Here is a 45,421-nt window from a genome sequence, read left to right as displayed (position 1 = left end):
CCGCGAAGCCCGGGGCAGACGAAGCCGCGCAGGACACCACCGAGGCCGGGACGGCCGAAGGGCCCGCCAAGGACGCCCTCGAGCCGCAGGCCGGCGGCACCGACGCCGAAGAGGCCGGGCAGGACGCGGAGGGTGCCGCCGCTGAGGACGAGGACGGCGCTTCCGGTGCGGGCGACGAGGTCGGTGCGACGGGTGACGTCCGGCTGCGTGACGCCGTGGCGGCGTGGGTGGCATCGGCGGACGAGACGGCGGAGGCCGGGGACGCCGAGGACACCGCGCGGGAGCCTGCGCAGGACGAGGCCGACGCGGAAGCGAACGCCGACGACGACCAGACCTCCGACACGGGTGCGGGCGACGACGCCGACGGTCCGGCCTCGGACGCGGCCCCCGACAGCGGCACCGATACCCCGAAGAAGGGCGACGCCAAGCCCCCCGTAGACCAGCCCACCGCCGTCTTCAAGGCCGTACGGCCCTCCGCGCCCGCCGTGGATCAGCCGACGACCACGCTGAAGCTCGGCGATGCCGCGAAACCGGCCGGGGACAAGGCCGAGTCGCCCGCCGAGCGGACCAGCAAGTTCGTGGCGCTGAAGCCGCTGGAGGATCCGGCGACGCGCAGGCCGGCGCCGAAGGCGCCCGATGCCACCAGCGCGCTGCCGCAGGTGACGCAGGAGCCGAAGGCCAAGCCGCCCGCCGACGCCACGTCCTCCGTCCCCCAGGTGGGTCCGGAGCGGACGACTCAGCAGCCGTTGCCGCCGAGGCCGCCGTTGGATCTGCTGGCGGAGCTGACGAACACGCCGCCGCCTCCGGAGACCCCGGTCCGCACGATCGTGCGGCGGGTCAAGATCTGGACCCCGCTGGTGCTGCTGCTGGCGGTCGTGTTTGCGATCGTGCAGGCCGTACGACCGCTGCCGAGCCCCGAACTGACGCTGACCGCCGACGAGTCGTACACCTTCGAGGGCAGCAGGGCGAGCCTGCCCTGGCCGAGCGAGGGCCAGGGCTGGATGGACGTCAACGGCATCGGCACGATGGGCGACTTCGGCAAGCAGACGCCGGTCGCCATCGGGTCCGTCGCCAAGGCCATGACGGCGTACATCGTGCTGAAGGACCACCCGCTGAAGTCGGGCGCGGAGGGGCCGGACATCCCCGTCGACGCCACCGCCGAGAAGGAGGGCGGCTACAACAAGGACGGCGAGTCCACCCTCAACACCGTCAAGGCGGGCGACAAGCTCACCCTGCGGCAGGCCATCGCGGCCATCATGATCCCGTCCGCGAACAACATCGCGCGTCTGCTGGCCCGTTGGGACGCGGGCAACGAGGCGGACTTCATCAAGAAGATGAACGATGCCGCCAAGGACCTCGGCATGAAGAACACCACGTACACCGACGCCTCCGGCCTGAAGGAGACCACCGTCTCCACCGCCGAGGACCAGGTGAAGCTCGGCAACGAGCTGGTGAAGATGCCCGCCCTGATGGAGATCACGTCCATGGGCCAGTGGATCGATCCGTCCGGGCAGAAGTGGTACAACTACAACTATCTCGTCCCCTACAACGGTGCCATCGGCATCAAGACGGGCACCACCACCAAGGCCGGCGGCAATCTCCTCTTCGCGGCCCGCAAGGAGGTCGGCGGCGAGACCGTCACCCTGGTGGGTGCGATCCTCGGCCAGCACAAGTCGCCGATCATCGAGACCGTCAACGACGTCAGCAAGACCGCGATGCTGGCCGCCCAGGACGAGATGGTCTCGGCGAAGATCCTGAAGAAGGGCGACGTGGTCGGGTACGTGGACGACGGGCTCGGCGGGCAGACGCCGGTCGTCCTCACCAAGGACGTCACCGCGGTCGGCTGGGCCGGGTTCAAGGTGCAGCTGTCCTTCGACGCCGACGACCTGCCCCACACCGCGAAGGCCGGCACCAAGGTCGGCACGCTCACCGTCGGTGACGGGTCCAACGGCGCGGTCAAGGTCCCGGTCGCCCTGCAACGGGACCTCGTCGAGCCGGCCTACACGGACAAGCTGACGCGTCTCGGCTGATCCGGTCCCATAAGTGCGCCGCATACGCCGCCGACCGGAGCCCGCCCGGGTTCCGGTCGGCGGTGTGCGTGCTAGCGTCACGAATCGGGGCAGGTCGCTCACGGGACGCGGCCGAGAACAGAAGACGGGACACCACGGGGAGTGCCTTCAGGTGGCCACAGCAGAGCCGACACGCACCGACGACACCGAACCGGGCCCGGGAGCCGGCCCGCGAATACGCGAGCCCGCACCGGACACGGAGGATCACGAGCACGGCCGTAGACCCTCCACGGTCGGACCCCCCTCGGCCGGATCCGGGTCCGGGTCCGGGTTCGGGTCCGGGTTCGGGTCCCGTTTCGGTTCCCGGTTCAGAACCGCCTTCCTCGCCCTCCGCGAGCGCCTCCTGCGCCACCCCGCCCTTTCCGTCACCGCCCTCTCCGGCACACTGCACGTCGTCTGGTTCTTCACATTCGCCAACAGTGGCGGCGACCTCGCGGCGCAGGACGCGTGGGCCGAGTTCGTCGGCCGGCATCCGGACTCGGCGTACAACCTGGCCTGGTACGGCGGGATGCACCCGGTGTCGTACAGCGTGGTGTCGCCGTATCTGATGTCGGTCCTCGGTGTCCGTACGACCATGATGATCGCGGGGACGATCTCGGCCGGACTGCTGACGATGGTCCTCATCCGCAGCCGCTCGGTGAAGAACCCGCTGTGGGCCTCGCTCGCGGGCGTGTTCGCGTTCCTGTGCAACGCGGCGTCGGGGCGGGTGACGTTCGGGCTCGGCACGATGTTCGCGCTGGGCGCGGTCGCCGTCGTGTTCTGCTGGCCGTACCGCTGGCGCTACAAACGCTGGGCGAAGGCCCTGTGCGCGGCTCCGCTGGCCGCGCTCGCGACCATGTCGTCGCCGGTGGCGGGCCTGTTCGTGGGGCTCGTGGCGGCGGCGCTGTTCCTGCAGAAGCGCCGGCCGGGCGCCTGGGCGCTGGGCCTGGCGCCCTCGGCGGTCGTGGCGGTGTCCGCCTGGCTGTTCCCCTTCGCCGGCACCCAGCCGATGAAGATCGGCTCGGTGATCCTGCCGCTGCTGTACGCCCTCTTCGTGCTCTTCCTCGTCCCGCGCGAGTGGAAGACGGTCCGGCTCACCGCCGGGGTGTACGCCCTCTCGATCGTCCTGGTGTGGCTGGTCAGCTCGCAGATCGGCTCCAACATCTCGCGCCTCGCGATGCTGTTCGCGGGGGTGGCCCTGGTGGCCGCGATGCCGTTCGCGGTGCCGCGCACCCGCAAGTGGTACGCGATCGTGGTGGCCTTCGCCGGCTTCACCACGTGGATCGGCTTCAAGTCGGTCGACGACGTCGTCCATACGACCCCGACGGCGTCCTGGGCGCGTGAGCTGGCGCCGCTCGTGAACGAGCTCCAGGAGGTCGGCGCCGAGAAGGGCCGGGTGGAGGTCGTACCGGCCGCCTCCCACCGCGAGGCCTCTGCGCTCGCCCCGTACGTCAACCTGGCCCGTGGCTGGAACCGCCAGGCCGACATGGAACGCAACCCGCTCTTCTACGACGACACCCTCAACTCGGCGAACTACCACGAATGGCTGGGGCGCTGGGCCGTGCACTTCGTGGTCCTGCCGAAGGACACGCCGGACGGCGACGGAGGCGAGCGTGAGCGGCAGCTGGTGCAGCGGGGCATGCCGTATCTGAAGCAGATCTGGGGCGACGCCAACTGGCAGCTGTTCCGGGTGACCGACCCGGCGCCGCTGGCCGAGCCGAACGCCGTTGTCGAGCGGGCCGCGCAGGGTGAGATGACCATGCAGGTGAAGAAGGCGGGGCGGATTCTCATCCGGATCCCGTATTCGCCGTGGCTGAGCATCGTCGACGCCGAGGGCAACAAGCTGAAGCCGCCGCAGGAGACGGACGCCTCCAAGGACCGGGCCGACGGGACGCCGAAGACGTACGACAACGTCAACGGCTGCCTGATGGAGACGGAGGAGGACGCGGAGGGCGACAAGTGGACGATGCTTGTTGCTCCGCAGGCGGGGACGTATCGACTTGCCGCGCCTTACACGGTGCCGCGGGGGACTCCTTGCCCCGATGAGTTGAAGTGACCGTGGGTGGGGTTGGCGTCCCTGGGGGCTCCGCCCCCAGACCCCCGGACCTGCGCCCACCCACCACCCGTCTCGGTCGGGTAAAAGCTGAACCTTGAGGTCAGCGCAGCTGGTCCACGTACTTGTCCGTCCCCGGCACTGTCGGGACGAACGGCGCCAGCAGCTCCACCCTCCCCAGACCCGACTCCCCCACCGCCTCCTCCAGCCCTCCGAAGTACGCCTCCCAGCACTCCCTCGGGTCCGTCTCCAGGAACCACAGCAGGGTCAGGCGGGTGTCGACGCCCTCGACCTGCTTGACGTACGTCATGCGGTCGCCGGGCAGCGGGGTCGGCCGGAAGACGGTCACCAGGGCCGAGGGGGAGCCTCCCACCCGCTTCGGGAGGTGCCGGGAGACCAGCCATTCCAGCAGTTCCGCCCGCTGCTCGGCGGACTCGGCGTCGACGACCTGGAGGACCAGGCCGGCGTAGGGGTGGTCGAGGGCGTGGAAGTCCCTCGGGCCCGCCGCTCCGTCCCGGTACACCGTCGACTCGTGGTCCTGGAACGCCGTGAAGACGTGCGTACGGTCCCGGTAGACGCGGCCGTCGCGGTTGAGTCGCTTGTTGATGGCGACGGTCCAGCGCATGTGGTCGTCGTAGCGGCCGTCGGTGATCCAGTACGTGGAGAGGTAGCAGCCGGCGGTGACCGGCTCGGCGATCGTCGACTTCTCGGGGCGGCGCAGCAGTTGGAGGTCGCGGGTCGCCACCCAGCGGCGGCCGGCGTACATCCAGGGCATGGCCATCGCACCGGCGTAGTAGTGGTCGTCCTCGTACCAGCGGTTGTAGGCGTACTCGTGGCCCGGGTGCGGTTCGACCATGGTGATCAGCGCGTGGCCGGGGCGGACGCCGTACGGCCCTACGGCGGCCAGGTCGGCGTACGTCTCGCTGCGGGTGTCCTCGGACATGGGCACTCCCCTTCCGTCGTCCCTTCCGTCCTCCTGCGGTCGCCCATACTCTGACGCTCCGTCAGATAATGCGCCAGAGCCGGGGAGGACCCCATGTCACTGCTCGCAGGCAAGACCGTCGTCGTGTCGGGAGTCGGGGCCGGGCTCGGCCGTCAGGTCGCGGCGGCCGTCGTGCGGGACGGCGGGAACGCGGTGCTGGGGGCGCGGACCGAGGCGAACCTCGCCAAGAGCGCGGCCGAAATCGATCCGGACGGGGCGCACACGGCGTACCGGGCGACCGACGTCACCGACGAGGGGCAGTGCGGGGCGCTGGCGGAGCTGGCACGGGAGCGGTTCGGGCGGATCGACGCGGTGGTCCATGTGGCGGCCTGGGACAGCCACTTCGGCGGCCTGGAGGACGCCGACTTCACGACCTGGCAGTCCGTCATCGACGTGAACCTGCTGGGGACGCTGCGGATGACGCGGGCCTGCCTGCCGGGGCTGAAGGCGGGCGGGGGGTCGGTGGTGTTCATCGGTACGCAGTCGGCGGTGGCGGCTCCGTCGCAGGTGCGGCAGGCGGCGTACGCGGCGTCGAAGGGGGCGCTGACCAGCGTGATGTACTCGCTGGCGCGGGAGCTCGGGCCGTACCGCATCCGGGTCAACACGGTGCTGCCGGGCTGGATGTGGGGTCCGCCGGTGCGGGCGTACGTCCAGTTCACGGCGCAGACGGAGGGCGTGCCGGAGGCGGAGGTGCTGGAGCGGCTGAGTGGCCGGATGGCGTTGCCCGAGCTCGCCTCGGACGCGGACGTGGCGGACGCGGCGGTGTTTCTGGCCTCGGACCGGTCGCGGGCGATCACGGGGCAGTCGCTGCTGGTCAACGCGGGGGAGCTGATGCGCTGACCTGACCCTTTTCGGCCAACCTGGAGTTCATATACGTAAACCAGGAACAGCTCTCAGAACAATTTTACGTGCTCTTGACCATCCGCTTGCTTGCCGCGGGCATGTCACCGAACCCAGAGTTCACATGCCTGACCCTGGCCACGGACCCTGGAAGGGGGCACATGAACAGTCTCGACTGGGCCGTGCTCATCGGCTACTTCGGCGTGATGGTCGCAATCGGCGTCTGGTCGCACAAGCGGGTGGACAACGTCAGCGACTTCTTCACGGCCGGCGGCAAGATGCCCTGGTGGCTCTCCGGCATCTCCCACCACATGTCGGGCTACAGCGCGGTGATGTTCACCGGGTACGCGGGCATCGCCTACACCTACGGCGTGACGTCCTTCGTGACCTGGTCCTTCCCCATCGCGCTCGGCATCGCCATCGGCTCGAAGCTGTTCGCCCCGCGCATCAACCGGCTGCGTTCGCGACTCCATGTCGCCTCGCCGCTGGAGTACCTGAAGAACCGTTACGACCTCAAGACCCAGCAGGCCCTGGCCTGGTCCGGCATGCTGCTGAAGATCGTCGACGTCGGCGCGAAGTGGGCCGCGATCGCGACCCTGCTGTCCGTCTTCACGGGCATCTCCCTCAACCAGGGCATCCTCATCACCGGCACCATCACGGCGGTCTACTGCACGATCGGCGGCCTGTGGGCGGACGCGCTGACCGAACTCGGCCAGTTCGTCATCCAACTCCTCGCCGGTGTCGCCATGTTCGTCGCCGTGGTCATGGAACTCGGTGACAGGAACATCGGATTCATCGACGCCTGGGACCAGCCCGCGCTGCAGGGTCACGAGAAGCCGCTGGTCGCCGACTACGGCGCGGTGTTCCTGCTGGCCTTCCTCTTCATCAAGCTCTTCGAGTACAACGGCGGCATGCTCAACCAGGCACAGCGCTACATGGCCACCTCCAGCCCCCGCGAGGCCGAGCGCTCGGCGCGGCTGTCGGCGGCTCTCTGGCTGGTCTGGCCCCTGGTCCTCTTCTACCCCATGTGGATGTCGCCGCTGCTGGTGGAGTCCCAGAAGCCGGACGGCTCCGACTCCTACGGCCTGATGACCGAACAACTCCTCCCACACGGCCTGTTGGGCCTGGTCATCGTCGGCTTCTTCTCCCACACCATGGCCATGTGTTCCTCCGACGCCAACGCGATCGCCGCCGTCTTCACCCGGGACGTGGCGCCGGTGATCTCGACCCGGGCCCGGAGCTGGAGCCAGCGCTCGGGACTGATCGCGGCACGGCTCGCGACGGTCGTCTTCCTCGGTCTGTCGATGGCGGCGGCCACCCAGGTCAACTCCCCCGCCTTCAAGGACATCATCACCGTCGTCATCAAGTGGGTCGCCGGCCTGATGGGCCCGATGGCCATCCCGATGATGCTCGGCCTGCTGCGCCCGTTCCGCCGCTCGGGCCCCACAGCCGCGCTCACCAGCTGGTCCATGGGTCTGTTCGCCTTCTGGCTGGTCAACTACCCGATCAACTGGAACGTCGACGGCGGCGTCCCGCTCCAGTACCAGGTGTCGATCCCGCTGGCCGTCTCCCTGGTCCTCTACATCCTCATCGGCTTCCTCAAGCCGGAGGACACCCCGGAACGCCTCGCGATCATCGAGACGATCAACACGGACGGGGACGGGACCGCTGGTGCCGCGGCGATCCCGACGCCGGCGGATCCCTTGGACAAGGTGGTGCCGGCACCGGTCAAGGACTGAGGTCACGCCCGCGGACAGCGGGCGACCCGACCACCGGACGACGACCGGTCACGCCCGCGGGTAACGGGCGAGCCACCCGGGAGACGACCCGGCCGGGCCGTGCAGTGCGGGCCCCTGGGTCATCTCCATCGCGAAGTCGTCCGCCAGTTCCAGCAGAGTGGGACGGCCCTCCAGCTCGGCCAGCCAGGCCGGCGGGAGGGCCGTCTCGCCGTGCAGGGCGCCGAGCAGGCCGCCGGTGAGCGCGCCCGCGGCGGCGGAGGGCCCGTCGTGGTTGACCGACAGACACAGCCCGTGCCGTACGTCCTCCCCCACCAGGGCGCAGTACACGGCGGCCGCCAGCAGCCCGTCGGCCGAACCGTCCGCGGCCAGCTCCTCCACCCTCGCCGGGGTGGGCATGCCCTGGCGTACGGCGCCCAGCGCGTGCTGCAGCGCGGCCGACACGGGCTCGTGCCCGGGCCGGGCGGCGAGCAGGGCGAGCGCCCGCTGCACGGCCGTGTCCAGGCTCTCGCCGAGCGCCAGCGCATGCACGATCACGGCGTACGCGCCCGCCGACAGGTAGGCGACGGGATGCCCGTGGGTCTGCGCCGCGCACTCGACGGCCAGCTGGACGACCAGCTGCGGCTCCCAGCCGACGAGCAGACCGAAGGGCGCGGAACGGGCGGTCGCCTCCGGCCCGAGCTCGGCGGGGTTCTTGGGCGCGTCCAGGGTCCCCATGGTGTCGTCCCCGAGCCCGAGCAGGAGCGACCGGGTGGGATCCCGGCGGGCGTACAGCCACTCCTCCCGCGCGAGCCACCCGTCATCCTTACGCCGCTCGTCAGGGCCCCAGTCCCGCTGCGTGGCGGCCCAGCGCAGATACGCCCGGTGCACGTCGGTGGGCGGATGCCAGGCGCCGGTGTCGCGCCGCACCTGGGCGCGTATGAGCCCGTCCACGGTGAACAGCGTGAGCTGCGTCAGATGACTCACGGCCCCCCGACGCCCGTATCCGAACCCGAGATCGAGCAGCCCCTCCGCCCCGTACGTCTCCCGGATCTCCTCCAGCCCGAGCTCGTCCACGGGTGCGCCGAGGGCGTCCCCGAGGGCAGCACCGAGCAGCGTGCCGCGCACCCGGCCACGGAAGTCCTGCTGCTCGGCCCGGCCCCAGACAGCCCCGGTTGTCGCACTCACCAAGACCTCCCAGGGCACCCGTGCGTACGTACGACAGCTCAGCACTGTAATCGAACGGGGACGGTCGGTCAGGGGGTGATTCGGTATGCCTGGAGTGGGTGGAGTGGTCGTGGCCGGTTTCAGCCGTACCAGGTCGCAGTGCAGAGGGCCCATGCCCAGTCCGTCACAGGCCGGCCTCCGCCTCGGCAGCCTCCCGGATCACGCGGATCTGCGCCATGGCCTCCGCCGGGTCCTGCTCCCCCGCGTCCACGATGCTCTCCAGCTCACGCAGCCGCGCGGCACGCTCCGGATGCCGTTCGATCGCCACGAACACGGCCCACGCGTGCACGAAGGCCCGCAGAGGCGCGAGGCTCTGTGTCTGCTGCGCGTTCGTGGTGGCTTCGAAGAGGTGCTGCGTGAGGGCCGGAACGTGGCTCGGGGCGATGCGCGTGACCGCCGCCCGCAGCGCGTCGGGGGTCAGTTCGGGCATGGGGATCAGCGGTCCGTACGGGCCGTCGGTCTGGGCGCTCACGGTGACCTCCGGTGCGGGTGGCTCGGTTCTCGTACGGTACCGGCGGAGTCAGTGGCGCGGTGCTCGGGCGGCGCTTGTCACGTGGTTCACTTCCGGGCTCCCTATGCCGCCACAGCCGCCGGACGGCAGTTGCGGCACCGTCTGGGCGCGGGGCTCGGAACGCCCGATCGCAGCCGTCGCAGTTCTGGAAGGGGTCGGGGCGGGTGGGCTCCGGACCGGTGCCGAAGGGTGGCGGCAGGAGGGCGGCGAGTCGGTGGGCCAGGAAGCCGGCCGGTTCTTCGTCTTTGGCGTCGGGCCCGGCCGGGTCACCGGTCTGTGCGATCCGGGGTCAGTTCGGCCCACACCGTCTTGCAGGGGCCCGGCCCCTCGTCGACGCCCCAACGGTCCGCGTATGCCGCGACGATCCGTAGCCCACGGCCCGATTCCAGGTCGTCGCCGACCGGGTCCGAGGTCTGCGGGAGCCGGTCGCCCCTGGCGTCGGCCACCTCGATGCGGAGGGTGCCGTCGGCGTACAGCTTCAGCCTCAGCCGGAAGTCCCGTCCCGGAACACGCCCATGGAGGACGGCGTTCGACGCCAGCTCGGCCACGATGTGCTCGGCGGCCTCGGACGGCTCGCGCCAGTCCGCGAGTTGACGTTCCGTGAGCAGGCGGGCGAGGCGGGCGCCCCGACGCGTCGCGGACAGCAGCAGCGTGAAGTGCCGTACGGCGGTTACGGCTTGAGTGATTTCCTGGTTCACGTCACTCAGCGTGGTCACTTCCGCCTACCCTGAACAGCACTGAAGTCAGTACGGAGCGCGACTGTCCGGGTGCTGTCCGGAGTCGTACGGCTCGTACGCGAGAGGTGGGTGGTGGCGTGGAGGACGAGGAGGCCGCGGCCGTACTCAAGACGGTCGGCCGTCAGGTCAAGGTGTGGCGGGAGGCGGCGGGGCTACGGCAGTCGGAGCTCGGTGCGGCCATCGGGTACGGCGAGGAGATGGTCTCGTCGGTGGAGCGCGGGCGGCGGGTCCCGAAGCCGGACTTCCTGGACAAGGCCGACGAGGTGCTCGGGGCGGACGGGAAGCTCTCCGCGATGAAGGAAGACGTGGAGCGGGCGCGGTACCCGAAGAAGGTGCGGGATCTGAAGAAGCTGGAGGACGAGGCGGTCGAGTTGGGGGCCTATGACAGCCACCACGTCCACGGCCTGCTCCAGACCCCGGAGTACACACGGGAGTTGTACACAATGCGGCGGCCTGCGTACACGGAGGAGGAGATCGATCGCTACGTCGCAGCGCGCGTGGCACGGAAGGCCGTCTTCGAACGCGTACCCCGGGCGCTACTCACCTTTGTCCTGGAAGAGGTGACGCTGCTGCGGCCGCTCGGAGGCAAAATGGTGTTGCGGCAACAGCTCGAACACCTATTGGCGCTAGGCGCCTTGAGGCACGTCGAGATTCAGGTTATGCCGACGGACCGGGAGGACCACGCCGGCATGGGCGGGCCGATCCGTCTCCTGAAACTCCGGGACCGCAAGGCAGTGGCTCACGAGGAAGGACAGACCTACAACCGCCTCATCAGTGATCCCAAGGAAGTGCAGCTCCTTGAGATGCGCTATGGGATCATCCGATCGCAGGCTCTCACTCCACGGGAGTCACTCGCCTTCATCGAGAAAGTGCTGGGAGAAGAGACATGACCCCCACCACCCCGCTGGAGTGGTTCAAGAGCAGCTACAGCAGCAACGAGGGCCCGGACTGCGTAGAGGTCGCCATAGCCGCGGCCGACGCGGCCGTCCTCGTACGCGACTCCAAGAACAGCGAAGGCGCACGTCTCGCGTTCGCGGACGGCGCCTGGACTGAGTTCGTGGCGTACGCGGGGCGCTGAGCGTCAGTTGAAGGCATCAAGAAAGTCGTCACGCCCATTTATGAGTTCGGTGAGGCGCTGGGCGATGTCGGCTCGGTCGGCGGCCGGGAGGTCGAGGTAAGTTTCGAGCTCTTCGGCCATCTCGTCCGGGAACCCCAACGCCGTCGGCACGCGGTCGGGGTCATTCGGTTCCGAGAGCGTCGCCTCCAGCCAATCCCTGAGCCGGGCGAGGTGGCTCCACGTCTCATCATTCAACAGGCGTCGCGCCTCGATGCGGAAGCGAATGCGTTGTGCCATCCAGTGATCAGGGTCGATTTCCAGAGCCCGTTGGATATCAGCGGACGCCCGATCGCGTGAACCGAGTGCGTGGTGCACCCTCGCTCGCTGCCAGAACGCCCATACGTACTCCGGGTCGATTTCGAGGGCACGGTCCAGGTCAGTGAGTGCCTCGGCCGGATTCCCCATACCAGCTCGGCATGCACCGCGACTTGCGTATGCCGAGGCGTACTCGCCGTCGAGGGCGATGGCCCGGTCGTAGTCGGCGAGGGCGCGCTCCTGACGGCCGGCGCCAGAGAGGGCGTCACCTCGCTCGCAGAGCACCCAGGGCGCATCGGGCCCCAGGGCGACGGCACGGTCCAGATCGGCAAGGCGCCGCTCCTGATCGCCGCGCGACCGCCAGACGCGCGCCCTGCGCACCAAAGCCCAGACATAGCCCGAATCCAACTCCAGGGCCCGGTCGAGATCCGAGACAGCTGCGCCGGTGTCACCAAGCATGTGCCGGGCTACTCCTCGGGAAGCCCACGCCGTCTCTCTCGTCGGATCGAGTTCGACCACCCTGTCCAGATCTCTCAAAGCCAATACGAAGTCCCCCATCACTCGGCGGTAGTCCCCGCGCAGACTGAGGGTCCTGGCCTTGCCCGGGGCCAGGCCGTCGGCCCGGTCAAGATCAGTGATAGCCCCGGCGTAGTCGCCCAGGTGCGCCCGAGCGACCGCCCTGCCCTCGTACGCCGGCGCCGATTCCGGATCGAGTTCGACGGCTCGATCGAACTGGGTCAACGCTGTCGCGTGATCGCCGACACTGCCGAACTCGGCGCCCCGCAGTCCGTGTGCCTTGGCTCGTCCCCGTGCGTCGAGGCGGCCCTTCGCCAGGAGCACTCCCAGAACGTTGATGACTCCGCCCTGATCCAGTGCCGCGAGTACCTCACTGCCCCAGCCCTTGGCCCTCTCCGCATCCGCGTCCTCCCCCGCCTGCGTCAGTGCCTGCGCCCACCGCCGCACCACCACCTCGCCCCCGCCACACGCGTCCACGAGTTCCCTCAACACGGTCGGCGGCACGCTCCGGGGCCTCGCGCACAGCAGGTGGTACAACTCGGCGAGCCGTATCTCCCGCCACCCTTCGTCTCTCCACAACTCGTCCGGTGCCAGTTCCGCTTCGGCTTCGGCACGCCATCGGCCGAACGCCTCGGCAAGTCGTATGTGCCGCCCGGTCCAGTCCCGTGGCGAGCGCAGTCGCTGCAAACGGAGCATCGGAGCCCGTACGACGTCGTGGTACTGCGCCCCCTCACCCCGCTCGCTGACGAAGGGGATGCCCCTCAACCATCCGTACAGCTCGTCGAGTTGCTCGGCCGGGCAGTCCACGACGACCCTGAACACGTCCACGTCCATCCGCCGAGGCAGCGCACACGCGAGCGCAACCGCCCTCCGTACCGGATCCCGCTCCCACTTGAGGAACCTCTCCACGGCGTCCGCGCTCGGATCCCCGACGTCCTCGGGGTCGGCGGGCCGCGCCTCGGCAAGCGTCGAGACCAGCACCGGCAGTCCGCCCGTAAGGCGCAGCACCTCCTCCACGACGGGCTCGGACACGACTCCTTTGCCCGCCAGCAGCCCCCGCGCCTCCGCCTCCGTGAACGGGCCGAGCGGTACGTCCGTCATGAAGTCCGCGAAGGCGCCCCAGCGGGCGGTGTCGAAGGGGCGTTGGCCCGCCGTCACCAAGACGACCGTTGCAGGCAGGGTGCCATGCCGGTCGCTCGTCATCACCTCGTGGAGCCACCCGTCGAGGAACGGTCCCGTCCGCTCGTACGTGTCGAAGAACAGGACGATCCACGGTGCCGCGGCCGCCGCGTCGGACAGTTCGCTCAGCAGCACCGGTGTGAGCACGCGCTCCGGGGACAGGACCAACTGCACATCCTCCTGGCTCCGGAAGCGTGTGCTCAGGCCGGCTCGCAACCGGTCTGCTCCCTGGGCGAGTTGAGCAGCGTCGAGAGCACCTACGAATGCGCCCACTCCCGGCACCATCCCCAGCCCAGCCAGCCCAGCCCGCGCCACCGCCATGCTGCCTACGGACGGCCCCTCCGGTTCCGGTTCAAGCGTGGCGACGGCGGCCGCCTCCGCCTCGTGCCGCCGCTCCCGGTGCGCGGCGAGCAACCGCTCCAGCTCCTTGAACTTGTGGCCTTGACCGCCGAGTTGACGACTGATCGCCGCCATCGCTTCCGGCACGCTCCCGACGCTCTCGTCGACGTAAGCGGTGAGCGCCCCCTTCTCCCTGGCGAGTTGCTCCCACTCCCTCAACAGGAAGGTTTTCCCGACGCCCGCATTGCCGTGCACGTGGAACAGGAACCGATGACGCTCGTCCTCCGGCGCCAGGTCGAGGTTCCGCCGGAACACGGCCCGCTCGTCGCTCCGCCCCACAAACCCGGCCCGCCTGCGCTGCCGGATCAGCTCCTGCATCGACGGCCGCGTCGATCCCATCCGTCCCACCCCCGTAACACGTCCGCCCTGAAGTCTGGCAGAGGCTTGAGCACCCAGTCAGCACCCCCTCGATTGACTTCGGAATACGTTCCGAAGTACCGTCGGATCATGTCCACTCCCACTGTCGCCTTCTCCGAGCTCTCGAAGAATTCGAAGCGTGTCGCCGATACGCTTGACCGGATTCAGCGTGTGCACATCACCCGCCGGGACGGCGAGGACCTCTATCTGACGACCGCACGCCACGACCAGCAGCGCGAGGAGACGGCGGACATCACGGCGCGTCTTCTCGCCGCCCTCGTCCGCAGCGATGCCGGTGAGCGGGCCATACTGCGCGCGCTCCCCTCGGTCTTCCCGTGGGTCCGTCATCTGTCGGCGGACGAGTTGAAGCAGTTCGTGGCCGAGCTCATCGAGGCTACGCACGACGCGGCCCAGCTGGACGTCCATGGCAATCTCCACCGGGTCGTCGTCGAATGGCGCGCGACGGCACGTGTCCTCGCCAACCCCGAGCTCACCGCGCAGCTCAACCGTCGGCTGCCGGACGAGGACCACGGCGAGGTGACCGCCCCGTGAGCCCGAAGCGTGGCGACGACGTCTCCCCGCCGCCGGTGGGCGAGGAATGGCGCCTGCGGTTCGCGACGAACGAGGCGGCGAAGGGATGGGGCGAGCTGGGTGCGGAGGCTCCGGGGAACACACGGCGCTGCTTCGAGGCACTGCGCAGCGACCCTCTGTCCCGAGCGGATCCGGACCGTCAGCATCGGCTGCGCGGTCGTCTGGCCGCGGGCAACCTCGGCGGCCAGGAGTATCCGCAGTGGGAGTACGAGGTGACGGCAGGCGGTCGCGTGCGTTACCTCGTCGACGAAGCGCGGCGCACGGTCCATCTCGTGTACGCGTCCACCCGTCACCCCAAGGACACCGAGTAGTTCCCCAAGTACGCGTGGTACAAGGCCAGTTCGGCGTCCTCACTCGCGAATCCCGTCCGGCACCAGTCTGGCTCAATCGGTACCGGGATCCCGCATCGGGCAGGAAAGATGGCCGCCATGGCCACAACAACCTCACGCAGCGCACTCTCCCTCACCGCCACCCTCCTCACCGGCACCGTCGCCCTCTACATGGCGCTCGTCGCCTTCGGGAACATCACCGACTTCGGGACGAATCAGCAGTTCGTGCAGCACGTGCTCGCCATGGATACGACGTTCAAGGACGACGACGTGATGTGGAGAGCCATCACCAGCAAGGGACTTCAGGACGCGGCGTATGTCGCGATCATCGTGTGGGAGACGGTCGCCGCGCTCGTCCTGCTCTACGGGACGTGGCTGTGGGCGCGGAGGGATCACGCGGGTGCCCGGCGGATCTCGACCTACGGCCTGCTGATGGTCATGCTGCTGTTCGGTGCCGGGTTCATCGCGATCGGCGGTGAGTGGTTCTCGATGTGGCAGTCCGGGGACTGGAACGGGCTGGACGCGGCGACGCGGGCGTTCGTGTTCAGCGGGGTCGTGCTGCTGGTGGTGAACCTGCCGCTCGGGGACGCAGGCACACGCTCCGCTAGCTGACCACCACGACCGTCGTCCCCGTCTCCCCGAACGTCCACAGCGCGTCCCCGTCGGCCGTCTTCATGCGGATGCCGCCCGTCTGGACTCCGGCGGCCGGCGGGGGCGGCGAGGAGCCGTCCACGGCACTGGAGAAGGCGATGTTGACGCCGGACGCGGTGGCGAAGTAGACGATGTGCTCGATCTGCACGCCGTCCGAGCCCGTCGTCGCGTCCGTGCGGGTACCGACCGTGTAGGTGCCCGGGCCGGGATCGACCGTGCCCGGCCAGACCGCGAAGGTACGGCGGGACGCGTCGCTCGCGTCGACCAGCCAGACCCGCTTCTGCCCCAGGGAGTAGACGATGCGCCGCCCGGTGCCGGAGCCGTCCGGCACCGCGGCCGGCGCCGCGGACTTCGTGGGCGTGGGCTGTACGCCCGCCGAAGCGGTCGGTCGGGCGGCCGTGGCGGTCGGGTGCGGCCCCTTGTCCGCCTCCACGGCCAGGACGGAGACCGCCACAACCGCGCCCACCGTCAGGCCGGTCACCCAGACCCACGAGGGAAGCCGTCGGGCAGGCACGGGCACGCATCTCCTCAGCGACGGACAGACAGCTGTGCGACCCCCACATCGAGGGTCCGATCATCGTACTGTGAGCCCGTCGGCGCCGGATCCCACCTCACCCCGCCCCCCGCGACGCCCGCCACATCGTGTGCTCCCGGCTGATCGCCTCCTCCGCGTCCGCGACCTCCTGGGCCCAGGCCGGTTCCTCGGCCTGGGTCAGCCGGTCGTGGACGACACTGAGCTCGGTGGCGGCGAAGGTGTAGGCGCGGCCCAGCGTCTCGTACTGCCGCACCGCGAACCACGCCGAGCCGGCGCCCAGGACGGCCGCGAGGACCCCGGCGAGGTCGAAGTCCAGCACACCGGTGAGCCGCAGCACCGCCGCCGTGAGGCCGAGTCCCTCGACGGCGATGAGCAGCAGCCGCCAGCGCCGCGCCCGTACGACGTTCGCCTGCGCCTTGTTCGTGTACCAGCCCAGCTGATCCTCGACGCGATGCCGTAGGTACGCCTGCTTCCGGGCGGCGAAGTCCCGGCCGCGCAGGTCGTTCATGGCGTCCGTGACCGCGGCCGACCCCATCGGGGCGAGGCTCGTGGCGGGAGCCTCCCTGACCAGCTCCCGTAAGCGCTCCAGGAAGCGGAGCTGGGCCTCGCCCTGCGGCACGTCGGCCGGGAACGGGGCCCCGCCCACCGCGTACCGCCAGGCGAGCGTCTTCGTGGACTCGGCCAGCGCCCGCCCGTCGTACCAGGCCTGCTCCGGCCGCTCGGCCAGCAGCCAGACCTCCACCAGCAGCGTCGCGACGAAGACCGCGACCAGGGCGAGAAACGCCGCCCGGTGATCGAGGACCCCGCACGCCGCCGCGGCCACCGCCAGCAGCAGCCGCCACTTCGTACCCCCGATGTAGCGGCGCTGGCCGGTCAGCGAGGCGGAGTCCGAGGAGCGGAACACCACCGGCAGATCGTCGTCCCGCAGTCCACCCGTCGTCGTTCCGCTCACGCGTCGTCCCCCTCGCCACCGGATCAAAGGCGCCAACCGGCCCTTTCTACCGCCTGGTCGGGGCCCGGGTCAGTCCAACACCGGCAACAACTCGGGCAGATGCCCGTCCGACACCGTCGCCGCCCGCTGCCGTTCCTCGGAGACCTCCCCGTACAGGGTCGTCCGCGGCTTCGACGGGCGGCCGGCCGCCTCCGCCACCTCGATCAGGTCCTTGACGGACTTGTACGAGCCGTAGGAGGAGCCCGCCATGCGGGAGATGGTCTCCTCCATGAGGGTGCCGCCGAGGTCGTTCGCGCCGGAGCGGAGCATCTCGGCCGCGCCCTCGGTGCCCAGCTTCACCCAGCTGGTCTGGATGTTGGGGATGTGCGGGTGCAGCAACAACCGGGCCATCGCCGTCACCGCGCGGTTGTCCCGCATGGTCGGGCCGGGGCGGGCGATGCCCGCCAGGTACACCGGCGCGTTCGTGTGGATGAAGGGGAGGGTGACGAACTCCGTGAAGCCGCCCGTGCGTTGCTGGATGCCGGCCAGCGTGCGCAGGTGCCCCAGCCAGTGCCTCGGCTGGTCCACGTGGCCGTACATCATCGTCGAACTCGACCGGATGCCCAGCTCGTGGGCCGTGCTGACCACCTCGATCCAGGTGGCCGTCGGCAGCTTGCCCTTGGTGAGGATCCAGCGGACCTCGTCGTCGAGGATCTCGGCGGCCGTGCCGGGGATGGAGTCGAGGCCGGCCTCCTTCGCTGCCGTGAGCCACTCGCGGATGGACATGCCCGTGCGCGTCGCGCCGTTCACGACCTCCATCGGGGAGAAGGCGTGCACATGCATGCCGGGGACGCGGGTCTTGACCGCCTTCGCGATGTCGAAGTACGCCGTCCCGGGCAGGTCGGGATGGATGCCGCCCTGCATGCAGACCTCCACCGCGCCCACCTCCCAGGCCTGTTGGGCGCGGTCGGCGACCTGGTCCAGGGAGAGGGTGTAGGCGTCGGCGTCCGTGCGGCGCTGGGCGAAGGCGCAGAAACGGCAGCCGGTGTAGCAGACGTTGGTGAAGTTGATGTTCCGCGTGACGATGTACGTGACGTCGTCGCCGACCATCGACTTGCGCACGTCGTCGGCGATGCGGGTCAGCGCGTCCAGCGCCGGGCCGTCCGCGTGCAGCAGGGCGAGGGCCTCCTCGTCGGTGAGGCGGGTCGGGTCGTCGGCCGCCGTCGCCAGCGCCGCGCGTACGTCCGTGTCGATGCGCTCCGGCACCATGCCGGGGACGGCCGCCTCGCGCAGGGCGCCCCAGTCGCCGTACACCTCGTCGAAGTCGTCGCGGCGGTCGGACGTACGGCCCTCGGTGTCGATCGACACATGGAGATCCGTACGGCCGGACGCGGCGAACGCCTCCTCCGGCTCCTGCCACGGGTGGCCCTCGACGACGGCGTCCGGGCGGGCGAGGCCGGTCTCCGGGTCTGCGAGCGCCCGTACGTGCGGGCGCAGCCGCGGGTCCAGCCAGGGCTCGCCGCGCTGCACGAACTCGGGGTACACGCACAGGCGTTCCCGCAGTTCGAAGCCGACGGCGGCCGACCTCTCGGACAGCTCCTCGATCTGCGGCCAGGGGCGTTCCGGGTTGACGTGGTCGATGGTGAGCGGGGACACCCCGCCCCAGTCGTCGATGCCGGCGCCGATCAGCCGCTCGTACTCGGAGTCGACGAGGTTCGGCGGGGCCTGGAGACAGGCCGACGGGCCCATGATGTGCCGGGCGACCGCCACCGTGGCGACCAGCTCGTCCAGTTCCGCGTCCGGCATGCCACGCATCGCGGTGTCGGGCTTGGCGCGGAAGTTCTGGATGATCAGTTCCTGGATCGAGTGATAGGCCCGGGACACCTTCCGCAGCGCGAACAGCGACTCCGCCCGCTCCTCGTACGTCTCGCCGATCCCTATGAGGATGCCGGACGTGAAGGGGACGGAGGAACGGCCGGCGTCCTCGAGCACCCGCAGCCGTACGGCGGGCTCCTTGTCCGGGGAGCCGTAGTGCGGGCCGCCGGGCTCGGACCAGAGCCGCTCGGCGGTCGTCTCCAGCATCATGCCCATGGACGGGGCGACGGGCTTGAGACGCTGGAAGTCCGTCCAGGACAGCACGCCGGGGTTGAGGTGCGGCAGCAGGCCCGTCTCCTCCAGGATGCGGATGGAGATGGCGCGGACGTACGCGATCGTGTCGTCGTAGCCGTGCGCGTCGAGCCACTCGCGCGCCTCCGGCCACCGGTCCTCGGGCTTGTCGCCGAGGGTGATCAGGGCTTCCTTGCAGCCGAGGGCGGCGCCGCGGCGGGCCACGTCGAGGACCTCGTCCGGGGACATGAACATCCCGTGCCCCTCGCGGCGCAGCTTGCCGGGGACGGTGACGAAGGTGCAGTAGTGGCACTTGTCCCGGCACAGCCGGGTGAGGGGGATGAAGACACTCTTCGAGTAGGTGATGACGCCGGGGCGGCCCGCCGCCTGAAGGCCCGCGTCCCGCACGCGGGCGGCGGACGCGGTGAGGTCCTCCAGGGCCTCACCCCGGGCCTGGAGCAGCACCGCGGCCTCGGCGGCGTCGAGGGCGACGCCGTCCCGGGCGCGTTTGAGGGCGCGACGCATGGAGTTCTCGGTGGGGCCGGTTCCGGGGGTCGCGGAAGTCGTCATCCTTCGAGCATACGAGCGACGTGATCAGTGCAGTCAGGAACCGTCCGATTCGTCCCCGCCCGCCCGGCGTTACACGGTGTCACGGGCGGTGTCACCGACGGCGGGGAGATAACGGGCACAGTCGTCCAGCACGCTCAGCACCTCCGCCTCCCCGGCCGGCGGCAGCTGCACCACGACCTCCTCGATGCCCAGCTCGGCGTAGTGCGCGAGCTTGCCCGGCGAGGGGTGGACGGCGTACGGGACGATCTGGAGGGCCGCCGGGTCGCGGCCCGCGTCCGCCCAGGCGGTGCGCAGCACGGGCAGCGACTCCGACAGGCCGCGGCCGCCGATCGGCAGCCACCCGTCGGCGTACTCGCAGATGTGCGCGAAGAGTTTCGGCCCGGCCGCCCCGCCGACCAGCGTGCGCGGACCGACCACCGGGCCGCGCGGCTTCTGTACGGGTTTGGGGTACGCGAAGCTCGCCCGGACGCTCCCGAACTCCCCCTCGTACGCCGTCGGCTCCTCGCTCCACAGCGCCCGCATCAGTGCCATCCGGTCCCGGACGAGCTCGCGCCGGGTACGCCACTCGACACCGTGGTCGGCGGCCTCCTCGACGTTCCAGCCGAAGCCGAGGCCGAGGGTGAGGCGGCCGCCGGAGAGGTGGTCGACGCTCGCGACCTGCTTGGCGAGGTCGATCGGGTCGCGCTGGGCGACCAGCGTGATGCCGGTGCCCAGGCCGAGCCGCTCGGTGACCGCCGCGGCCTGGCCGAGGGCGACGAAGGGGTCGAGGGTGCGGCCGTACTCGGGCGGCAGCTCGCCGCCCGCCGGGTACGGGCTGGTCCGCTCGACGGGGATGTGCGTGTGCTCGGGCAGGTACAGCCCGGCGAACCCGCGCTGCTCCAGCTCGCGGGCGAGCCGGGTCGGGGTGATCGTCTCGTCGGTGAGGAAGATCGTCACGGAGATACGCATGGCTCATCTGTACCGGCTTCACGCCCATCTGTCCATACCGACCGGTCGGCATCTTTACGTGGGGTTTGACGTGGGTCTTTACGTGGGTCTTCACCCCGGGGCACCAATTCCCCTGTCTTTCCACGGCCGTTCACGCGCGTCCGGCACCGTTGGGGCATGTGTGACGCCAACGACGGCAACAACGACAACAACGTCCACCACAGCATCGGAAGACGCGCACTCTTCGTGACGGGAGCCGCCGCCGCGCTTACGTTGGGAAGCGTGACCTTCGCCTCAGCGGCCGGGGCGGCCGACGGGGACCGGGAGACGCGGACGCTCCGCGGCACCCTGCCCACCGGCTCCCCCGACTTCGTGTACGTACCCGTCGAAGTCCCCTCCGGCGTACGGGAGATCAGGGTCGCCTACACCTACGACCGCCCGTCCGTCCCGGCCGGCACCGCGGGCAACGCCCTCGACATCGGCATCTTCGACGAGCGCGGCACGGAACTGGGCGGAAAGGGGTTCCGGGGCTGGTCGGGCGGCGCGCGGACCGGGTTCTTCCTCCGCGCGGACGACGCGACGCCGGGGTACATCGCGGGCCCGGTGCGAGAGGGCACCTGGCACATCGCGCTCGGCCCGTACACGGTCTCCCCGCAGGGACTGTCGTACGAGATCACGATCACGCTGACCTACGGCGAGCCGGCCGCGGCCGTCCGGCCGGCGTACCCGCCCTCGCGCGCCAAGGGCCGGGGCCGCGACTGGTACCGCGGGGACTGCCATCTGCACTCCTGGTACTCCGACGGCCGCCGCACCCCCGCGGAGATCGCGGCGCTGGCGCGGGCGGCCGGCCTGGACTTCATCAACTCCTCGGAACACAACACGCATGCCGCGCACGCCCATTGGGCACCCGAGGCGGGCGAGGACCTGCTGATCATGCTGGGCGAGGAGGTCACCACGAGGAACGGCCATGTCGTAGCCCTCGGCACTGACCCCGGCACCTTCGTCGACTGGCGCTACCGGGCCCGCGACAACCGCTTCGGCCGCTTCGCCCGGCAGATCCGCCGCGCCGGCGGCCTGGTCGTCCCGGCCCACCCGCACGCCACCTGCATCGGCTGCAACTGGAAGTTCGGGTTCGGCGAGGCGGACGCGGTGGAGGTGTGGAACGGGCCGTACACCCCCGACGACGAGGTCTCCCTCGCCGACTGGGACAGCATGCTGGTGGCGTCCGTGCGGGGCGGCGGCCTGGAGTGGATCCCGGCGATGGGCAACAGCGACGCCCACCGGGACCCGGACGTGATCGGCCTCCCCCAGACGGTCGTCCTCGCCGACGACCTGACCCGCGAGGCCATCCAGGAGGGCATCCGCGCGGGGCGCTCGTACGTCGCCGAGTCGAACAACGTGTCCCTCGCCTTCACGGCCTCGGGCGGTCGCGGCCGACACGCGGGCATCGGCGAGCGGCTGGAGACGGACGGGGACACGCCGGTGACGGTCCGCCTGGAGGTCACGGGCGCCCCGCGCTGCACGGTCCGCCTCGTCACCGACCAGGGCGTGCTGTTCACCGGCGCGCCACTGCCGGTGACCGGTTCGGGGGTCGTCGAGTGGCGTACGACCCCTGCTTACGCGGCGTACGTCCGGGCGGAGGTGCGGCACGAGGCGGCGGCGGGGCCGCTGCCGGGGGCGTTGGCCGCGTTCACCAACCCGATCTTCCTGGGGCGTTCGTAGGCCGCAGGCGGTCACTTCCACGGTCCGCGATCACTTCCGCGGTCCGCGGTCAGTTCCGCGCGGTGCGCGCCCTCGTCAGCTGTTTCACCTCGATGATCGTCGCGACGGCTCCCAGCCAGCGGGCCGCCGCCTCATCGGCGGGGGCGCCGCCCGCCAGTGCCTGCCGCGGCACTATCTGCGTGGCGGCCTCCAGCCAGTCGCGTACGACCGCTGCCGCCTCGGGGCGAGGCAACGGCTCGGGCAGCTCCGCGGTGTACGCCAGGCCGCCGGCCCGGACCACCTCGGCGAGGAAGGCCACCGAGCGCGGCTGGGTGCCGAGGCGGTCGAGGATCACGGCGGCGGCCGCGGCGCCGTCGCCGAAGAGGGCGGTGCGGCGAGGGCCGGGGGCGGCGGTGAGGCCGTAGCGCAGGAGCACGGTGACGTCGAACTCGGCCAGTTCGTCGTCGGTGTGGGACGGGTGGTCGGGGGGCGTGTTCATCGCGGGCCTCGGCTCAGCTGACGGTGACGGTGTAGGTGACCCGCTCGGGCGCGGACGGGGTCGGCGTCGAAGAGGGGGTCCCGGTGTCGTCGCCCTCGCAGGTGGTGGCGAACGTGCAGTGCATCAGCACGATCTCGGTGCTGCCTTTGCCGGTGGCCTCGAAGGTGAAGGTGAGGCGGCTGCCGGCGCCGGGCACCGGCTCGTCGCCGGAGTCCGACGCGCTCTTCTCGCCCTGGCTGCGGACCACCGAGGTGTCGGGCTCGGGATCACCCAGGTACCAGTGCTCGCGGGTGGAGGCGTTCTCCTCGACGGTGAGCGTGAAGCGCTCGCCGACCCCGGCGGAGATGCTGCGGTCCTGGGTGGGATGGCTGACGGGCTCGGCCGACCTGGCGGGCTCGCCGGAGTCGTCGGTGCCCGTTCCGCAGCCCGTGGCGAGGGCGAGGAGCGCGACCGCGCCGACCACCACCGCCCAGCTCCGGGAGGTGGACGCCGTACGCATCGTTGAGTTCACTGTTCGCTTCCTTGTCCCTCAGTACTGGGACAGAACCGAGGGCCGCTCGGCGAAGGTCGGCATCGTGGTCATCTCGCTCCCGGCCACGCTCACGCTGCCGACCTGGGTCTCGACGAGGCCGTCGCTGCCCGAGTACGCCCCCTTGGCGAGGCGCAGCTTGTCGGCGAGCTCGTGCAGCGCGTCCTCGATCGTGCGGGCCTCGGCCGTCCAGGCCGCGACGTACGAGTTGATCGCCTCCGCGGAGACGGCGCCGCCCAGCAGGTCCGACGCGTAGCAGGCCCTGGAGTCGATCGCGGTACGGATCTTCCCCGCGTCGTCGCCCGCCTCGTTCAGCTCTTTCGCCTGGCCGGTGAGCCCGCTCTTCTGTACCGAGAAGTCCCGCGCGGCCGTGGAGTCCTGTGCGGAAGCCATCGTCATCCCCCTATGCCCTGTGCCCTGTGCCCTGTCGCCTATTGCGGCACGTAGACGCTGTACGCGTCGTCGAGTTCGCCGTTCGACGCCTTGCCCATGTTGCCGTTGATGAAGTCGTCCTCGCTGACCCAGGTGGTGGTGCCCCACGGGTTGTAGATCTGCAGCATGTCGCCCTCCTGGCCGATGATGGTCATCGCATGGGCGCCGTCGCCGCTGCTGACGTCGACCGGGACCGGCTTGCCTTCCGCGACCGCCTTCTCCACCTCGGTCAGGACCTGCCTGCGTTCGTCGGCGCTGTTCATGTCGTGGCGCTGGTAGTCGTCGCCGGTGGCGCCGCCGATGGCGGAGTCGGCGATGCGTTCCTGCCCCTCGGGTCCCATGCCGGTCCACTTCTCGCCGCCGTCGCCTTCCGTGTGCAGCCGGTGCTGTTCCTCCACCAGGCGCTGCCGGAAGGCGTCGGGGTCGTCCTCCTGGCCGCTGGGTCCGCCGGTGATCTCAAGGGCGTAGAGCGGGTCGACCATGGCGCGCGCGGTGACGGTGGAGGAGGCCACACAGGTGCCCTCCGAGCCGTCGCCGCCCTGGATCCACTTCTGGCCGTTGAACGTCTGGTCGTCGATGTTGACGCTGGACCCGTCGGGGTTCGTCCCCTCGTCCTTCAGGCTGTCGCCCTTGGTGGTGATCGGCGACAGGTGCCGCTGCAGCCAGGCCGGGTCCTTGCCCTGGATCTTGAAGGCGAACTCGTCGATCTCGTCGACGCTGCGGCCCGCGGCGAGGCCCTTCATGAGATACGCCTTCTCCTGCGGGGAGGACGCGTTCGCCATGAGCAGTTCCATCCGGGCCCGGTCGGCCGGCGGGAGGTACTCCATGGCCCGCCCAGAGCGCTCCAGTTCGCTCGCGGTGAGGATCTCGTTGTACTCGGCCTCGCCGCTCACATTGCTGGTGTCGGCCAGCATCAGCCGGTCGACCGCGGACAGTTCGCCGGTGTCGATCTTCCCGGCACGGGCCTCGGCGGCCCACTTGTTCAGGTCCCGGGCCGCGACACGGCAGGCCTCGCCGGCGGCGAGCACGGCCGTGCGCATCAGACCGACGCCGTACGAGGCGAAGTGGGCGGCGTTCTTCCGGTCCCACTCCTCCTCGTCGTTCTCGCGCATCTCGTCGAAGAAGCCCTCGCGGTCGCTGCCCATCTCCGCCAGCGCCTGCTTCAGCTTCCCCCGGCCTTCGCTGTCCTGGCTCTGGGCCTCCGTGATCGCGTCGGCCAGCACGATCAGCGCCCTGGAACCACCCTCGAACGCCTCCGCCATGTCCGACACCGCCCGCGACACGGCACCCACCGCGTCCTGGGCGAGGACACTCGTGTCGCCGACCCAGACCTCCGGGAGCCCCTTGCGGGCCACCCTGTCCACCCGCTCGTGCAGGCCCATGGCCTCGTCGAGCTGGTCGCGGTACCGCATGCCCAGCGATTCCAGCGTCCCCGGATCACCCTCCGGCGGGGCCTCCGCGAACGCCAGGTCGATCAGATCCAGCAGATCGTTCTTGCTCCCCGCCTTCAGCATGCGCTCGCTCAGCCCCGCCAGCCGCTCGGCACGCTCGGTCGCGGACTCGTCGATCCGCCGAAAAACCCCTGCCATCGCCGGCCCCGTCCCCCGTTCACATGATCATGCCCGCGGGACCGTAACACGGGTCCCAGGCGCCCACGCCGCCCGATCACACGCCGCGCACACGGCTCCCACAGCATCCACGCGACGTGGGTGGCGCTCGCCCACGGAGCCACAGGAGTTGGGGCCGCGGGTGGCGCCCGACACCAGCCCCGGCGCCTGGACCGCGCGCCCGTTTCCCTGACCTCCGTCAAGGAACGCTGATCTCGCCCCCGAGGTCCGCCACATCCGCCAGGTCAGCGACCACCGCCGCGTGATCCGAGGCCCACACTCCGTCCACAGGCCCGTCGCCCGCCCGCTGTACATGCCGGACGTGCCCCTCGCCGACCGGGCCGGGCGGGCCGACGTGGATGTAGTCGATGCGGACGGGGGGCTCCAACACCCGTGCCGTGTAAGGGTTTTCCGGGGTCCAGGTGGCGGAGGGGGCGGCCGGGTCGGCGTACTCCCAGGCGTCGTAGAGGACTTGGCCGGGTACGGCCGGCTCGGTCTTGTAGCCGCCGAAGAGACGGACGGCGTCCGAGTCCGGCCAGGCGTTGAAGTCCCCGGTGACGACGGGCGGGAACGGGGTGCCGCCCCGGTGCCGGGCGACCAGTTCCGCGAGCGCGGTGACCTGACGGCAGCGCACCGCGGAGGCGTACGGGGCCGAGGTGAGGTGGGTGGTGAAGAAGGGGACGTCGTAGGCGGGGGTGGCCAGGCGGGCGTACAGGGCGGTGCGGCCGTCGGCGAGGGCGGCCGGTACCGGCAGTTCCAGCACCTCCTGGTCGACCACCGGCCAGCGGCTGAGCACCGCGTTGCCGATGTCGACGGTGGGGTCCCCGATGCGGCGGCGCCAGCGTTCGGGCGACGGGGACGGCGCCCACGTCCAGTGCAGGCCCAGCTCGTCGGCGAGCCACTCGGCCTGGTTCTCCCCGTCCGCGGCCCACACCTCCTGCAGCCCGACGACATCGGGGCGCAGGTCCCGTAACACGGCGAGGATCGCCTTCTGCCGCGCTTCCCAGGGGCCGAAGCGCCACCACAGGTTCCAGGTCACGACCCTCATCCGCAGCCACCCGCTCTCGTCACGCCACACCGGCGAACCCGTACGGGGGAACATTGAAGCAACAGTTCCAGCGCCGGGGCACGCGTCGCGGCTTGATGAGGCAATACGGCCCTTTCAGCGGCCAACGCCCCGGAGGATTGGCGCTGTTCGATCCGCTTCCCAAGCCTCCGAAGGTCGTGTGCCTCGTTGATCACAGGGCCGGAGGAATTCATTCGCGGTCCCGTGTCATCGCATCTAACCTGCGTCGCGTGATGACAGCTGAAGGCGTGTTGTCTGTCCTGGCCCTGCTGCGACGGACAGAGGCCGATGTCTGGATCGGTGGCGGCTGGGGAATCGACGCCCTGATCGGCGAACAGACCCGGGACCACCATGACCTGGACCTGATGCACCGCCAGGAGCAGGAAGCCACCGTGGTGGCAGCCCTCTCCGACGCGGGTTTCGTGGAGAGCCTGGACTGGCGGCCTGTCCGGTTCGTGATGACGGCCCCGGACGGACGGGAAATCGATCTTCATCCGCTGGTCTTCGCCAACGACGGTTCCGCCGTGCAGGCATCGGGCGAGCCGGAGCGTCCTTTCACCTACCCCTCCTCGTCCTTCGTGACAGGCACCGTCAACGGAACGACGGTGCGGTGTCTGTCCGCCGAGCAGCAGGCCTCCTTCCATCAGGGGTATGAGCCATCGGATCGTGATCGGCACGACATGGCTCACCTCCGCCGCGTCTTCGGGATCACCACCCACTTTTGATCCACGGTGCCGTGTCACGTGGAGCGCGCGAGCTCAGTCGACCACCTGTGGATCACGGAAGTAGTAGACGACCGTCACTCCCATGCCAGCCGGGGATCTCGCGGCCCACCGTCGGATCACGGCGGATCACCACGAGCGCCTCCCGGACGACTTCCCGCTCCCCCTCCGTCAGATCGCCGAACGCCTTCCTTGTCGGCTCGGCCTCCTCCAACGGGATTTCGTTCACGTGCCGCCGCCTGTGGAGCGCGCCTCTTCGAGGGCCGCCATGATCTCGGGCGAGTTCCTGATCAGGACCCGGTGCCGGTAGGCCCGGACCACAGCGGCGGCGCCCTGGAAGTCGTTGGTCGGGGAGGCTCCTATGGCAGCCGCCAGCTCCTCCTCGAACCGCTCCCGGTCGCCCGGGAAGCCGTAGCGGCTGAGCGCACTGCGCAGGTCGTCCACGGTCCGGATCTCGGGCAGCGGCATCGCTCCCCAGCCGTGCTCGGGCTGTGCGCTCATGATCTGCTCCTGGTGCAAGGGCATGGCTCCACTTCTCAGTATGGCCCGGCTCACCACGTCGGCGCCTCGCTCACGCACTCGGCCCACAGCAGCTTGCCGCCCTTCGACGCGCCCGGCTCGCGGAGCACCGAGGCGCCCCACGCGCTCGCGCAGGAACGGACGAGGTGCAGTCCGCGGCCGTTCTCCGCATCCAGAGGGGGCGTCGGTGAGTCCCGCTCCGAGAAGCCCGGCGGGACACGCGGGTCCGTGTCCCATACGGCCACCCGCAGCCGGCCGGGCTCCGCCGAGCGGACGCGGAGGGCGTACGGGCCCTTGGTGTGGCGGTGCGAGTTGGTCAGCAGTTCCGCCGCGAGGAGCTCCGCGGTGGGGGTGAGTTCGGGAATCTCGTGGGCGGCGAGGATCAGCCGGAGGGCGCCCCGTGCGATTCCCGGTGCGCGTGGATCGTGCGGAAGGTGCAGGGTGTAGTTCCAGGACGGGGATACGGTGGCCATGGGAAGTCTCCGGTCGTTGAGGGGAGTTGGACGGGTGCCTGGTGTCTCTGCCGTGGCGTCCCACGGTGCGCTTCCGGGCGGGGCGCCTGGATACGAAGATAAGGCTCCTGCAAAGTTCCTTTGCCAGATTCCGAAGAATCTGCGTACCTTCTCCCTCGTGTGGGTGACAGCCCCCGTAGGCACCAGCTGGGAGAAGGCGGTATGACGACAAGGCCGGCCCCGACCGCCCGACGCCTCCGACTCGCCACGGAGCTGCGCAAACTGCGTGAGCGGGCGGGCTTGACGTCGACCGAGGCCGCGAAACTTCTCGGCACCGGCTCCGGTCAACTCAGCAATGTCGAGTCGGCCCGGTTCGGCGTGAGCCCCGACCGAGTCCGTGCGATGGCCCGCGCGTACACATGCTCGGACCAGGCGTTCGTCGAGGCGCTGGTCGCCATCGCGGCCGACAAGACGCGCGGCTGGTGGGAAACGTTCCGGGAGGTGCTTCCCCCGACGCTCCTGAGCATCGCGGAATTGGAGTACCACACCACCGCACTGTGGTCCGCCAACACCGCGCACATCCCAGGACTCCTCCAGACCACGGACCACGCCCGCGAGATCTTCCGGCAGGTCGTCCCCGAGTTCTCCCGATCGGACATCGAGCACCGGGTGAGTCACCGACTACAGCGCCAGGCGCTACTGGACCGGAACGAACCGGCTCCGTTCCGCGCGATCATCCACGAGGCCGCTCTCCGCGTGCCGGTCGGTGGCCACGCCGTCGCCAGGCGTCAACTGGAGCACCTGGTGGAGCAGAGCGAGCGCGAGCACATCACGATCCAGGTGATCCCGTTCGTCATCGGCGCCTACCCGGGAGCCGGCCAGAACATCCACTATCTGTATGGCCCTGTTCCCAAGCTCGATACGGTCTCGCTGGACCAGTCCCACGGGCCCGTACTCGTAGACGCGGAGGCCCAGTTGGAGATGTACCGCATCCTGCTGAACCGTATGGAACAGGTGGCTCTGGAGCCCTCGAAGTCCCGCGACTTCATCCACAACCTCATCCACGACCTGTGAAGGAGAGCCCATGCCCACCTCCTCCTGGCAGAAGTCGTCCTTCTGCGGGCAAGGCGAGTCCTGCGTCCACATATCCGCCACCCCAACCACCATCCACCTGACCGAAAGCGCTGACCCCGCCCAAACCATCCTCACCACCGACCCCGTCACCTTCGGCGCCCTGCTGAACGTACTGAAAGCCTCGGAAAGCACATGAGCAGAACCCGCCTCGGCGACCTCCGCTTTCGTGCCACCACCGGCTTCCAGCGCCGCGTCGGCAACCCGGTCCTGCGCCGCCTCCCCCTCCAGACGGTCCTGGAGACCACGGGCCGCGTCTCCGGCCTGCCCCGGCAGACCCCGGTGGGCGGCCGTCGCGTCGGCAACTCCTTCTGGCTGGTGTCGGAGTTCGGCGAACGTTCCCAGTACGTCCGCAACATCAAGGCGGATCCACTGGTGCGGGTGCGGATCCGGGGCCGCTGGCACACCGGAACGGCTCACCTCCTGCCCGACGACGACCCGGTGGCCCGTCTGCGCAGCCTGCCGCGGCTCAACAGTGCGGGGGTGCGAGTGCTGGGGACCGGACTGTTGACGGTGCGGGTGGATCTGACGGACTGAACAACGAGGACACGGTCGCGGGCCCGCACTCTGCCCACAGCAGTTTCCCGCCGTGCCCTGCCCTCAGCGCGTACCCTCCCCACGCATCGGCCAAAGCCCGCACGAGCTGCAACCCACGACCGCCCGCGGCGTCCTCCGCCGGTACGGCGGCGAGAGCGCCACCGCCACCGCCACCGTCGCCGAAACCGGGCGGGAGTCGGGAGTCGGCGTCCCAGACGGCGACCCGCAGCCGACCGGGCCCGACGGAGCGGATACGGAGGGCGTAGGGGCCGCTCGTGTGCCGGTGGGCGTTGGTCAGCAGCTCCGATACCAGCAGCTCGGCGGTGGGGGTGAGCCGGGCGAGGCCATGGACGGCCAGGACCGTGCGCAGAGTGGCGCGGGCGACACCTGGCGCGCGGGCATCGCGCGGAAGGTCGAGGGTGTAGGCCCAGGGTGGGGATAACGTCGCCATCGGAAGTCTCCGATCACTGAGGGACTCGGGTGGCGCCCGGGGCCCTGGCCATGGCGTCCCACGGTGCGCTCCGAGACGAGGCGCCTGAGCATGACGATAGGGACCGCAGATGACGTACGGGGGTCCGAGATCCTTCTGCTCGCACTTCGGTCGTGTGAGCAGAGCGGCCGGGCCGCCTTCGACCTGCAGGCCACCGCGAAACCACCGGACTCCTCACGTCACCCCGGCCACACGATCGCCTGCACCTCGCTGTACGCATGCAGCGCGTACGACCCGACGTCCCTCCCCACTCCGCTCTTCTTGAACCCTCCGAACGGCGCCTCCATGTTCCGCCCGACGGTGTTCACGCCGACCCCGCCGGCGCGCAGTCGCCGCGCCACCCGGAAGGCGCGGGCGACGTCCGCCGACCAGACGTAGTCGATGAGGCCGTAGTCGGTGTCGTTGGCCATCGCCACGCCCTCGTCCTCCTCGTCGAAGGGGACGACCACGACCACCGGCCCGAAGATCTCCTCGCGGGCCACCCGCATGTCGTTGGTGCAGTCGGCGAGGAGGGTGGGGGCGACATAGAAACCCCTGTCGGACACAGACGGCCGTTCGCCGCCCGTCACCACCACCGCGCCCTCCTTCCGGCCCAGTTCGACGTACGACTCCACCCGGTCCCGGTGCGCCGCCGAGATCACCGGCCCGACCACCGTCTCCGGCTCGCTCGGAGCGCCTACCTTCAACCGGCGTGCGTACCCCGCCAGTTGCTCGACGAGACGGTCGTACACCCCTCTCTGCGCAAGCACCCGCGTCGGTGCCGTGCAGATCTGCCCGCTGTAGAAGGAGAAGGTCGTCCCGATCCCGGCGACCGCCGACCCGACGTCCGCGTCGTCGAAGACGAGCGCCGCGCCCTTCCCGCCCAGCTCCATCAGCTGCCGTCTCATGTCCCGGCCGCAGACCTCGGCAATTCGCTGCCCGACCGCCGTCGAACCCGTGAAGCTCACCATGTCGACGTCGGGGGACGAGACGGCCGCCTCCCCCACCTCCACCGACCGCCCGGACACCACGTTCACGACCCCCCGCGGCACGCCCGCCGCCTCCAACGCCTCCGCCATCCGGTAGACGGACAGCGGGTCCTGCGGGGCGGGTTTCACCACCACCGTGTTGCCCATGGCCAGCGCCGGGGCGACCTTGCCCGCCGGGTTCGCCCACGGGTTGTTGTACGAGGTGATGCAGGTGACCACCCCGACCGGCTGCCGTACGGCCAGCGCGCCCATCACCGCCGCCCGCCCCATCGGCCCGGCCTCGTTGATCTGCGGCGGGATCGCCCACTCGGCGGGCTCCACGCGCGCGTACCGCCGGAAACGGGCGGCGGCCACCCCGACCTGCATCCGCCGGGCCGTCGCCGTGGTCGCCCCGGTCTCCGCCCGGGCGAGGTCGGCGTACGACTCCAGGTTCCCGCCGATGATCTCCGCGGCCCGCGCGAGGATCGCCGCCCGTTCCTCCGGCGTCGTACGCGACCACGGCCCGAAGGCCTCGCGGGCCGCGGCACAGGCCGCGCGCACCTGATCCCGCGAGGCCTCCGGCGCCCGGCCGACGGTCTCCTCGGTCGCCGGGTCGACGACCTCGTAGTGACCGCCGTCCGGCTCGATCCAGGCACCGCCGACGAACAGCCGCTGTCCCTCAGCAGTCACCTGGTCGCCACCGTCCGCGTGTCCCGCCCGGACCGCAGCACCTTCCCCGGCACCGCCCCGCTCACCTGGTCGTCCCGGATCGCCTCGACCCCGTTGACCCACACGGCCCGTATCCCGATGGCCTTGGAGTCCAGCCGGGGACTGTCACCCGGCAGGTCGTGCACCAGGGTGGCCGTGCCCGCGGCGATCCGTTCCGGGTCGAAGAGGACGAGGTCCGCATGCCAGCCCTCCCGCACCTGTCCCCGCTCGCGCAGCCCGAACAGCCGCGCCGGGTCGTCCGTCAGCATCTTCACGGCCTGTTCCAGGCCCACCAGTTTCCGCCCGCGCAGACAGTCCCCGATGAAGCGGGTCGTGTACGGGGCCCCGCACATCCGGTCCAGATGCGCGCCCGCGTCCGACCCGCCGAGCAGCACGTCCTCGTGCTGCCAGGTCTCGGCGCGCAGGGACCAGGACGCCGGGTCGTTGTCGGTGGGCATGGGCCACAGGACCGTACGCAGCTCGTCGGCCGCACAGATCTCGACCAGGCACTGGAACGGGTCCTGGCCGCGTTCCGCCGCGATGTCCGCGACCACCCGCCCGCTCAGACCCCGGTTCGCCTCGCTGTACGTGTCGCCGATGACGTACCGCCCGAAGTGCGTCAGCCGCCGGAAGACGCCCGCCTCCTTGGACCCGGCCCGCTCCAGCATCTCGGCCCGGACGGACGGGTCGCGCAGTCGCTCGATCCGCTCCGGGACGGGCAGGGTAAGGATCTGACCCCACCCCGGGATGAGGTTCAGGGCGCAGAACGTGCCCAGGGACATGTTCATCGGCGTGAGGATCGGCATGGTGAGCGCGACGACCCTGCCGCCCGCCTTCCGCGCCTGCTCGCTCGCGAGGAGCTGCCTGGGCACCCGCTCGGGGACGGACGCGTCGACGGTGAGGACGTTCCAGTTCAGGGGCCGTCCGGCCGCCGCGCTCATCTCCACGAGCAGGTCGATCTCCGCGTCGCTGAACTGGTCGAGACAGCCCGCGACGATCGCCTCGATCTGCGTGCCCTCGTGCTCACCGACCGCCCGCGACAGCGCCAGCAGCTCGGCGGGCAGGGCGTGCCGGGAGGCGACCGGCTTGCCGTCGCCGTCGGAGTGGGTGGAGGACTGGGTGGTGGAGAAGCCCCAGGCGCCGGCGTCCATCGCCTCGTGGAAGAGCGCGAGCATCGCCGCCAGCTGCTCCTCGTTCGGCTGTCCGCCGATCGCGTCCGGTCCCATGACGTACCGCCGCAGCGCGCAGTGCCCCACCATGAACCCCGCGTTGACGGCGATCCGCCCCTCCAGCGCGTCCAGATACTCCCCGAACCCGTGCCAGCTCCAGGGCGCCCCCTCCTCCAACGCGACCAGGGACATCCCCTCCACCTTGGACATCATCCGGCGGGTGTAGTCGGCGTCCTCGGGGCGAGCCGGGTTCAGCGGCGCGAGGGTGAAGCCGCAGTTGCCGGCGGCGACCGTGGTGACACCGTGATTGAGGGAGGGGGTCGCGTACGGGTCCCAGAACAGCTGGGCGTCGTAGTGGGTGTGGGGGTCGACGAAGCCGGGGGCGAGGACCAACCCGGAGGCGTCCTCGGTGGTCCGGGCTTCTTCGGTGATCTTCCCGACGGTCGCGATACGACCGTCCCGGATGCCGACGTCCGCAGTGAACGCGGGCGCGCCCGTGCCATCGACGACGGTCGCACCCTTGATGACGTGATCAAGCATGGGCTTGCCTCCTTGAACTCCGGGCCGGTGTACGTACCTCAGGGGCGCGGGGCTGTATCGATTTGCGGCTCCGCCGCGTGGGCGCGACCAGCCACAGACGGCCCGCAGCCGCAAACGGCCCGCAGCCCCACGGCGATCAGGCGGACTGCCGGAACCGGGACGTCCGATGAACAGGATCCGTATCGATCTTCGGAATCACGTGCTCCCCGATCAGCCGAATCGTCTGCAACGTCTCCTCCTTCGGCACCCCCACCGGCAGCCCGAAGCTCAACTGATCCGCCCCCGCCTGCTCCCACCGCTTGCACTGCCGGACCACCTCATCGGGATCCCCGCAGATCAGCAGCTCCTCCTCGATGAGCACCTCGACGAACTCCGCGGTGTACTCGGGCAGGGTCTCCGGCCACACCGGGAACCCCTCGGGACGAGGAAACGTGTCGTGGTACCGGAACACCAGCGACGGCAGATAGTGCAGCCCGCCCCGCACCGCGATCTCGATCGCCTCGGCGTGCGTCGGCGCACAGATCGCCGTCGTCGTCACCATCACGTTGTCGTTGACGAAGCCCCCGATCGGCTCGGCGTCCACGATCGCGTTCTTGTACTGCTCGAGCACCCACTCCATGTCGGAGACCTTCTGCACGCTGAAGCCGAGCACGCCGAGGCCCTTGCGGGCGGCCATGGCGTACGAGGGCGGCGAGCCGGCGGCGTACCACATGGCGGGGTGGGACTTCCCGTACGGCTTCGGCAGGACCTTCCTCGGCGGGAGCTGCCAGTGCTTGCCCTGGAAGCCGACGTACTCGTCCTGGAGCCACATCTTCGGGAACTCGGCGATGGTCTCCTCCCAGATCTCCTTCGTGTAGTTCATGTCCGTGATGCCGGGGAGGAAGCCGAGGATCTCGTGCGAGCCGGCCCCACGTCCGCTGCCGAACTCGAAGCGGTTCTCGGTGAGATGGTCGAGCATGGCGACCTTCTCGGCGACCTTCACGGGGTGGTTGACCTGGGCGAGCGGGTTGAAGATCCCGGAGCCGAGGTGGATGCGCTCGGTGGCGTGTGCGAGGTAGCCGAGGAAGACGTCGTTGGCGGAGAGGTGCGAGTACTCCTCCAGGAAGTGGTGCTCGGACGCCCAGGCGTACTTGAAGCCTGACTTGTCCGCCTGGATGACGTACTCGGTCTCCTCCATCAGCGCCTTGTGTTCGGCCAGCGGGTCGGTCTCGGCGCGCTTGCCCACGTATCCCTGTACAAAGAGCCCGAATTCCAAGGAGGTTCACCGTCCCCAGTTCAGTTTCCGAGAGGTTTCTGACGAGGTCTCTGACGAGGTCTCTGACAAGGTTTCTGACGCGCCGTCAGATCCGCCCGTGGGCCGACTGTGGCACCGGGCGCATGCACCGTCAATAGCTGACGGCCAGTCAGCTGGGAGCCTCAGACGATCGACACACCCGCCAGCCACCCCCCGTCGATCACGAACGGCTGCCCGGTGATGTAGGAGGAGTCGTCGGCGGTCAGGAACAGCGCCAGCCGCGCCACCTCCTCCGGCCGCCCGATCCGCCCGAGCGGCACGAGCTTGCGGTACAGCCCGTCGAGGGCGCGGGAGGTCTCCGCGGCGTCGGCTCCCCCGGGGTCCAGCTGGGCCGGGTTGGACATCGCGGTGTCGATGGCGCCCGGGCACATGGCGTTGACCCGGATGTTCCGGGGGGCCAGTTCCAGGGCCGCGACCCGGGTGAGCCCGACGATCGCGTGCTTGGTCGCCGCGTACGCGCCCACCGCCGCCATTCCGGTCACGCCGGTGTAGGAGGCGGTGTTGACGATCGTGCCCCCATCGGACATTCGGGGCGCCACCGCCTTGATCCCCAGGAAGCAGCCGACCTGGTTGACCTTGACGATCTGCATGAACTCGTCGAGGGGCGTGTCGAGAAGGGTGTTGAAGCGGAGGATCCCCGCGTTGTTGACGAGCCCGTCGACACGGCCGTACGCCTCCACGACGGCATCGACGGCGGCCCTCCACTCCTCCTCCCGCCCCACGTCGAGGTGCACGTACAGCGCCCCGATCTCCTTGGCGAGGCCCTGCCCCTGCTCGTCGAGCACGTCCGCCACGACGACCTCGGCGCCCTCCTCCCGGAACAGCCGAGCCTCCTGCTCCCCCTGCCCGCGCGCCGCCCCGGTGACGATGACGACACGTCCGTCCAGCTTGCCCATACGGGTCTCCTTGTTGGCTCTACAGGGTCGGCTCTTCAGGGTCGGCTTTACAGGTGGGGAGCGATCTCCAGCCCGAACGCGGCGATCTGGTCGGTGAGTTCGGTACGGCTCCGGCTGCGGAACCTGACCTGGATCTGGTGGACGCCCATCGCGCGGTAGGCGCGCAGGGACTCGGCGAGTGCGTCGGGCGGGCCGGTGAGGGTACGGCGCCCGACGTCCCAGGTGGGGGTGCCGACGTAGAGCGGCTCGGCGATGGCGCCGATGGTGAAGGGGCCCTGGAGAGCGGCCTCTTCGCGCAGGTGCCTGATCCGCTCGATCTGCGCGGGCAGCCGTTCGCGCGGGTCGCCCTGCGGGAGCCAGCCGTCGCCCTTGAGGGCGGCCCGGCGTACGGCCGCGGGCGAGGAGCCGCCGACCCAGAGGGGGACGCGGGCCTGGGCCGGCCTGGGACGCTGGCCGAGGTCCTGGAAGTCGTAGAACTTGCCGTGGTGTTTGGGGAACTCGTCCGGCCCGAGGGCCTTCCTCAGCGCCTCGACGGACTCGTCGAGCACGGCGCCCCGCTGCCGGAAGTCCACGCCGAGCGCCTCGAACTCCTCCTCCACATGCCCGGCCCCCACCCCGAGGACCAGCCGCCCGCCGCTCAGATGGTCGAGGGTGGCGTACTGCTTGGCCGTGAGCAGCGGGTGCCGCAGCCCGACGACGGCGATGTGACTGAGCAGCCGTACCCGCTCGGTCGCGGCGGCCAGGAAGGCGAGGGTGGCGACCGGGTCGTACCAGACCGTGCTCATGGCGGACGCGAGCCGGCGCGGGATGGCGACGTGGTCGCAGCAGGCGACGTAGTCGAAACCGGCGCGGTCGGCGGTGCGGGCGAGGTCGAGGAGGTCGTCGGGCCCGGCGGCGGCCTCCCAGGGTTCGGCGTAGATCGTGGACTGGGACTGGACGGGGAGCTGGATGCCGTACTTCATGCACCGCTCCACAGACCGTCTGGAGTCAGTCCCAGCAACTCGATCGCGTTGCCCCGCACGATCCGCTCCACGACGTCGGCGTCCAGGTGCCCCATCTGCGCCTCGCCGACCTCGCGCGACTTCGGCCAGGTGGAGTCGGAGTGGGGATAGTCGGTCTCGTACAGGACATTGCCCACCCCGATGGCGTCCAGGTTCCGCAGCCCGAAGGCGTCGTCGAAGAAGCAGCCGTAGACGTGCTCGGCGAAGAGTTCGGACGGCGGCCGGTGGACCTTGTCGGCGACGCCGCCCCAGCCGCGGTTCTCCTCCCAGACGACGTCGGCGCGTTCGAGGATGTAGGGGATCCAGCCGATCTGCCCCTCGGCGTACATGACCTTGAGGTTCGGGAAGCGCTCGAACTTGCCGCTCATCAGCCAGTCCACCATTGAGAAACAGCAGTTGGCGAAGGTGATGGTGGAGCCGACGGCGGGCGGGGCGTCGGCGGAGGTGGACGGCATCCGGCTGCTGGAGCCGATGTGCATGGCGACGACGGTGCCGGTCTCGTCGCAGGCGGCGAGGAAGGGGTCCCAGTCGTCGGTGTGGACGGACGGCAGCCCGAGGTGCGGGGGTATCTCGGAGAAGGCGACGGCACGGACGCCGCGGGCGGCGTTGCGGCGGACTTCCGCGGCCGCCAACTCGGCGTCCCAGAGGGGGATGAGGGTGAGGGGTATCAGCCGGCCCTGCGCCTCCGGTCCGCACCACTCCTCCACCATCCAGTCGTTGTAGGCCTGGACGCAGAGCAGGCCGAGCTCGTGGTCCTTCGCCTCCGTGAAGGTCTGGCCGCAGAACCGGGGGAAGGTCGGGAAGCAGACGGCGGACTGGACGTGGTTGACGTCCATGTCGGCGAGCCGGGCGGGGACGTCGTACGAGCCCGGCCGCATCTGCTCGTACGTGATGACCTCGAGCTTGATCTCGTCCCTGCTGTAGCCGACGGCGGTGTCGAGGCGAGTGAGGGGGCGATGCAGATCCTCGTAGATCCACCAGTCGCCGAGCGGGCCGTCGTCGCCGGGGCGGCCCATGACGGGCTTGAAGCGGCCGCCGAGGAAGGACATCTCCTTCAGGGGGGCGCGGACGGTGCGGGGGCCGGTGTCGAGGTACTTCTTCGGGAGGCGGTCCTGCCAGACGGTGGGGGGTTCGACGGTGTGGTCGTCGACGGAGATGATCAAGGGCAGTGGGGTGTGGGTGTCCATGGCGCTGACGGTAGCGCTGATCTGACGAACCGTCAGCTATGAGGATGGGAACTTCTGGATGACCGGCAGGTGGGGAGAGGGAGTGAGGGCCTTGTGATTTACCGCGCGCCTACCTGTGATCGCATCCTCCCCAGCTGACGCATCTGCCATGAACAAGGCAAACTGGCGGGGTGGCTCAGGACATCTAGGGGGACGACGGCGATGGACGGTGTACCGCGAGTGCCAGAGGTACCGCGTGTGCCGAAGCAGTGGCGGCGTCCCGGCTTCTCCGAGGAGGGGGCGGTGGGGCTGGGAACGGACACGCACGGGGCCGAAACGGCGGCCGTGGCTCCGGGATCCGGCGCGCCCCGGAGTGACGAGGGGGGCGTGGGGCCTGGATCCGTCGGGGCGGTGGTAGAGCCTGGAACTGACGTGGTGGCCGAGGCCGAAGAGGCGGCCATGACTCCGGAACTCGGCGGGCCCGCTGCCGAAGAGGCCGCCGTCACTCCGCAACCCGGCGGGCCCACTGCCGAAGAGGCCGCCGTCACTCCGCAACCCGGCGGGCCCACTGCCGAAGAGGCCTCCGTCGCTCCGCAACCCGGCGGGCCCACTGCCGAAGAGGCCTCCGTATCATTGCGCTTCGGCGTGCTCGGTCCGGTGCGTGCCTGGCGTGGCGCGGAGTCGCTGAGCACCGGTTCGCCCCAGCAACGCGCCCTCCTGGCGGCCCTGTTGCTCCGCGAGGGCCGTACGGCCACCGCCGCCGAGCTGATCGACGCGCTGTGGGGCGAGGAGCCGCCCTCGCAGGCGCTGGCGGCGCTGCGGACGTACGCCTCCCGGCTCCGGAAGGTGCTGGACCCCGGGGTCCTGGTCAGCGAGTCCGGCGGGTACGCGGTGCGTGGCCTCGGCGAGGGCGCCCTTGACCTCTCCGTCGTCCAGGACCTGGCGGCGGAGGCGGAGAAGGCCCGGACGGCGGGCGACCTGTGCCACGCCCGGGACGTCCTCGGCCGGGCGTTGGCCCTCTGGGACGGTGAGGCGCTGGCCGGGGTGCCGGGCCCGTACGCGGAGGCGCAACGGGTCCGCCTGGAGGAATGGCGCCTCCAACTCCTCGAGTCCCGCCTGGACATGGACCTGGAGCAGGGCTGCCACGCGGAGTCGGTCTCCGAGCTGACGGCCCTGACGGCGGCGCATCCCCTGCGCGAGCGCCTGCGCGAGCTGCTGATGCTCGCCCTGTACCGCAGCGGACGCCAGGCGGAGGCCCTGGCCGTCTACGCGGACACCCGCCGCCTGCTGGCCGACGAACTCGGCGTGGACCCCCGCCCGGGCCTGAAGGAACTCCAGCACCGCATCCTGCAGGCGGACCCCGGACTCGCGGAACCGTCGGCCCCGAAGGCCGAGCCGTCCTCCGTGCCGGTCCGCCCGGCCCAACTCCCCGCCAATGTCCCGGACTTCACGGGCCGGTCCGCCTTCGTGTCCGAGCTCGGCGACGTGCTGGCATCGGCGGAGGGCCGCGTCATGGCGGTCTCGGCGGTGGCCGGAATCGGCGGCGTCGGCAAGACGACCCTGGCAGTCCACGTGGCCCACCAGGCGCGCAGCGCCTTCCCCGACGGCCAGCTCTACGTCGATCTCCAGGGCGCCGGCGCGAGGGCGGCGGAGCCGGAGACCGTACTGGGCTCCTTCCTACGCGCCCTCGGCACCGCCGACTCCGCCATCCCCGACTCCCTGGAGGAACGGGCCGCGCTGTACCGCTCGGTACTGGACGGCCGCCGGGTGCTGGTGCTGCTGGACAACGCCCGCGACGCCGCCCAGGTACGCCCCCTGCTCCCCGGCACGGAGGGCTGCGCGGCCCTGATCACCTCCCGCGTCCGAATGGTCGACCTGGCGGGGGCCCACCTGGTGGACCTGGACGTCATGTCCCCCGACGAGGCACTGCAACTGTTCACGAAGATCGTCGGCGAGGAACGCGTCCGCTCCGAGCGCGAGGCCGCCCTGGACGTCGTGGCGGCCTGCGGCTTCCTCCCCCTGGCGATCCGCATCGCCGCCTCCCGCCTGGCAGCCCGCCGCACCTGGACCGTCTCGGTCCTCGCGGCCAAGCTGGCCGACGAACGCCGCCGCCTCGACGAACTCCAGGCCGGCGACCTCGCCGTGAAGGCCACCTTCGAGCTCGGCTACGGAGCCCTGGAGCCCGCCCAGGCCCGCGCCTTCCGGCTCCTCGGCCTGGCGGACGGCCCGGACATCTCCCTGGCAGCCGCCGCAGCGGTCCTGGACCTCCCCACGGAACAGACGGAGGACCTCCTGGAGTCCCTCGTCGACACGTCACTGCTCGAATCGGCGGCGCCCGGCCGCTACCGCTACCACGATCTGGTCCGGCTCTACGCGCGTGCCTGCGCGGAGCGGGACGAGTGGCCGCCGAGCGAGCGGGAGGCGGCGATGTCCCGGCTGCTGGACTTCTATCTGGCGACGGCTGCCGGGGTGTACGCCATCGAGCGGCCTGGGGATCGGTTGGTGGATCACCTGGAGCCGACCCGTGCCGCAGGGCTGACGTTCACGACTCGACAAGCGGCATGGGACTGGCTCTACTCAGAGGCCGTACCACTGCTCGCCTGCGTACGCCAGTCGACCGAGAGCAACACTCTCCGTCGCGCGATCGACCTCCTGTGGGCATCGGTGGACCTGGCTGAGTCCGGCGCCAATTCGAAGGAATACGAGGCCGCCGCCGCGGCCCTGCGTGATGTCGCCCGCTCTGTGAGGGACGTCCGTGCGGAGGCGCGCGCGTCCGTCGTACTGAGCAACGCCCGTCTCTTCTCCGGCATGTTCGACCCGGCCTACCAAGAGTCACAGGACGCGTTCCAGCTTGCCGAGAGCGGTGATGATCCGCTGCCCTCCTGCTGGGCTGCGAACATCCTCGGGAGCATCGCCTTCTACCAGAACCGGCACGAGGACGCCGAGAAGTACTTCAGCCGGGCCATCGAGAAGTTCCGCGGCTGCGGCGACCTGGCGGGGGCGGCGGCCGGGCTGTGTAATCTCTCACGCATTCATCTCGCAACGGGCCGCGCTGGCAGTGCTGTTGACCTCGCCCGCCAAGGAACGGAGATCTACGAGAACCTCGGCCACTCCCTCCGAGGAGCCAACGGGCACTATGCGCTCGGGATGGCACTCGGCAAGACGGGGCAGCACTCCACTGCCGCTGAGCAACTGGAGAAGGCGCTTCGAGTCTTCCGCTCCAGTCGCCAGCGCCTGTGGGAGGGGATGACTCTCTGCCGTCTCGCGGAGATCGATCTCGACGCGCGAAAGCCGGCCCATGCGGCTAGCAGCGCCGAAACGGCGCTCGCGGTGCTCCGCGGGGTCGGCGGCGAATGGCGTCGAGCGCACGTGCTCACCGTGCTGGGCAGGGCGCTGAAGGGGATTGGACACTCCGGAAGGGCGCGGGTCTGCTGGCGCGAAGCCCTGGAGATCTACGAGAAGTTGGACTCCCCGGAAGCCGTACAGGTACGCGAGCTCCTCACCCCGATCGCAGCCGCGTAGGGTTCGGCACCAGACCCGCCGAGGTCCCTTGGGGCCGTTCATCGTTCGTTTATCGCCGACCGGCACTCTCTTGTTGTCGATCCGTCGCGTCGGGGGGCAGACGGACCGTCGGTCGCGCCGCCTCACCCGTTGTCTAAGGTGGGCGGCCGAGTGTCCGTCCGGTCACCCTCGGGGGAGTGACCGGGCGGACCGTCACCGTTCCGACTTGTTCCAACAAGGGGAGGCACCACCATGAGCGAGACCGAGAAGGACCCGGTCGCCACGCCGGACAACACCCACGTCACCGACGAGCCGGCCGCTGAGGAGATCACGCCGCTCAACACTCATGTGACCAGCAGCCCGATCAAGCCGCTGAACACGCACGTCACTGACGTGGAAGACGAGGGCGAGACCGAGACCACCCCGGACAACACCCACGTGACGGCCAACCCCAGCTAGACCTTTTCCCGCACGGGGATCGGCCGCGGCGGCCCGGAGGGGGAGCCGCCGCGGCCGATGCAGCCAAGTGCATGTTTCACGACAACTCCTGGCGCGAACTGTTCGACCATTTCGAACGATCACCCTTCTTGCCACTGGCGTCACTTGGTATTCGGAACGTCCCCTCTCGACATCCACGCCACCTGATAGCGAGTCAGCACCAGACAGCCGGGACCGAGCTCAAGCTCGGCCCCGTCGCCGTATCACTCCGTCGGCATCGCACTACCGGTCAAGTGGGTCATTGCCGCTCTGACGTAGAGGCCGGGGTACACATCCTGGCCGACGATCACCGCGCAGCTCGACGCACTCGTTGACCGTCTCCGCCTGGTCTCCGCCGCCTGCCGCGCCATCTCGGCGGTCTCGTCGTTCATCCGGACGTTGATCTGTGTCTTGGCCATGATGGGACGGCGTCACCGAATACGAACCACCGGTACCACCTGATACCAAGCGCAGGGATCACGTTCACACCGCCCCGCCTCCCGCATCCACGCCGTCCAACTCGCACCACACCGTCTTGCCTGCCACCCCCTGATCCACGCCCCACCGCAAGGCCACCGCATCGAGGAGGGCGAGACCGCGACCCGTCTCGTCATCGCCCGAGGCATGCAGGAGGACGGGGAGTGCCCGCGCGTCCGGGTCGGTGACCTCGGCGCGCACACGGCCGCCGGCCACACGAGCCACCCGCACACGGACCGGCGTCCCCTCCCCCACGTGCCGGATGACGTTGGCGACAAGCTCGGTCACGCAGAGCTGGACGTCGGCGCAGGGGGCGCCCAGGTGTCGGCGTACGGCGCGGCGGAGGTCGGGGACCGCCTTGGGGGTGGCCGGGAGGTCGAGGCCGAGGTCGAGACCTCCCCGCAGGACCGCCGCGAGCCGACGCGCCGTCACGGTGTTGCAGTTGCCCAACGCGACCAGGCCGGCCGGGGGCGTGTAGGTCCCCGCGAAGGTCGGCAGGTCGGCGCGGAGGGAGGGGAGCGTGATGCCGTGGGCGACGAGGGCGTTGCGGAGGTCGCTCACGCAGTGGTCCACGTCCTCGGCGACGGCGGGGGTGGGGGTGGGGGTGGGGGGTTGGGTCTCCCGCATGAGGCGACACCTTCCTGTGCTCTCTGTGACGAATCAGTCACACAGTGGCGTGAAGTTGCGTACCTTAAAAGGGGTTTCCCCTACGCAAGCGCAACTGGCAAATGGCGGTGATGACTTGTGCCCTCGCGCAAGAATCCTGACGCTTCGGCGAATGTCCCCTCCTTCTACGGCGCGGAGTTGCGCTACCAGAGGGAGTTGGCGGGGCTGACCCTTGAGCAACTGGCGGAAGGCAGTTTCCGCGGAATCCCCTTCCTGAGCCAGATCGAGCGCGGTGAGCGGCGGATGCCGTTGGATCTGGCCCAGCACGTCGACAGGGTGCTGAAGACGGACGGCTTTTTCGAGCGGCGTTGTGAAGACGCCCGACGCGCCCGGCAGTCGGGACATGCGGAGTACTTCGCGGATGCGGCGGAGATGGAACAGCACGCGGAGACGATCGAGGACTGGGCCCCGATGCTCGTGCCCGGTCTGCTGCAGACGGCCTCCTACGCACGAGTGATCGTCCGAGCGGCCATGCCTCGGGCCTCGGACGAGGAGGTCGAGAAGAAAGTGAACGCCCGGATGGGCCGGGCCAAGCTCTTCACCTCGGAGAACCCGCCCACGTTCTGGGCGATCCTCGACGAGTCCCTGATCCGCCGGGCCGCCCTTCCTGCTGAGGGGATGGCGGAGCTGCTGGAGCACATCACAGGGCTGATCCGGTCCACGCGCTCCATTTTGCAGATCGTCCCGGAAACCTCCGCAGCCCATCCGTTCATGATGGGCATGACCAGGATCATGACCTTCCCGGACGCCCCTTCTGTCGTGTACACCGAGAGCCTGCACAGCGGGCAACTCATCGACTATCCGGCGCTCGTGAAGCAGTACCGGGAGTCGTACGATCTGCTCAGGGCCGTCGCACTGCCGCCTGAGGCGTCCCTGACGATGATCGAGGCTGCGGCAGAGGACTATCGACATGGCAAGCCACGAGTTCGAGATTGACCTCACTGCCGCCCGCTGGCGCAGGAGCACCTACAGCAACGGCACCGGCGGCGAGTGCGTCGAGGTGGCCGACGGCTACCTCGACGCCGTCCCGGTGCGCGACTCGAAGACGACTGCTCGGAAAGGTCAGGTGCTCGTATTCCGCTCTCGCGCGTGGCATGCCTTCGTCGCCTCCGTGAAGGGCTGAGCTCCCTCCGATCCCGGGTAGGTCCTGTTTCCGCCCAAGGCCGGGGTGCCGGAGTTATCCACAGGCCCCCGAGAACTCCGGTCCATTCTGCGATCTTGAGTGGGTGGACGAACGAAGGGCACTGCGAGAGCTGACCGAAGGGGGCGTACTGCTCACCTCCCGCGCCCTCAGCTGTGGCTGGCCGCGCCGGAGTCTCACACGTGCTCTGCGCGAGCAGGGGTGGACCCCTCTCCAAGCGGGTGCCTGGGCTGTGCCGGGACAGGCCCCGGACCTCGCCACACGGCTCCGGGCGGTTCAGCTCCTCACGCCCCGGCTCGTCGTGAGCCACCAGTCGGCCGCCGCGCTCTGGCGGATCGAGACCTTGGCCTCTGCCGCCGATGCGCGCTTGGAATTCATCGATCCCGTACGCAGCGCCCGGCCAGAAGGCAAGGGAGTTCACGCGCATCGCATCGCCCTCGCAGCGGACGATGTGGTGGATGTGCGAGGCCTGCGGGTCACGGGCGCGGTGAGAACAGTCGCCGATCTCCTCCGGGCGGGACCGCGAGACAACGCGCTCGTCGCTCTGGAATCGGCGCTCAACTATCGCCGGGTCGGCCAGGTCCGACGGGCACCGCTCACCCGCCTCGACGCGATCACCGCCGCACTCGACCCCTCTCTCCGAGGATCGGCAGGAGCTCGCCGCCTGCTCCAGCTGTGCGACCCGCATGCCGGATCACCGGCCGAGACCATCACCCGACTCCGCATGCACGACGCCGGGCTCCGACCCGAGAGCCAGGTCGAGCTGATCACCCCGGCCGGCCGTCAGCTCTTTCTCGACTTCCTTTTCCGGAAGGAGTGCCTGGGCGTCGAGATCGAGGGATACGCCTATCACGGCACCCCTGAGGCCCACCGACGGGACATCGCCCGCTTCAACCAGGTCCTGCAGTGCCCGGAGGTACGGGGCGGCTTGCTGCGATACACGGCCGCGGACGTCTTCCAGCGCCCCGGGCAGATGATCGAGGGCATCCGCACGGCCCTGAGGACGTCGGCAGGGCGAACCTCTGAGGCCGGCCTGGCTCGACAGCCCTGAGTCGAACCGCGACCACGGCATACGTCAATTTCGAGTTGCCGTAGGGCCACTCGCTTCTTGGCAGTGTCGTGCTTCCACGACCCGAGTAAAGGGCGCTCCGCCTCCGGCTCCGCGTCGGCTGCGCCG

The 45,421-nt window shown here is 70.1% G+C and carries 45 protein-coding genes; 19 read left to right on the top strand and 26 right to left on the bottom strand.

Features of this window, described 5'->3' with window-relative positions; genetic code table 11:
- The coding region (locus AC5P09_RS34215) for a D-alanyl-D-alanine carboxypeptidase (RefSeq protein WP_493877601.1) at nt 1-2,030 on the top strand (2,030 nt) is incomplete at its 5' end.
- Between the two features lie 151 nt (nt 2,031-2,181).
- Nucleotides 2,182-4,104: a DUF8823 domain-containing protein gene (locus AC5P09_RS34210; protein ID WP_493877600.1), complete on the top strand. Its 1,923-nt coding sequence runs from the start codon at nt 2,182-2,184 to the stop codon at nt 4,102-4,104.
- A 100-nt stretch (nt 4,105-4,204) separates the two neighbouring features.
- Here AC5P09_RS34210 and AC5P09_RS34205 read toward each other — a convergent pair whose 3' ends face one another.
- The gene (locus tag AC5P09_RS34205; protein ID WP_493877599.1) at nt 4,205-5,044 is read right to left on the bottom strand and encodes a hypothetical protein; all 840 of its coding nucleotides are present in this window, start codon (nt 5,042-5,044) and stop codon (nt 4,205-4,207) included.
- A gap of 93 nt (nt 5,045-5,137) precedes the next feature.
- Between AC5P09_RS34205 and AC5P09_RS34200 the strand changes: the two genes are divergently transcribed.
- Complete coding sequence (locus tag AC5P09_RS34200) at nt 5,138-5,923, top strand: SDR family oxidoreductase (RefSeq protein WP_493877598.1); 786 nt, start codon at nt 5,138-5,140, stop codon at nt 5,921-5,923.
- A gap of 161 nt (nt 5,924-6,084) precedes the next feature.
- Complete coding sequence (locus AC5P09_RS34195; protein WP_493877597.1) at nt 6,085-7,662, top strand: sodium:solute symporter family protein; 1,578 nt, start codon at nt 6,085-6,087, stop codon at nt 7,660-7,662.
- Nucleotides 7,663-7,710: 48 nt separating this feature from the next.
- Here AC5P09_RS34195 and AC5P09_RS34190 read toward each other — a convergent pair whose 3' ends face one another.
- From AC5P09_RS34190 to AC5P09_RS34180, 3 genes are all read right to left on the bottom strand, one after another.
- On the bottom strand, nt 7,711-8,826 hold the full coding sequence (locus AC5P09_RS34190) for an ADP-ribosylglycohydrolase family protein (RefSeq protein ID WP_493877596.1): 1,116 nt from the start codon (nt 8,824-8,826) through the stop codon (nt 7,711-7,713).
- A 163-nt stretch (nt 8,827-8,989) separates the two neighbouring features.
- Nucleotides 8,990-9,337: a DUF6247 family protein gene (locus AC5P09_RS34185; protein WP_493877595.1), complete on the bottom strand. Its 348-nt coding sequence runs from the start codon at nt 9,335-9,337 to the stop codon at nt 8,990-8,992.
- 305 nt (nt 9,338-9,642) lie between these two features.
- On the bottom strand, nt 9,643-10,074 hold the full coding sequence (locus AC5P09_RS34180; protein ID WP_493877594.1) for an ATP-binding protein: 432 nt from the start codon (nt 10,072-10,074) through the stop codon (nt 9,643-9,645).
- Between the two features lie 116 nt (nt 10,075-10,190).
- On the opposite strand from AC5P09_RS34180, the gene AC5P09_RS34175 reads away from it, so the two are divergent.
- Both AC5P09_RS34175 and AC5P09_RS34170 read left to right on the top strand, forming a co-directional pair.
- Entirely contained in the window at nt 10,191-11,003 is an 813-nt protein-coding gene (locus AC5P09_RS34175; RefSeq protein WP_493877593.1) for a helix-turn-helix domain-containing protein, read from the top strand.
- Nucleotides 11,000-11,191, top strand: coding sequence for a DUF397 domain-containing protein (locus AC5P09_RS34170; RefSeq protein ID WP_493877592.1), 192 nt, complete (start codon nt 11,000-11,002; stop codon nt 11,189-11,191). Before AC5P09_RS34175 ends, AC5P09_RS34170 begins: the two co-directional genes overlap by 4 nt.
- Nucleotides 11,192-11,194: 3 nt before the next feature.
- Here the strand turns inward: AC5P09_RS34170 and AC5P09_RS34165 are convergent, their stop codons facing one another.
- Nucleotides 11,195-13,918, bottom strand: coding sequence for a tetratricopeptide repeat protein (locus tag AC5P09_RS34165; RefSeq protein ID WP_493877591.1), 2,724 nt, complete (start codon nt 13,916-13,918; stop codon nt 11,195-11,197).
- Between the two features lie 108 nt (nt 13,919-14,026).
- On the opposite strand from AC5P09_RS34165, the gene AC5P09_RS34160 reads away from it, so the two are divergent.
- The 3 genes from AC5P09_RS34160 to AC5P09_RS34150 all read left to right on the top strand — a co-directional run bounded on the left by AC5P09_RS34160 (nt 14,027) and on the right by AC5P09_RS34150 (nt 15,468).
- Nucleotides 14,027-14,488: a prevent-host-death family protein gene (locus tag AC5P09_RS34160; RefSeq protein ID WP_493877590.1), complete on the top strand. Its 462-nt coding sequence runs from the start codon at nt 14,027-14,029 to the stop codon at nt 14,486-14,488.
- Complete coding sequence (locus AC5P09_RS34155; protein WP_493877589.1) at nt 14,485-14,838, top strand: hypothetical protein; 354 nt, start codon at nt 14,485-14,487, stop codon at nt 14,836-14,838. Before AC5P09_RS34160 ends, AC5P09_RS34155 begins: the two co-directional genes overlap by 4 nt.
- Nucleotides 14,839-14,955: 117 nt before the next feature.
- Complete coding sequence (locus AC5P09_RS34150; RefSeq protein WP_493877588.1) at nt 14,956-15,468, top strand: DUF2165 domain-containing protein; 513 nt, start codon at nt 14,956-14,958, stop codon at nt 15,466-15,468.
- On the opposite strand, the gene AC5P09_RS34145 is transcribed toward AC5P09_RS34150, so the two are convergent.
- The 4 genes from AC5P09_RS34145 to AC5P09_RS34130 all read right to left on the bottom strand — a co-directional run bounded on the left by AC5P09_RS34145 (nt 15,461) and on the right by AC5P09_RS34130 (nt 20,597).
- Nucleotides 15,461-16,027, bottom strand: coding sequence for a hypothetical protein (locus AC5P09_RS34145; RefSeq protein WP_266437980.1), 567 nt, complete (start codon nt 16,025-16,027; stop codon nt 15,461-15,463). The genes AC5P09_RS34150 and AC5P09_RS34145 overlap by 8 nt on opposite strands.
- 91 nt (nt 16,028-16,118) lie before the next feature.
- Nucleotides 16,119-16,994, bottom strand: coding sequence for a DUF4231 domain-containing protein (locus AC5P09_RS34140; protein ID WP_493877587.1), 876 nt, complete (start codon nt 16,992-16,994; stop codon nt 16,119-16,121).
- Between the two features lie 69 nt (nt 16,995-17,063).
- Nucleotides 17,064-19,649, bottom strand: a complete 2,586-nt coding sequence (locus tag AC5P09_RS34135) for a bifunctional FO biosynthesis protein CofGH (protein ID WP_493877586.1) — start codon at nt 19,647-19,649, stop codon at nt 17,064-17,066.
- Nucleotides 19,650-19,718: 69 nt separating this feature from the next.
- A complete protein-coding gene (locus AC5P09_RS34130) occupies nt 19,719-20,597 on the bottom strand; it encodes an LLM class F420-dependent oxidoreductase (protein ID WP_493877585.1) in 879 nt (292 codons plus the stop codon).
- A gap of 156 nt (nt 20,598-20,753) precedes the next feature.
- Between AC5P09_RS34130 and AC5P09_RS34125 the strand changes: the two genes are divergently transcribed.
- A complete protein-coding gene (locus AC5P09_RS34125; protein ID WP_493877584.1) occupies nt 20,754-22,298 on the top strand; it encodes a CehA/McbA family metallohydrolase in 1,545 nt (514 codons plus the stop codon).
- Nucleotides 22,299-22,347: 49 nt separating this feature from the next.
- Here AC5P09_RS34125 and AC5P09_RS34120 read toward each other — a convergent pair whose 3' ends face one another.
- From AC5P09_RS34120 to AC5P09_RS34100, 5 genes are all read right to left on the bottom strand, one after another.
- Complete coding sequence (locus tag AC5P09_RS34120) at nt 22,348-22,776, bottom strand: hypothetical protein (protein WP_493877583.1); 429 nt, start codon at nt 22,774-22,776, stop codon at nt 22,348-22,350.
- A gap of 13 nt (nt 22,777-22,789) precedes the next feature.
- Nucleotides 22,790-23,287, bottom strand: a complete 498-nt coding sequence (locus AC5P09_RS34115) for a protease inhibitor I42 family protein (RefSeq protein ID WP_493877582.1) — start codon at nt 23,285-23,287, stop codon at nt 22,790-22,792.
- 18 nt (nt 23,288-23,305) lie between these two features.
- Nucleotides 23,306-23,698, bottom strand: a complete 393-nt coding sequence (locus tag AC5P09_RS34110; RefSeq protein WP_493877581.1) for a hypothetical protein — start codon at nt 23,696-23,698, stop codon at nt 23,306-23,308.
- Between the two features lie 38 nt (nt 23,699-23,736).
- Nucleotides 23,737-25,326 carry a cysteine peptidase family C39 domain-containing protein gene (locus AC5P09_RS34105; protein ID WP_493877580.1) on the bottom strand — a complete coding sequence of 530 codons (1,590 nt, stop codon included), beginning with the start codon at nt 25,324-25,326 and terminating at the stop codon, nt 23,737-23,739.
- Between the two features lie 217 nt (nt 25,327-25,543).
- Entirely contained in the window at nt 25,544-26,392 is an 849-nt protein-coding gene (locus AC5P09_RS34100; protein ID WP_493877624.1) for an endonuclease/exonuclease/phosphatase family protein, read from the bottom strand.
- A gap of 251 nt (nt 26,393-26,643) precedes the next feature.
- On the opposite strand from AC5P09_RS34100, the gene AC5P09_RS34095 reads away from it, so the two are divergent.
- A complete protein-coding gene (locus tag AC5P09_RS34095) occupies nt 26,644-27,135 on the top strand; it encodes a nucleotidyltransferase domain-containing protein (RefSeq protein ID WP_493877623.1) in 492 nt (163 codons plus the stop codon).
- A gap of 52 nt (nt 27,136-27,187) precedes the next feature.
- Here AC5P09_RS34095 and AC5P09_RS34090 read toward each other — a convergent pair whose 3' ends face one another.
- The 3 genes from AC5P09_RS34090 to AC5P09_RS34080 are packed head-to-tail and all read right to left on the bottom strand — an operon-like array spanning nt 27,188 to nt 28,124.
- Nucleotides 27,188-27,361 (bottom strand): hypothetical protein, encoded by a 174-nt coding sequence (locus AC5P09_RS34090; protein WP_493877579.1) that lies wholly within the window; start codon nt 27,359-27,361, stop codon nt 27,188-27,190.
- Nucleotides 27,358-27,633, bottom strand: coding sequence for a hypothetical protein (locus tag AC5P09_RS34085; protein ID WP_493877578.1), 276 nt, complete (start codon nt 27,631-27,633; stop codon nt 27,358-27,360). Before AC5P09_RS34085 ends, AC5P09_RS34090 begins: the two co-directional genes overlap by 4 nt.
- 50 nt (nt 27,634-27,683) lie before the next feature.
- On the bottom strand, nt 27,684-28,124 hold the full coding sequence (locus AC5P09_RS34080) for an ATP-binding protein (protein WP_493877577.1): 441 nt from the start codon (nt 28,122-28,124) through the stop codon (nt 27,684-27,686).
- A 201-nt stretch (nt 28,125-28,325) separates the two neighbouring features.
- On the opposite strand from AC5P09_RS34080, the gene AC5P09_RS34075 reads away from it, so the two are divergent.
- The 3 genes from AC5P09_RS34075 to AC5P09_RS34065 are packed head-to-tail and all read left to right on the top strand — an operon-like array spanning nt 28,326 to nt 29,771.
- The gene (locus AC5P09_RS34075) at nt 28,326-29,177 is read left to right on the top strand and encodes a helix-turn-helix domain-containing protein (RefSeq protein WP_493877576.1); all 852 of its coding nucleotides are present in this window, start codon (nt 28,326-28,328) and stop codon (nt 29,175-29,177) included.
- Between the two features lie 10 nt (nt 29,178-29,187).
- Nucleotides 29,188-29,373, top strand: coding sequence for a DUF397 domain-containing protein (locus AC5P09_RS34070; RefSeq protein ID WP_493877575.1), 186 nt, complete (start codon nt 29,188-29,190; stop codon nt 29,371-29,373).
- Complete coding sequence (locus AC5P09_RS34065; RefSeq protein ID WP_493877574.1) at nt 29,370-29,771, top strand: nitroreductase/quinone reductase family protein; 402 nt, start codon at nt 29,370-29,372, stop codon at nt 29,769-29,771. The genes AC5P09_RS34070 and AC5P09_RS34065 overlap by 4 nt, the downstream gene beginning before the upstream one ends.
- On the opposite strand, the gene AC5P09_RS34060 is transcribed toward AC5P09_RS34065, so the two are convergent.
- From AC5P09_RS34060 to AC5P09_RS34030, 7 genes are all read right to left on the bottom strand, one after another.
- Entirely contained in the window at nt 29,704-30,222 is a 519-nt protein-coding gene (locus AC5P09_RS34060) for an ATP-binding protein (protein WP_493877573.1), read from the bottom strand. The genes AC5P09_RS34065 and AC5P09_RS34060 overlap by 68 nt on opposite strands.
- Before the next feature lie 218 nt (nt 30,223-30,440).
- A complete protein-coding gene (locus tag AC5P09_RS34055; RefSeq protein WP_493877572.1) occupies nt 30,441-31,898 on the bottom strand; it encodes an aldehyde dehydrogenase family protein in 1,458 nt (485 codons plus the stop codon).
- Nucleotides 31,895-33,625, bottom strand: coding sequence for an N-acyl-D-amino-acid deacylase family protein (locus tag AC5P09_RS34050; protein WP_493877571.1), 1,731 nt, complete (start codon nt 33,623-33,625; stop codon nt 31,895-31,897). Before AC5P09_RS34050 ends, AC5P09_RS34055 begins: the two co-directional genes overlap by 4 nt.
- A gap of 136 nt (nt 33,626-33,761) precedes the next feature.
- A complete protein-coding gene (locus tag AC5P09_RS34045) occupies nt 33,762-34,880 on the bottom strand; it encodes an LLM class flavin-dependent oxidoreductase (RefSeq protein WP_493877570.1) in 1,119 nt (372 codons plus the stop codon).
- 161 nt (nt 34,881-35,041) lie between these two features.
- Complete coding sequence (locus AC5P09_RS34040) at nt 35,042-35,815, bottom strand: SDR family NAD(P)-dependent oxidoreductase (protein ID WP_493877569.1); 774 nt, start codon at nt 35,813-35,815, stop codon at nt 35,042-35,044.
- 47 nt (nt 35,816-35,862) lie between these two features.
- Nucleotides 35,863-36,777, bottom strand: coding sequence for a TIGR03619 family F420-dependent LLM class oxidoreductase (locus tag AC5P09_RS34035; protein WP_493877568.1), 915 nt, complete (start codon nt 36,775-36,777; stop codon nt 35,863-35,865).
- Nucleotides 36,774-38,003 (bottom strand): amidohydrolase family protein, encoded by a 1,230-nt coding sequence (locus AC5P09_RS34030; RefSeq protein ID WP_493877567.1) that lies wholly within the window; start codon nt 38,001-38,003, stop codon nt 36,774-36,776. Before AC5P09_RS34030 ends, AC5P09_RS34035 begins: the two co-directional genes overlap by 4 nt.
- 438 nt (nt 38,004-38,441) lie before the next feature.
- Here AC5P09_RS34030 and afsR point away from each other — a divergent pair, with 438 nt between their 5' ends.
- On the top strand, nt 38,442-41,504 hold the full coding sequence (afsR, locus tag AC5P09_RS34025; RefSeq protein ID WP_493877622.1) for an SARP-family global regulator AfsR: 3,063 nt from the start codon (nt 38,442-38,444) through the stop codon (nt 41,502-41,504).
- Between the two features lie 231 nt (nt 41,505-41,735).
- Entirely contained in the window at nt 41,736-41,942 is a 207-nt protein-coding gene (locus tag AC5P09_RS34020) for a hypothetical protein (protein ID WP_493877566.1), read from the top strand.
- A 242-nt stretch (nt 41,943-42,184) separates the two neighbouring features.
- Here AC5P09_RS34020 and AC5P09_RS34015 read toward each other — a convergent pair whose 3' ends face one another.
- Together AC5P09_RS34015 and AC5P09_RS34010 are read right to left on the bottom strand one after the other, a co-directional pair.
- Nucleotides 42,185-42,379 carry a hypothetical protein gene (locus AC5P09_RS34015; protein ID WP_493877565.1) on the bottom strand — a complete coding sequence of 65 codons (195 nt, stop codon included), beginning with the start codon at nt 42,377-42,379 and terminating at the stop codon, nt 42,185-42,187.
- A 64-nt stretch (nt 42,380-42,443) separates the two neighbouring features.
- A complete protein-coding gene (locus tag AC5P09_RS34010; RefSeq protein WP_493877564.1) occupies nt 42,444-43,064 on the bottom strand; it encodes an ATP-binding protein in 621 nt (206 codons plus the stop codon).
- Between the two features lie 117 nt (nt 43,065-43,181).
- Between AC5P09_RS34010 and AC5P09_RS34005 the strand changes: the two genes are divergently transcribed.
- The 3 genes from AC5P09_RS34005 to AC5P09_RS33995 all read left to right on the top strand — a co-directional run bounded on the left by AC5P09_RS34005 (nt 43,182) and on the right by AC5P09_RS33995 (nt 45,295).
- Complete coding sequence (locus AC5P09_RS34005; protein WP_493877563.1) at nt 43,182-44,039, top strand: helix-turn-helix domain-containing protein; 858 nt, start codon at nt 43,182-43,184, stop codon at nt 44,037-44,039.
- Nucleotides 44,014-44,226, top strand: a complete 213-nt coding sequence (locus AC5P09_RS34000; protein ID WP_493877562.1) for a DUF397 domain-containing protein — start codon at nt 44,014-44,016, stop codon at nt 44,224-44,226. Before AC5P09_RS34005 ends, AC5P09_RS34000 begins: the two co-directional genes overlap by 26 nt.
- Before the next feature lie 250 nt (nt 44,227-44,476).
- Nucleotides 44,477-45,295 (top strand): hypothetical protein, encoded by an 819-nt coding sequence (locus AC5P09_RS33995; protein WP_493877561.1) that lies wholly within the window; start codon nt 44,477-44,479, stop codon nt 45,293-45,295.
- Nucleotides 45,296-45,421: the final 126 nt, after the last annotated feature.

Source organism: Streptomyces sp. a15, from assembly GCF_059026085.1.
Note: the sequence above shows the minus strand (reverse complement) of the source record. Positions and strands in the feature narration are given on the sequence as shown.

Bases quoted from the DNA above. Each gene is read 5' to 3' on its own strand.
- AC5P09_RS34030 (WP_493877567.1), bottom strand. From the start codon at position 38,003: ATGGACACCCACACCCCACTGCCCTTGATCATCTCCGTCGACGACCAC.
- AC5P09_RS34165 (WP_493877591.1), bottom strand. From the start codon at position 13,918: ATGGGATCGACGCGGCCGTCGATGCAGGAGCTGATCCGGCAGCGCAGG.
- AC5P09_RS34125 (WP_493877584.1), top strand. From the start codon at position 20,754: ATGTGTGACGCCAACGACGGCAACAACGACAACAACGTCCACCACAGC.
- AC5P09_RS34020 (WP_493877566.1), top strand. From the start codon at position 41,736: ATGAGCGAGACCGAGAAGGACCCGGTCGCCACGCCGGACAACACCCAC.
- AC5P09_RS34035 (WP_493877568.1), bottom strand. From the start codon at position 36,777: ATGAAGTACGGCATCCAGCTCCCCGTCCAGTCCCAGTCCACGATCTAC.
- AC5P09_RS34120 (WP_493877583.1), bottom strand. From the start codon at position 22,776: ATGAACACGCCCCCCGACCACCCGTCCCACACCGACGACGAACTGGCC.
- AC5P09_RS34160 (WP_493877590.1), top strand. From the start codon at position 14,027: ATGTCCACTCCCACTGTCGCCTTCTCCGAGCTCTCGAAGAATTCGAAG.
- AC5P09_RS34130 (WP_493877585.1), bottom strand. From the start codon at position 20,597: ATGCGTATCTCCGTGACGATCTTCCTCACCGACGAGACGATCACCCCG.
- AC5P09_RS34040 (WP_493877569.1), bottom strand. From the start codon at position 35,815: ATGGGCAAGCTGGACGGACGTGTCGTCATCGTCACCGGGGCGGCGCGC.
- AC5P09_RS34080 (WP_493877577.1), bottom strand. From the start codon at position 28,124: ATGGCCACCGTATCCCCGTCCTGGAACTACACCCTGCACCTTCCGCAC.
- AC5P09_RS34200 (WP_493877598.1), top strand. From the start codon at position 5,138: ATGTCACTGCTCGCAGGCAAGACCGTCGTCGTGTCGGGAGTCGGGGCC.
- AC5P09_RS34060 (WP_493877573.1), bottom strand. From the start codon at position 30,222: ATGGCGACGTTATCCCCACCCTGGGCCTACACCCTCGACCTTCCGCGC.
- AC5P09_RS34065 (WP_493877574.1), top strand. From the start codon at position 29,370: ATGAGCAGAACCCGCCTCGGCGACCTCCGCTTTCGTGCCACCACCGGC.
- AC5P09_RS34050 (WP_493877571.1), bottom strand. From the start codon at position 33,625: ATGCTTGATCACGTCATCAAGGGTGCGACCGTCGTCGATGGCACGGGC.
- AC5P09_RS34110 (WP_493877581.1), bottom strand. From the start codon at position 23,698: ATGGCTTCCGCACAGGACTCCACGGCCGCGCGGGACTTCTCGGTACAG.
- AC5P09_RS34195 (WP_493877597.1), top strand. From the start codon at position 6,085: ATGAACAGTCTCGACTGGGCCGTGCTCATCGGCTACTTCGGCGTGATG.
- AC5P09_RS34095 (WP_493877623.1), top strand. From the start codon at position 26,644: ATGACAGCTGAAGGCGTGTTGTCTGTCCTGGCCCTGCTGCGACGGACA.
- AC5P09_RS34170 (WP_493877592.1), top strand. From the start codon at position 11,000: ATGACCCCCACCACCCCGCTGGAGTGGTTCAAGAGCAGCTACAGCAGC.
- AC5P09_RS34205 (WP_493877599.1), bottom strand. From the start codon at position 5,044: ATGTCCGAGGACACCCGCAGCGAGACGTACGCCGACCTGGCCGCCGTA.
- AC5P09_RS34135 (WP_493877586.1), bottom strand. From the start codon at position 19,649: ATGACGACTTCCGCGACCCCCGGAACCGGCCCCACCGAGAACTCCATG.
- AC5P09_RS34100 (WP_493877624.1), bottom strand. From the start codon at position 26,392: ATGAGGGTCGTGACCTGGAACCTGTGGTGGCGCTTCGGCCCCTGGGAA.
- AC5P09_RS34015 (WP_493877565.1), bottom strand. From the start codon at position 42,379: ATGGCCAAGACACAGATCAACGTCCGGATGAACGACGAGACCGCCGAG.
- AC5P09_RS34150 (WP_493877588.1), top strand. From the start codon at position 14,956: ATGGCCACAACAACCTCACGCAGCGCACTCTCCCTCACCGCCACCCTC.
- AC5P09_RS34010 (WP_493877564.1), bottom strand. From the start codon at position 43,064: ATGCGGGAGACCCAACCCCCCACCCCCACCCCCACCCCCGCCGTCGCC.
- AC5P09_RS34070 (WP_493877575.1), top strand. From the start codon at position 29,188: ATGCCCACCTCCTCCTGGCAGAAGTCGTCCTTCTGCGGGCAAGGCGAG.
- afsR (WP_493877622.1), top strand. From the start codon at position 38,442: ATGACTCCGGAACTCGGCGGGCCCGCTGCCGAAGAGGCCGCCGTCACT.
- AC5P09_RS34105 (WP_493877580.1), bottom strand. From the start codon at position 25,326: ATGGCAGGGGTTTTTCGGCGGATCGACGAGTCCGCGACCGAGCGTGCC.
- AC5P09_RS34000 (WP_493877562.1), top strand. From the start codon at position 44,014: ATGGCAAGCCACGAGTTCGAGATTGACCTCACTGCCGCCCGCTGGCGC.
- AC5P09_RS34075 (WP_493877576.1), top strand. From the start codon at position 28,326: ATGACGACAAGGCCGGCCCCGACCGCCCGACGCCTCCGACTCGCCACG.
- AC5P09_RS34085 (WP_493877578.1), bottom strand. From the start codon at position 27,633: ATGAGCGCACAGCCCGAGCACGGCTGGGGAGCGATGCCGCTGCCCGAG.